The organism is Algoriphagus boritolerans DSM 17298 = JCM 18970 (assembly GCF_900108085.1).
Lineage (GTDB): Bacteria > Bacteroidota > Bacteroidia > Cytophagales > Cyclobacteriaceae > Algoriphagus > Algoriphagus boritolerans.
Window position 1 is genome coordinate 235,726 of the sequence record NZ_FNVR01000001.1, and the last position, 57,671, is coordinate 293,396.

Here is a 57,671-nt window from a genome sequence, read left to right on the forward strand (position 1 = left end):
AAATTGTATTTTTCATCAGTCGGAAATCTGGCTGAGGTGTCAAAAATCAACTCTCCAAAATCCATAGCTGAATGCCAAATTCTGAGTTTTTCGAATTTAAAATTTTCCATAAAAGGAGGGATTTACTTGGTTTAAAGATTTGAAAATCAATTTATTGAATTGGTTTAGATCATCAAAATTCTTTCAAACTATCAAACTATCAAACTATCAAACCTCCAAACTTCCTTACCTCCCAACCTCCTAACCTCCCTACCTCCATGCTATCCAACTACATCAAAATCGCCCTGCGTGGCTTCACCAAGCACAAGCTCACTTTTCTGATCAATACCGTCGGACTATCGCTCGGATTGTGGGCTGCTATTCAGATAGGACTCTGGATCAAAAGTGAATTCGAAGTCGGAAAAGGACTGCCTGAGATCGAGCAGGCCTATCGGGTCATGGAGCATCAGACCTACGGTTCGGAGATCTTTACCACCACATCCACTCCGGGAATTCTTGCCGAAGCGATGAAAGAAAATCTCGCGGAAGTAGAAAAAGCAGCGACTTACTCTTGGGACGAGGTGCACCTGTTTGTCAGCGGAGATAAGCGGGTCAAACTCACCGGATTTTATGCCGGGGCTGATTACCTGCAGATCTTGCAGTATCCTTTTGTCCATGGCAACCGAGAAAAAGCACTGACAGATAAGTCTCATATTGTTTTGACCGAGGATGCTGCAATCAAGCTTTTCGGAAAAACCGACGTCATCGGCGAATCAGTCGAAATGGTTTCCAATGACGGAAGGGAGCTCTATGTTGTTCAGGGTGTTTTGGCGGATTTGAAAAATAATGTCCCAAATCGGTTTGAGTACATTTTGCCTTACAAAGTCATGTTTGATAAGCCGTACAACCAATGGCTTGGCTTTTGGGGAAATAACGGACCAAGTACTATCCTCAAATTGCAAGCGGGTACGGATGCCGATAAATTTTCTGCTTCAATCAAAGACTTTATTCTAAAGCAAAAACAAGTTGAAAATGAGGGTAGTAATGTGGAGTTGTTTGTTTTTCCTCAAAGTGAATTGTACCTCCACGGATCCTGGAAAGATGGCAAGCTTCAGGAAGGGAGAATCAAAACGGTGAAGCTATTTGCCATGATCGGGTTTTTCATCCTGATCATTGCCTGCATCAATTTCATGAATTTGTCCACTGCCAAATCTCAAAAGCGGGCAAAAGAGGTCGGGGTGCGTAAAGTATCCGGCGCAGACAAGGCCTCCTTGGTGTATCAGTTTCTCAGTGAATCGCTTTTGGTTACCCTTTTTTCAGGCCTCCTGGCTTTAATTTTGGTTCAGGTGACTCTTCCGATTTTCAATAACCTGACCGGAAAAATGCTGGAGATTCCCTATTCAGAATTGACTTTCTGGGTTCAGTTGGTCGGGGTTTTAGCTTTTACCGGCTTGGTGGCTGGAAGCTATCCTGCATTTTACCTTTCGGCTACAAAGGTCGTCTCGGTTTTCAAAAACCATGTAAAAGGCAGTAAAAACGTTGTTTTGGCCAGAAAAGGCCTGGTGCTTTTCCAGTTTATTCTTGCCACAGGACTGATTTTATCCACGGTAGTGATCTTCCGTCAAATCAACTATGCACTCAATCAGGACTTGGGTTATGAAAAGAACCAATTGGTTTCGGTTGAACTGGATGGGGATCTTTTTCAAAAGTATGACATCTTAAAAACTAGGCTTGAATCCAACCCGAGCATTGAATCTGTTACGCGAACTACCCACAATCTGACCGGAAGAAGCAGCAACACCGGTGATGTAAATTGGGAGGGGAAAGATCCGGCCTTCAATACACTTTTTGAGCGGTTTATGGTCGATTATGATTTTGTGGAGACCATGGGCATGAAGTTGATCGAGGGAACGGATTTTTCAAGGGAAAAAGGAGCTGACTCGACGCTTTCAGTGATTGTCAATCGCCGTGCTTTTGAAATAATCACACAAAATAACCCCGAACTGAGGACGATTTCCATTGGAGAAGAAACCCGACAAATCTCCGGAGTGGTGGAGGATTTTCACTTTCAAAGTTTTCACCAATCCATGGAACCTGCTTTCATGCTTTTAAATCCAAGCTTTGGTTTCAATTCTTTTATCCGGGTGAAACCAGGGGAAATGGAATCCACCCTGAGCTTCATCCAATCTGTGGTTGAAGAACTCAATCCGGAGTTTCCTTTTTCCTACCGGTTTATGGATGAGACCTATGCCCGAATGTATCAGGATGATGTCCGCCTGAGGGATTTGGCGCAGTACTTCAGCATTTTGACGATTTTGATTTCATGTCTGGGACTTCTTGGACTTTCAGCCCATGTGGCCGAGCAAAAGACCAAGGAAATCGGAATCCGGAAAGTGCTCGGGGCATCCACATTTTCCATTCTGAATGTGATCAACCGGGAGTTTATAGCCATCGTGTCTATTTCCATTGTGATAGGTTCTGGTTTGGGGTACTGGTTTATGAGCGACTGGCTTGAGGGCTACGCCTATCGGATCGATTTTGAGTGGTGGTTTATTCCTTTGGCAGCAATTGTGATACTTGGGATCGCTTTGCTGACGGTGACGACTCAGTCCATCAAGGCTGCAAGGGCTAATCCCTTAAATGCGATCAAAACTGACTGAGTATTATTCAATAAAATCCTGTTTGCTTTCGATCAAAAAAGAAAACAGTCGAACAGCGTGCTGTTTTTTAAAAAAGCCTCTTGGAGTTATCTGAGAGGCTTTTTGAGTTTGTGATTGCCTTTGTCATTGCAGGGCCTTTGGCTTATTTCTTTATGACCAATTTTTGGCTGGCAAATTTTGCCTGCCGAGTCGAAGTCGATTTGGTCTTGATTCTGCTGTCTGGGCTGATTTCGATTACCATCTCCTGGTTGACGGTGAGCTATCAAAGTTTTAAAACTGCCGCTAATAATCCGGTGGATTATCTTAAGAATGAATAAAGTACAGTAGGCAGTTTTCAGTGATCAATAGGCAGATTGGCTGTAAACTGAGAACTGCCCACTGTTTATTGTAAGACTACCTACTGATCACTTTCCTCGTTCGCAGACGGTCAAAAATTAATGCAATCGGACAATTTATATTTCAAAATGGAGCTCAGGACAAAGTATAAGGGGTTTTCTCCTTGGCACAATCTCTGGCACTTAATCAAAACAGAAAACTAACCAATCTCAATAAAAAAAATCTCAACCTAAAGATGCAAATCAGGCCATGGCCAGATTGTACCGACTAGGCGAGAATTGAAATCCTAAAAACCAATTATTAACTATGAAAACATCAAAAATCATCTCTTCAGTTTTTGCAATGCTATTGACTGTCTCTGTGGCTTTTCCACAAGGTACCGAAACCCGAACTCCGGGATCATTTACTAAAATAGAAAGCCACGGGAGTTGGGATGTTGAAATCACCAAAGGTTCCAAAGATGAGATCAGATTGGAGTCGTCCAGTTTTGACCTCAGTAAAGTGATCACAGCTATCGAAAAAGGAAAACTTGAAATCAAACTTGAAAAAGGAAACTACAGAAACGTTGATTTGAAGGTATTTATCACCGTTCGGGAATTGGAATCTGTAGGAAACGGAGGATCAGGCGATATGGTGATCAAGTCAGATTTTGGAGCAGATTCTTTTGGCATCGGACTATCCGGATCCGGAAGCATTTCGGCCAAAAATATCAATGTCCAAAAACTAAGCGTGGGCATGAGCGGTTCGGGTAAGGTGAAAATCGAAGGCGGTCAGGCTGAGGAAGCCAACATTGGACAGTCCGGTTCCGGCGACTTTGAGGGAATAAATTTTACAGCTGCGACTGTCAAAATTGGCAAATCCGGTTCCGGAAGTACTTCCATCGGTGTCACTGAATCGCTCACCGTAGGAGCATCAGGCTCGGGAAATGTCTACTACCGCGGAAATCCAGAAAAGCAAAGTATTGGGGTTTCCGGGTCTTCGAAGGTGATCAAGCAGTAAGTATGAGTATCAAGTATCTAGAATTTAGTAGCAAGACTTGAGGTATTTGGCAGAAACGAAAGTCAAGTCGAGAGAATCTTTCAATCTTCCAATCTTTTAATCTTTCAATTTTAGAAAATGTTTAAAAACTATTTCAAAATCGTCTTTAGAAATGCTAAAAAGCATCCGATGTATGTACTGATCAATCTGATTGGGTTGGCCATCGGCATGGCTGTAAGCATTGTGATTCTGTTGTATGTCCAATTCGAGTTGAGTTACGACAAGTACCATCCCGAAGCGGATCGTATCTATCGTGTTTCCCGTGCCTGGTTCAATCAGGACGGAGCCGAAAGCCTGCATTTGGGACATTTGGCACCTCCTTTTGGTCCATTGATTCAATCGGATTTTCCAGAGGAAGTAGAAGTTTCTGCCCGGCTTTTCAATTTTAATGCACTGATCAAATCCAATGGCAATGCCATGGAAGAGGAGCGATTTTTCTTCGCAGACCCTGAGTCTTTTGATCTTTTCTCCTGGAAAATAATCGAAGGAGAAGGGCAAAGTGCGCTAAATGAAGCGGATGGGATTATCGTGACTGAGAGTACGGCTAAGCGGTACTTTGGAGATGAATCTGCCTTGGGCAAGGAATTACAAGCCGAACTGGCAGGGCAGGAGTTTACCTTTCAGGTGCGTGGCGTGATGAAGGATATGCCCGAAAATTCCCATTTCCATGTGGATTTTCTCGCTTCCATGATTCCTGTAGTTCAGTTTTACGGAGGGCAGGAAGCCTTCATGTCCAACTTTGGATCAAACAATTTTTCCACTTTTGTAAAACTTGCCGAAGGAGTGGACGGGAAGGCTTTCGAAGGCAAACTTCCGGCGATGATTGACCGCCACCTGGGTGAAAACCAAGCCGGAATTCCGATGTCCAAAGGCACGGCGCTCAAACTCTGGCCGATTACTGATGTGCATCTGTATTCCAATTTGGCCTCCGAAATCGAACCGAATGGCAACATGGATTATGTAATTGTCTATTTGGCAGTTGCCCTTTTTATTCTGCTGATCGCTTGTATCAATTTCATGAATTTATCTACTGCCAGATCTTCTCTGCGATCTATGGAAGTGGGGCTTCGCAAAGTAATGGGAGCAGACAAAGGGATTTTGATCCGCCAGTTTATGGGTGAATCTTTTGTGATGACCCTGTTTTCCATGGTATTAGCCATCATTTTGGTTTACCTGTTTTTACCGACTTTTTCAGATTTTACGGACAAATCTCTCAGTTTGAATTTCATAGATAATCCGGAGTATCTCCTAGGCGTAGTCGGTCTGATTGCTTTTGTTGGATTGATTTCCGGCAGTTATCCTGCTTTGTTCCTCTCTGGTTTTGAACCTGCTAAAGTGCTTAAGGGAGCCTTCAAAGCCGGTAAAGGACATGAGAATTTCCGCTCGCTCCTGGTCATCGGACAATTTGCGATTTCGGTGATTCTAATCGTCGCAGTTTTGGTGGTAGTGCGGCAGTTGAACTACATGCAGAGCAAAGACCTGGGATTCCAAAAGGAGGATATTGTTGTACTCCCTACAAGTGCACGAATCAACGAGAATTACCTCATTCTCAAAGACCGTCTTGAAAACCACCCGGGTATTCAGGAGGTGAGTTTGTCCAGCCGGGTTCCCTCAGGCCGGCTATTGGATTCGCAGGGGACTACTGCCGAGGTCAATGGAGAATTAACCCAACTCAATGTCAGGATTGCGGATATCCACGTGGCGCATAACTTTCTCGATACTTACGGTATACCTTTGAAAGCTGGTAGGAATTTCGACTTCCAGCGCGCCAGTGATTCCACGGAAGCTTTCATTCTCAATGAGGAAGCCATTCGGGCCATTGGTTGGTCAAGTCCAGAGGAAGCGATCGGAAAACAATTTCTTTATGGAGACAGAAGAGGCTTTGTAACCGGAGTCATGCAGGATTTTCACTTCGAAAGCCTTCATCAGCCGATTGTGCCTATTGTCTTTATGATTTCCCAAAACAGGAACAATCAAGTCAGTATCAAAATCGATGCGGCACAACGGGAGGAAGTCCTAGCGTATTTGGAAGGAGAATGGGCTCAGTTGAGGCCGGATTATCCCTTTGAACCTCTTTTCGTGGACGAAGGGTTCAACCGTCAGTATGAAGCGGAAGCCAAAGTAAAAACCATTTTCACCTTCTTTTCGGTTTTGGCCATTTTGATTTCTATTCTTGGTTTGTTGGGCTTGGTTACTTTTGCTACCGAGCAACGAACTCGGGAAATTGGAATCCGAAAAGTACTGGGCGCAGAGACAGTCAATATTTTGGTTTTGCTGGGTAAAGACTTTCTCAAACTTGTCGCTATCGGATTCCTGATCGCCATTCCGGTTTCCTGGTTTGGAATGAGTAGTTGGCTCGAAGATTTTGCATATAAGACGGGTATCAGCTGGACTACTTTCCTGTGGGCTGGTCTGATCGCAGGAATTATAGCGGCTGCTACGGTTACCTCCCAAACCCTCAAAGCCGCCTGGTCCAATCCGGTGAAGAGTATTAGGAATGAATAAAAAGTATCAAGTTGATAGAAAGTCAAGTCAGAAGTATAAAATCAGAAAGTTTACCCGCGGTAGGTAGAAAAAAAGTGAAAGGCAGTCTTAGGGCTTGCCTTTCGTTTTTAGGGGCATTTGTGAGTACAACTTAGAGATTTTCTGCCTCCGTCCCTAACGTTATTTTAACCTAAAAAAAATATAAAATGCCCATGAGAAAGGGTTCTCACACAGGGGGATGATTATAATGCATGCGAGATTCTCCCGAAGAAAAATCGGGACAGGCTATCTGACCAATAAAAATCAAGTTATAAACAGATGAAATCGAGCATGACGAAGATCGTCACACAGGGGGATGATTATAAACCATGCGAGATTCCATCTGACCACTGAAAAACAAATTATAAACAGATGAAATCCATTTCGCTCTCTAATTTGACCGCTGTGAACCAAGTAGTACAAGATTTAGATGTAGAAAATCTACCAAAATCATAACTCTCACTTTAAAATATTCCTTAATTTCAGTCCAAATACCCCCAAGCCATGGAAGAGCCAATTTTGGAGAAGAAAAAGGAAAAGGATAAAACAGAACGTGAAAGACAGACTTTTTATCGTGTCACCTTCAAAAACAACTGTAACCTCCTTCAAATCGCTGATAATAAGGCAAATATAATAATCAGCATCAATGCCTTGGTGATTTCCTCTACCATAGCAATCCTCGGGTACGGTTCGATGTCACAGTTGATAGAGATTAACTCTCCTTTTACCATTGTGCCCATCGTGTTATTCTTGGCTGTCATCCTGACTTCGACCATGTTGGCCGTGCAGGCTGCTAAGCCTTCAATCATCGGCAAAGCAAAAAATGGGCAGAATCCGCCAAAATCAAGCCTTATGTTTTTTGGTGAAAGCTCCCGATTTACCATGGATGACTACCTGGAAGAGACACGCAAAATGCTTGCAGCTAAAGATTCAATCCAGGACCACATGTCCATTTCTCTTTATTATCAGGGAAAAGTATTAAACCGAAAATATAAACTGATCCGTAAAGCCTATGAAGTTTTTGTGCTGGGCTTAGCAATTGGGATTTTGTTTTTCATTGGTGTTTTGATGTATTAAGTTTTTCATTGGCAACATTCTTCAAAATTTTGGTTTTTTGATGAACTGTCCTTGGAAAGTTGAGCAATTGGCGCATATTTAAAGCTGACCTACTAAGCACACAAATTCTAGCTTTTCACCATGTTGATTCTTCTTTTGGTTATTTGGAATGCCTTCCAATCCCTGTCCTCATTCCCTGATAGCATCCAAAATTTGATTACCAAAACTGAAGATGATTCAGTCAAAGCGGTCCTTTTTTATGATCTTGGAAAGCACTTTTATGGAATAGATCAGGATACAGCCATTTATTTCGCCCAAAATGCAATTCAACTCGCTGAGAAACTCGGTTTGGATAAGGTTAAAGGTAATGCGCTCAACATCATGGGAGTCGCGCTGTTAATTCGATCCGATTATGAAGATGCGTTGAAGACTCACCTTCAAGCCCTCAAAATAAGAGAAACATTAAAAGATTCCACAGGAATGCTGGAGTCCAATCTCAATATCGGAAATGTCTACTACCGGAATGGTGAGATGGGGAAGGCAGCTGAGATGTATGAGAAGGCTCTAGTCTACGGCTTGGCAACTAAAAATCTCCGGGGTCAATCCTTAATCTATAACAATCTAGGCAACTATTACAGTGACCGATGGGTGGCAAATCAAAGCCAGGAAGATTATAATTTGGCATTGGAATACCTTCAAAAGTCCCTTCAGATCAAGGAGGAGCTGAAAGATAACCGGGGTTTGGTCAATACCTTAACTCAGCTATCGAGTCTCAGTAAAAATGACAGGGGTAAGGCAAGTGGGTACCTGTTGAGGGCTCTGAATATCGCAGAAGCCAATCAGGATATCGAAAACAAAATCAACGTGCTGAATGAACTTTCCAACTACTTTTTGCAAGGGAAAGATTATGCCAAAGTGAGGGAGTATGCGCTCAAATCCTATCAACTAGCCAAAGATGCCAATTCACATTTTTACATTTCTAGATCAGCAGATTTTCTGATCGAAGCAGCCAAAGGTCAAAATGACTTTAAGTCTGCTTATGAGTATTTGGTGATAAAAAAGACAGCAGATGAAGCCCTATTCAACGACAACCGTGCAAAAATCCGTGAGGAGCTTCTCATCGAATACGAGACTGAAAAAAAAGAGCTTGAAAATCAACGCCTGATGCAGGAACAACAGCTTCTGGATTTGTCACTTCAGCGCCGAAATGAACTTCTCGTAGGCATAGCACTGGTACTAATAGTTTTGGGATTCTTGGTTTGGTTTCAAAAGAAAAATCACGAAAAACTTAAAGATGCTCACCTTCAACTCGAAAAAGCTCACGCGCTGACCCAAGAGCAAAACCGTAAAATCCAAACTCAGGCAGATCACTTAAATGAAATCAATCAAGCTCTGACCAAAGCCAATCAGTTTCGGGATAAGATTTTCTCAGTGATCTCCCATGATCTTCGAGCGCCTTTTTCATCGCTTCACAGTATAATCCAACTTTGGGACAAAAAGATGCTGACAGAGGAAGAGCTGCAAGAGGTGATGCCCATGATAGCCAAGGATACCCATTCCCTTTCTTTGATGCTCAACAATCTGCTGATTTGGTCAAGGGAGCAAATGGGTGTGGAAGAAGTTCAAAAATCTACTTTCAACCTTGAGGACTTGGTCAATGAAAGTGTAGAATTGCTGAATTCTCAGATCACTCACAAAAAACTTGACTTCAGCCATGATTCGACAAACGGTCTTGAGGTCACCACAGATCGCGAAAGATTGGGATTCATTGTGCGGAACATCCTGATGAATGCCATCAAATTTACCCCCGAAGGTGGCAAAGTAACCGTGGATTACCCCAATAGAAATGAAATCCGAATAAAAGACAGCGGCCGTGGAATGCCCCCAGAAATGGTATCGAAGCTCTTCACCGACCGAATCATTTCGGAAAAGGGAACCGAAGGCGAATCCGGAACTGGAATTGGACTGATGCTATGTAAAGAGTTTGCAGATAGTCTTGGAGCTGAAATCCACGTCGAAAGTGAAGTAGGAGTAGGGACCACTTTTCGTGTGGTGATACAGACTGATCTTTAGGGTTCTCTAGTTAGAAAAAAAAATGGAGGGAGTACTTACTGGGAAATTTGCCAGGACACCCTCCTTTTGATTGATAATCTTTCAAGACTTTTTCGTTGCAGGGTCTAATCAAGAACTCTTTTTCAATGAAATTCTCTCGCTTCCTGGATTTGCATCATACACGACAAAGTTTCCTTTTTCATCCTTTAGGATTTCCAGTGTATTAGTTTGCGCTCCTTGAGAGAATCGGACAGAAGTCCAGTTGGCTGGAATGTAGGTTTTCAAAGTGAGTGGAACAGAATAGGTCTCCGGATCAAGATTTGTTGTCAAGTCTATCATGATGGCATCACTTTCAACTTTTGAGTTAATGGCTGTTCCTTTTCGCTCGCGAAGATATTTGGTTACATCCCGGAAGGTGGCGATCCAAAGGTCTCGCTCATTAGCCTTCATGTAGGAGAAATACTCCACCAGTTCGGGTCTTGTTTTAGGCTCCCAACCCAAGTTTTCTATTCCATGAAAAACCAGCACCAGCCAGTTATTATCATGGGTCATGACTGTATCCACCCAGGCTTTCATCTGATTGATATCGATGCGAGAGATCGGTCCGCGCTGCCACTGCACGTATTCTTTGGTGGATTCTCCCGGAGTCATTCGGCTTCCACGATTGATTTCTTCCAACCATTCTTCCGGCATCCGATTTCTGAGGGAAGGATAAACTTTATGGGCATATTCCATCACGCGTTCATTTTCGGTGCCGTAGGGCCCTTCTGCGCTGAAGATTGATTCCGGACCGATAAATTGAAGCAAGTCTGCCTTGCTTTGCTCCAGTTCATACAGCATGTTTACTTCGTCCAAAGCCGCCAATCGCGGATGGGTCACGGTGTGGGACGCAATTTCATGTCCTTGAGCTGAGTAGGATTTGTACTGCTCCCAAGTCGTGGTGTCTTCTACATTATTGTGAAAAACTACGTCATCTGTATCCTTCATCGTTCCTTTTCGGATTTTCTCATACCCCTCATCGATCAAAGCATGCGCTTCGGGTACTTTCCCCTGCTCAAAAAGCGAACCCGCGCGGGCATGATAGTCTTCTGCTTCGCTCGTGCCGGTGAAAGCAATCAAAGATGCCCTTTCGAAAAAGTTGGTTGAATCTGTTTTTATTTTGGCCGTTTCAGCGATGATTTCCTTTGGATCCCTACCTATGAACTTCCCTTTTCCAGACCCTTCTACTTTTCCGGTAATGATATAAAAAGTAGCAGGAAGTCCCAGGCTGTCCATGATAGGCTTGGCAATGGTAAACTGATTGACAATACCATCATCGTAAGTGACGGAAATGGCTCCTTTTTTATTTCCCCGAAATTTGGTGATTTCAGTTTGACCGACGATCGGGTCAGTTTGGCTGCAGGCCAGGCAAACCAAGCTAAGTGCAAGAAGTGATAGAATAGATTTCATTTTGGGTTGGATGATAAGGCATGCTAAGTTGCTGAAAAAGCGCTACAAGCTAAAAACCGTTGATCAATTTTTTATGGGGAAGCTTATCGGAAAAAGGGAAAAGCCCGGCAAAAAACCGGGCTTTAGGAATGTGGTTTTTACCAAGCGACGAATCCAAAATTCAGTCCACTTAGTCTCAAACTCAGGAAAATTAATAGGTGTATTTCACATAGACCTTCTTGGTAAGGGTCTGATCGTCAGTTTCGATCAGCATATCTGCAGATTCGGCCATCGCCACTTTGGCATTTAAATACATCGGTTGAGGACGGTAGTTGGGTTCCATCGTCACACTGAAAACCCGTAGCCCCCGAATAGCCAGGGTATTGCCGATCAACATCGCACGGGCTTCTGCATCTTTCAAGGCTTCAGTGAGAAGCGTGTTTTCGAGTGATTTTCGGGTGACTTCTGCGATTCCAAAGTGAAGATTGTAGCTCATGTCTCCAGACTCTTGGATTGCAACCACGATTTTTTGCAAGTCTTCGTTGGTGACAGATGTGATAATTCTCAGGCTTTGACGAGCGACATAGCCATTGTCACTGGCCGTTCCATTTTGATAGATGCGATTGACATCCACAGAATAATTATCAGCCACTAACTTATAATCTCTGATTCTTGCCTTTTTCAAAGCATCAGAGAGACCTTGGGTCTTTTTGTTGAGCACATTGACAGCATCGGGCACTTTCATGGCTTTTTCTTCCAGATTGATTGAAAAAACGGCCTCGTCCGGAGCGATTTTCCGCTCGGCATAGCCCTCTACTTCGATCAGTGGAACTTGTTGGATTTGCTGCGCAAAAAGCGGGGAAGCCATAGCAACGGCCAGGAATAAAATCAGGATTCGTTTCATAGTTTATAAGTTTTCATTGTTGTATAGACAAAAGACGATCCACAAATGGAAGCGCGACAGGGAAAGAGAAAAATTGATCGGTATTTAGAAAAATTAAGATTTCGGATTTCGGAAATGGGATTTCGGATTGTTGTCTTCACATTTTAAAGTCCCTGCCTAAGTATTTGATTTATTAATTGGGCTTCTGGAAGATTTTTTGATTTTCCTTTGAAGTTTTAATAGTTGCTACAAAAATAGAAAGTAGCTCATTGCATTCTTTCCAAATCGGATCTATAACCGAAGTTTCACCCAACCCAGAATCTTTAATTAATTCCAGCCAATAAAGCGTTTCGTCTGCCTCTTCCTCAACGATTCCAAGTTTTGACAAAAATTCAGCCTTTGATCTAGCCCGAAGTGCAGCTCTATAATTCGCCCCAATCGATGTCGAAGACCTGATTATTTGATTACAAATCGGAAATGTTGCGTTCTTCCGAGGTAGACCTTCAGTCATTTCTATCACGCTCAAAGCAAAAAGCTTACATCTCAATTTTAGTTGCTCTTTCATTGGTGTAGATTAAAAATTGGTTAAGAATTTACATAGACTAATTTAGTAAACCTAGAAAATAGAGGGTCAAAAGAATCAATCAACAATTGAATTTTGAATTTTCCAAAAATCTCACATCCCCAATCCGAAATCCGAAATCGCACGTCCGAAATCCCAAATCACTTCTTCCACTCGATCATCTCCATCGTATTGATCTCAGGGCCTCCGCCTCGATTGACAGAACCTGCATGGACATAGATTTTTCCATCCAAAAAGGCCGCTCCCGTTCCATGCCGGCCTTGTGTCAGATTTGGGAATTGATCCAAGTGTGAGTCCGAGTGTCCAAAACTTCCACTTCCGCATGAGCAGGTGTTTGGGCTTGACTTTCACCATTGAGAATAACTAAGTAAGGCCCTACGCCAAGATTTGAATTGCCGGCTCTTGGAGTGGGGATTTCTGTTTCGATAGTCGTCCACGTATTGGTTTTGAAGTCGTAGTAATCAATTTTATTAGTTGTCAACTCGAGCACCTTCCCAATTTTGGCATAGGAAGTCCGGCCTCCTGCCAGATACAATTTATCCCCAACTAAAGCTGCACTGACATGGTCTCTAGCTCTTGGTGCACTGGGAAGGGAAGTCCATTCTATTTTTTTATAATAGCTAACAGCGGAAAGGATATCTGATTTGACTTCTAATCTGTTGACTATTTTGTAAATTATAACTCTCTCTCGATGTCGTCTAACGTTTCATCAAAATCAAAAACATCCTCAGGATTGCTTTCATAAGCTAAAAGCCGTTGATCAATTACTTGTTTTTGCCAATCAGCAAGTTGCATGGTGTTGTCTGATTCTGCCTTTTGCAATTCCTCATACTATGAAGTTAGAGATTGCCATTCATCTATAGGAATATAAACCCCAGTAGTATTTCCTTCTTTGTCTTGGATAAATTGGAGCGTCATTTTTTCTATTTTTAAGTTATTCGAATTGGTTTGGAGATTCTAAAATAAGGAAAATCATGATTTTATTTTGCCGCAGATATCCGAAGAAAAGAGCGCAGAATTTCGTAGAAAAAATCAGCGACCAGCTTCGAATTTTTCAGTGGGAAATCAGCGGGAAATGGACACAAATGAAAAACCACGAATCGCTTCGTGGTTCACAATACAGCCTAAATTCAAATTTGAAATCTCGAATTTCAATTCATTTACCCAACTCCAGAATATCACGAATCTTGTTGATCTCGGTCATTTCCTCTAAGAGTCCTTTGCTGTCCTCCTTCGCAATTTTTTCTCTGAAAGCTTTCAGATTAGCGATGTATCCATCCAATGCACTGAGGATATTCTCTTTGTTTTCGGTAAAAATCGGTGCCCACATTGCAGGACTGGACTTAGCCAATCGGACGGTGGAAGCGAAACCTGAGCCTGCCATATCGAAGATGTTTTTATCATCTGCCATTTTCTGCAGGACGGTTTCCCCCAGCATAAATGAAGAAATATGCGATAAGTGAGACACGAAGGCCAAATGCCTGTCATGCTCCTCTGGATCCATGAAGCGCAACTTCAAATTCAGCGCATCAAAAAGTTGGTAGGCCTTTTCTTTCAGGTGAAGATCGGTTTTTTCCAGCTCGCAGATGATCAATACTTTTCTGTTTAAAAGATCTGCCATGGCAGCTTTTGGGCCTGAATATTCCGTTCCGGCGATGGGGTGTGCGGCGAGGTATTGCTTTCGCTTAGGATGATCGGCCATCATTCCGCATAGCTTGGCCTTGGTAGAACCAACGTCAAATACCAAGGTATTTTCGCCCACTTGATTCAGTGTGTCAATCAAAATTTTACCCAATGTATCTGCGGGAGTTGCCAAAATGACCAGATCGGTATCTGCATCCGGTGTTTCTTTCGCTTCGGTGATGATGCCGAGGGTCAGCGCATCCTTAAGATTTTGAGGATTGGCATCCGTTCCGGTGATGATCAGTTCGGGAAATTTTTGTCTGGCTCCTAATCCAAAGGAACCCCCCAAAAGGCCAAGGCCAATGATGTGTATTTTCTTCATATTGGTTATGATTTAATGCGATTGATAGCTTCCAGGATTTTGAATTCAGGCATGCAAAGTGAAATGCGGACGTATCCTTCACCTGCTGGTCCAAAAATTCTGCCCGGTGTGATAAATATATTTTTCTCATAAAGGAGATAATCCACCAATTCATCGGCAGTTTTTCCATCAGGTACTTTGCACCAGACGAAAAGTCCGGCGGTATCTTTGGGATAGCTCAGATCTAGTAGATCGGCCATTTTCCAAACAAGCTTTCTACGGTTTTGATATTGGTCGTCCAGATCTTCAAACCAACTTTTACCCAAGCTTAAAGCGGCTATTGCTCCTTTTTGTATTCCTAAAAACATGCCGGAGTCCATGTTGGATTTGACTTTCAGAACTGCTTCAACCCAGTCTGCCCTGCCGCAAAGCATTCCCACTCTCCATCCCGGCATGTTGAAGGTCTTGCTGAGCGAGTTGAGTTCCAAAGCAACATCTTTTCCTCCGGGAATACTCAAAATACTGAAAGGTTCTGGGTTAAGCACATGGCTGTACGGATTGTCATGTAGGAGGACTAGTTCATGTCTTTTTGCGAAAGCAACCAATTCTGTTAAAATCCCTTCGCTTCCCATGGCCCCTGTCGGCATGTGTGGATAGTTGATCCACATGATTTTGACTTTATTCAGATCCAGTTTTTCAAGATTTTCCAGAATAGGTCGCCCCTTTTTCTCCAAATCCAACCTGTAAAAAATCGGTTCTGCACCGAGTAATTTGGTGACCGAGGTATAAGTGGGGTAACCAGGATCAGGAATCAAAACCTGGTCCCCGGGATTCAAAAAAGCCATGCTGAGATGCATAATGCCTTCTTTGGAACCCATGAGCGGAAGAATTTCTGTGTTGGGATTCAGTGTGACCCGATATTCTCGCGCATAAAACTCCGACATGGCAATCCGAAGCTCCGGGATCCCTTGATAGTTTTGATAGCCATGAGCGCGAGGATGTTCGACGGTACTTTTAAGTGCATCGATGACCATCCGGTCGGGAGCCAAATCGGGGCTTCCGATTCCCAAATTGATGACAGGTTTGCCTTCTGCGATCAGTTGATTTACCTCTCTCAGCTTTGCTGAAAAGTAGTATTCCTGAACTGTCTCCACTCGATTTGCAAATCCCTTCATGCCTTTCTGCTGGTGTATTCCCCAAAAATTTTCAATCCTCCAAAATCCTCTTTAATCAGCTCCATAGCTTCTTTATATTTCAAATAATCACCAAATTCCGCATCGATAAAAAAGGCATATTCCCAGGGTTTTTCTATAACGGGGATAGATTGGATTTTACTCAAATCCAAACCTTTGTCAGCGATCATAGTCAAGAGTTTGGCCAATCCTCCTGGTTGATTCCGAATGGTCACCTTGAAGGATGCTTTATTTGGAGTGACATGGGAATTGGTCTTTTCCTTCTCTAAAAGGATAAACCGGGTGAAGTTGTTTTGGATGGTTTGGATATTCCGTGCCAATAGCTCCAAGCCGTAGATTTCTGCTGCAATTTCACTTGCAATGGCGGCTATTCCTGTCAACTTTTCATCTGAAATCCGTTTGGCTACAGAGGCGGTATCCACATCATCAAATTGCTGAATATGAGGATGCTTCGCCAAAAAAGCCTTGCACTGCAAAATTGCCATAGGATGAGACCGAACTTCCTGAATATCCTCAATTTTCTGTCCGGGTAAGGCCATCAGCTGATGAGCAATCGGCAAATAAAACTCATCCCGAATACTCAACTCATAGCGATCTATTAAGTCATAATTGGGAAGAATGGCTCCGGCGATGGAGTTTTCAATAGCCATCACGCCAAAGTCAGCTTCGCGATTTGAAACCGACTTAGCTACAGGTTCAAACGTATTGAATGGAATAATCTCCGCATCCGAGCCGAAATTAATCAATGCAACTTGATGGTGAAATGATCCGGGAACACCCTGTATGGCAATCTTTAAACTCATGATTCTGTTGGTTTATCCATGGCAATGGAAAGCAATTCGCAATGCTTCCAGAAGCTTGGATAAGATTTGTTGACCACTTCGGGATCTTCGATCAGCACTTCGGTTTTGGTCAAAAGCGGCATAAATGCCATGGCCATCCGGTGATCATCATAGGTGTGTATCTGTACCTGACGAGGCATGGTCACCGAGGGAATGACTTGATACACTGCCGGTTCGATTTCCTTGAGTTCGGCATTGAATTTTGCCAATTCCTGCTGAAGTGCGAGAATTCGATCTGTTTCTTTGATTTTCAGACTTTCACATCCTGTGAAAATCGAATTTTGACCGAGTATAGCACAGGTCACAGCGACCGTTTGGGCTAAGTCTGGACAATGCGTGAAATCCCAGTTTTTCAGCCCTTTTACAGCTTGTTTTTTCAATAAAACTCCTCCTTTTTCAAAGGTGCTTTTGATCCCAAGGAGGTCCATGATTTCTACAATTTTGGAATCTCCCTGCAGGCTGTTTTCTTTCAAACCCTCCAAAAAAAGTGCTCCAGAATCAGCACAGGCCAACAAACTGAACCAATAGCTCGCTCCGGACCAGTCACTTTCCACAGCAAATGTGGTGGGTTGATAGGCTTGGTGCGAAACCTTGATTCGGTTTTCTTCCCAAGTATATTTTATCCCAAACTGTGCCATCAACTCCAGCGTCATTTCGATATAAGTTTGGCTTCCCACTTTTCCTTCCAGTTCGATTTCGAGGCCTTGCGGCAAAATAGGAGCGATCATCAACATGGCTGAGATGTACTGACTGGAGACGTCCCCACGGATTTTGACTTTATCTGACTTCTGCTCAGGGAGTCCGTGAATTGCCAATGGAGGATAACCTTCAATATTCAAATAGTGAATTTCGGCACCAATTGTTCTCAGCGCATCTACCAAGATGCCGATAGGACGCTCACACATTCTGGCTGTACCGGTCATGACCTTTTTCTGATTGGTCACTGACGCAAAAGCTGTCAAAAACCGCATGGTTGTCCCGGCATCCAACACATCAAAAACCGGAGGATTTTTCTCCAGTAAGCGGATCATGGTCTGTGTATCACGGGCTTCTGCCAGGTTGGTGATTTTATTTTCTCCGGCTGTCAACGCGTCAATTACCAAAGCGCGATTGGATTCACTTTTGGAAGAGGGCAGGGGAATGCGGGAAGGGGTGAATTCGCTTTTTTGATGTAGGCGAAGGATGGTCATGGTATGAGTAGTCAAGGCTCAGGCCGTTTTTAGGTTGTGGTAATAATGAATTGCATCCCGAATTTCCTCTCGGTTGACAGGAATGTTATAAGTACAATCACCGATTGAATTCAACAGCGAGAAAAGTAAGACATTGCCTTCATTTTTCTTGTCCTGTAGGCAGAGGTCAAGAATTGGGTCGAGATGCTCCTTGGAGAATTCGACTTTTCCATAGATCTGAAGCATCATTTTTGTCAAATGATCCAGCTCCTCGAAACTGAATCCGATTTTCTGAGCGGAAAGAAATCCTTCGCAAATCATCCCAAGCGCAATGGCTTCCCCATGAAGCAGGTGATTTTCGGAGTCCAAAAAATAGGATTCAAATGCATGCCCGATGGTATGTCCAAAATTGAGGATTTTACGAAGACCCGCTTCTTTGGGATCCGCTTGGACAACAGCTTTTTTGATCCCGACTGAATGCATAATCAAGCTCTCCCAGTCTTGAGATTCCCAGTTTTCGGATTTGAGTTTTTCGAAATAGGATTTATCCCGAATCAGTCCATGCTTTAAAACTTCCGCATATCCTGATCGAAGTTCTGAATGAGGCAAAGTTTTTAAAAACTCCGGTGAAATGATGACCGTCTCGGGCTCGTTGAAAACACCCAGATGGTTTTTTAGCCCATTAAAGTCGACTCCCAATTTTCCACCTACACTGGCATCTACCTGCGAAAGTAGGGTAGTGGGCATATTGATGAAGCGGATTCCCCGCTTGTATAAGCTGGCGCAAAATCCACCCATATCCGTGATCACGCCGCCACCGAGGTTTAGCATAAGTGCTTTTCGATCTAGTCCGGCATCGGTCATTTCGGACCAGATCGATGAGCAGGTTTCCAGGTTTTTATGGATTTCTCCCGGTTCGACACTGATATAAATCGTCGAATTAGGCAATACTCCATTAATCAGGGGAAGACAATGAGTTTGGGTATTGGAATCAGTCAATACCACCAAGTGGGAAAAAGATAATTGAGTTAAAACTCCCGAAAGGGCATTTGCTGCTTCGGAAGTGAAAATGACAGGTTCCAAGATGAAGGAAGTTTTTAGAAACTTAAAGGTAAGGAAAGCAGCCGCTAAGAGTGACTGCCTTCCAAGTTTGAGAGCAGATTATTTTTTGATAGGCTCAGCCTCGCGTAGTTGTCTTTCCTGGCGCTTTACTGATTCCTCATGGATGCAATAAAGCAACTCCTTCATGAATTTTTCGCTCAAATGTTTGGCTATACCCTTACTGGTACGGCTTTCCATCACGTCTTTCCAACGATCTGACTGAAAAACAGTCAAATGATGCTCACGCTTGTGTGCTCCGATCTGATCAATCACGGTAAATCTTTCCTGTAGAATATCCAACAGCTGATCATCCAAGTGATCCACCGCACGACGAAGGTCCTGAAGACGATCATCCGGTTTCATGTTTTCAAGTGGAGTTTTGAAATCGATCGAACTGATCATTTCCTTCAATCTGGCAGGAGTCACTTGCTGTTTGGCATCTGACCAAGCTTTGTCGGGATCATGATGCGTTTCGATCATCAAGCCGTCCAATCCGAAGTTCATCGCACTTTGAGCTACTTCGAGAAGTCCCTCTCTTTTGCCCATGATGTGGGAAGGGTCATTGATTACTTCCATTCCTGTCCACTCACGCTTCAGGTGAATCGGCATGGACCAGTTGGGCTTGTTTCTGTAGCGCTTATCGTATGCATCGGAGAAACCCCGGTGAATGGCAGCCAGTTTGTCTACTCCCACAGCATGCAATCTTTCCAACGCGCCCATCCAAAGTTCCAGATCAGGATTCATCGGGTTTTTGATCATTACCGGGATGTCTACACCACGAAGAACTTCCGCAATTTCCTGTACTGCGAATGGATTGACCGTGGTTCTGGCACCGATCCATAGCACATCCACCTTGTATTTAAGAGCTAACTCCGCGTGAGACGCGTTTCCAACTTCGACCGTGATCGGGATATTCAAGTGATGACGGACAATCTCCATCCACTTCAAACCTTCCTCACCTATTCCTTCAAAAGACCCCGGCCTTGTTCTTGGCTTCCAGATTCCAGCTCTGAAGAGCTGAGGGATCATGTTGACTTCTTTCATTTCTTTACAGATCTGCTCGATCTGCTCAGGGGTTTCGGCAGAGCAGGGACCTGCGATGATCAGCGGTGTGGTCAATCCCAATCCCCAGTCTTTGATTTGTTTGTGTGGCTTCATTGTTTTGAACGATTTAAATGAAAAAAGCCCGACTCTTTCGAATCGGGCTTTTGTGTATTTATTTTCTTTTAATTTTTGGCTAGCCTATACACAGCTCCGATTCGATTTTCGCTTCGAAAGTAAAAGTAAAAGAAGGTAAAATAGCTCGCTGCTGTGCTTAACATGTTTCAAATGTAAGGCTGGGATTTTTAAATCCAAAATTAATTTTCAATCAATACGTTGAAAATTATTGATTGAAAGTCCCGAATGTTTGCGAATATTTCAATTTCAATAGTTATGTGAGTTGATTTCGGAATAATAATTTGAATAAAATTTAAAATATTTAGTATTATTTTGTTTTTAAATTAAGGAAAAATTTTTGTTTTGGATTTGTCTTTTTTAAGCGGGTTTTGAATTTGCCGGAAACAAAACTTACCCTGCCCAACGTTACTTTTGTAATATTGAATTAACTTGGAAATATGAATTATCGCGAATTTATTGAAATCAGAGCAGACAAGCGATTTGGACGTCCATGCTTAAAAGGTACACGGATTAGTGTTTATGATGTCCTTAATTGGTTGGCAAATGGTATGACCAAAGCGGAAATTATGAATGACGTTGAAGAGATTTCCGAAGAAATGATCAGTGCCTGTTTAGCTTTCGCTGGTGATGATAAAGATCATTCCCTAATTCTAGCGGATTGAAACTTCTTTTCGACCAAAATATTTCTCCTAAAATTCTTAAAACAAGATATGGAAGGATGTGCCACTTCAGCATGTGAGGTTTGCTGGGTTGCAAGATTCACCGGATTTAGAAATTTTCCTTTTTGCCAGATCAAATGGCTATTCGATAGTGACTTTTGATTCAGATTCTTTTGATCTGAGCTTAATAAAAGGCCATCCACCAAAAATTATTTGGATCAGGACCGGAAATATTACCACAGAATCAATTTCAAAGATACCTTTAAAGTATTCGCAACAAATCTTAGAATTCATTCAATCGGAAAGCGGGGGGTGTTTTGGAAGTAATTTCCCGATAAGATTTTTATATAGGATAGCCCCATATCCGAACAAAGGCAAAGCGCTTGAGGTTTTTTTGATATCTTTGCCACCTTATTTGAGTGATATGCCAGTCATACCCAAAATTTCTTTTGATAACCTCGAAGTAGCTTTCGCTTCCAAAAGCAACGCCGAACTCAGGAAAATGTACCTGATTTTTGCCACACTGAATAATAACCTCATTTCAGACCTGGGTATTGGCCTGGCAAACCTGGCTTTCAAACTCAAAATTCCAGTCAAAGGAATCATGAAGAAAACCATGTTCGGACACTTCTGCGGCGGCGAAACCATCGCAGAAAGCATTCAGGCCTGTAAGCATTTGGCCAAGTATGGAGTACATTCCATCCTCGACTTGTCCGTTGAGGGCAAAGGAGATGAGGCGAGCTTTGACGCGACTACTGAGGAGATCTATCAAACGCTGGTCGAATCAGCCAAGACAGACTATATGCCTTTTGGAGTTTTTAAAGTGACAGGTCTCGGAGATTATCATCTGATGATCAAAGTGCAGGATGGCGAGCAACTTCAGGGGGAAGAATTAGCCGCATTCAATCGAATGAAAGGGCGGGTGGATCGGCTTTGCAAAGCAGCACATGACCTCGGCTTAAAAATATTAGTCGATGCTGAGGAGAGTTGGTTCCAGAATGTAATTGACGACCTGGCTTACGAGGCTATGGAAAAATATAATAAAGAGCGTTGCGTGGTGTACAATACTTACCAAATGTATCGTCACGATTCACTGGAGCGATTGAAGAAAGCAGCTGAACAGGCAAAAGCGAAAGGCTACCTTTTTGGGGCAAAACCGGTAAGAGGTGCCTACATGGAAAAGGAGCGGGAACGCGCAGAAGAAATGGGTTACCCTGATCCGATTCAGCCAAATAAAGCGGCCACCGATCGTGATTACGATGCAGCTATCGAATATTGTGTTGAGAATGGAATCTACTTGGTCTGTGCTTCTCATAATGAGAAAAGCAATCTGGAATTGACCAATTTGATGAATCTGCACGGGATCGATCCAAAATCAGACCGGGTTTATTTCTCTCAACTTTATGGGATGAGTGATAATATTTCTTTCAATTTGGCAAAAGCCGGCTATCGAGTAGTGAAATACGTGCCTTATGGTCCGGTGGAAAAAGTGATGCCTTACCTGACTAGACGGGCTTCAGAAAATACATCCATTGCCGGCCAAAGTAGTCGGGAGTTTGAGCTGATCAAAAGTGAGATGCGGAGACGGAAGAAGTGATCAGGGTTCAGTTGGCAGTCTCAGTAGGCAGTGGTGTGGTGTTGGGCTGACACTTCGACTTCGCTCAGTGTGACCAGAGTCGAAGCCATTTTAAGTAAGAAGTAAAAAGTAAGTAGGGAGCAGTGAGGACCTTTATACGTGTCAGTCCGAGCACCTTACCGACGAGAGTCGGGAAGTACGAGGACCTTTCGACTCCGCTCAAGGTGACAATACCCCTGCTTTTACATTAAACCACAGTCATTTCCTTTTTGTATGTTTGCGGAATATTTAAGACTCAGGGTGACAGACCTAATTTCAACTATTAAATATCAAATTTCAAATCATAAAAATGCAACTTCTGAGCGAACAGGAACTCCAACGCAGAAAAGACCGGGAAGAATTAATGGCCTTGGGAATCAATCCCTATCCGGCGGAATCTTTCCCAATAAACGTCACTGCGGAGGATATTCATAGAAACTACGAAAACAGAAAAACTGACTACAAGGACATCTCCATTGCTGGCCGTTTGATGAGTCGGCGGATTATGGGTTCCGCCTCTTTTGCCGAAATCCAGGATTCTACAGGTTTACTTCAAATCTATGTCCGTCGCGAGGATATCTGTCCGGGTGAGGATAAAACTTTGTATAATTCGGTATTCAAAAAGCTCCTGGGCTTAGGCGATTTCATTGGAGTCAAAGGTTACATATTTACTACCCAAACCGGTGAAATATCCCTTCACGTCACGGAATTGAAGATCCTCTCTAAGTCTGTGAAGCCGCTTCCGGTGGTGAAGCGGGATGAGGAAGGAAACGTGTATGATGGATTTACCGATCCCGAACTTCGGTACAGGCAGCGCTATGTGGATTTGACGGTAAATCCGGAGATCAAATCGACCTTCATCACCCGAGCCAAAATCATCTCCAACATGCGTCGATATTTTGATGATCATGGTTGGTTGGAAGTGGAGACTCCGATCCTTCAGAGTGTACATGGTGGCGCAGCGGCCAGACCATTCCAAACGCACCACAATACGCTGGATATGCCGCTATTCCTAAGGATCGCCAATGAGTTGTATCTGAAAAGATTGATTGTTGGTGGTTTTGAGGGGGTGTATGAGTTTGGAAAAATGTTCCGAAACGAGGGCATGGACCGTACCCACAATCCGGAATTCACATCCATGGAAATCTATGTGGCCTACAAGGACTACATCTGGATGATGGAAATGGTAGAGGAGCTGCTGGAGAAAGTGACGGAAACCATCCATGGGAAAACTGTGGTGAAAGTTGGTGATCGTGAGATTGATTTCGCTGGACCTTACCGAAGGCTGACGATGTATGATTCGATCAAAGAATATGCTGGTGTGGATGTGAGTGAACTGGATGAAGCAGGAATCAGACAGGTTTGTGTCGATTTGGGAATACAGGTGGATAATTCCATGGGCCGTGGGAAGTTGATCGATGAGATCTTTGGTGCAAAAGTCGAGGAGCATCTTATCCAACCGACTTATATCACCGATTATCCCATTGAGATGACGCCTTTGGCGAAAAAGCACCGTAGCAAACCGGGTTTGGTGGAACGGTTTGAGCTTTTTGTCAATGGAAAAGAAATAGCAAATGCCTATACCGAACTCAACGATCCAATTGATCAGCGAGAGCGATTTGAGGAGCAATTGAAATTGGCCGCAAGAGGCGACGATGAAGCGATGGCGATGGATGAGGATTTCCTTCGTGCTTTGGAATACGGCATGCCTCCTACTTCAGGATTGGGAATCGGTATCGATCGATTGACGATGCTCTTGACCAACAAAACCACGATTCAGGAAGTGCTATTCTTCCCTCAAATGAGACCGGAGAAAAAAGCGGTGGAAATGACCGAGGATGAGAAAGTCATCTTTGATCTACTTAGCAAAAATCATCCGGCATCACTTCCCGATCTGAAAGCACAATCAGGTCTTAGCGGAAAGAAATGGGATGTGTCCATGAAAGGATTATCCCAAAAAGGAGTGGTCAAGGTGACGAAGGAAGGGGAAAGTTTGACTGTGGATTTGGTTTAAGAATTTCAAATGACAAAAAAACCGGAAGCGATTCCGGTTCTGCCCTACTTCCTACTTCCCGCTTTTCTGACTTTCCGCATAGCCAAATACTTTCTTGAGCAATGGACTGGTTCTGGCAGCGACGTTTTCCCGGATTTTCAATTCCTCTTTGGCGATCTCTACAAACAGCCCGTCAATCGCTTTCTGAGTCACATAAGCTGTAAGATCGGTATCGACTTTTTTGACCAAGGGGATGCGATTGTACCGGGTCATTACATCGCTCCAGTATTTGGTGGCATCGACTTTCTTGAGGCTGGAATCGATGATTGGTGAGAATTCTCTTGAAAGTGAGGTGGTAGTACTCCCCTTGAAGTACAAGGTTGCTGCGTTTTCTTCGCCTAGGAGGATATTTTGTACATCCTGAAAACTCATCTGTTTGATGGCGTCAGTGAAGATTGGTTTTGCAGCTATGGCCGCATCCTCTGCCGCACGATTGAGACTGGTAATCACCTGATCACACATGGATCCCAAACCTAAGGAACGAAGCGTATTTTCCACATTTTTGGCTTCCTCCGGAAATAGGATTTTGACATCCAGATTTCCCAGGTAGCCATTTTCCAATGAAAGCCGCTCCGCACTGATTCCTGTTCCTTTTTCCAATGCTTCTTTCAAGCCCATTGAAATTTCAGAAGTTGTGGGATTTGAGTTCACTTGCTTGAGAATATCCGTGATTTGGGCAGTAGTACAACTACCTTGTAGAAGAAAAACGCCAGTGAATACAATTCCAATGGTAAGTCTTTTGAGTGATAGCATAAAGTGTTTTTTCGGTGAATTAGAGAATGAACGAAATAACCGTGCCATAAGGTTTTCGAACTCAGCAATAAATAGCAGAATCTACAAATATGGCTAAAGCTGCATGTTTTTTGTTTAGGAATTTAAAAATTGTAAAATTTCGGATTCAAAAAATTCCGCCATGTATTTGTTGATAATTAAATAAAATGATATAATTATTTTGAAATCAGTAATAAAAATCTCTTTTTGTTGTAAAAATAGAAATCATGAATCTGCGGATAAATTCAGAATTTGGTACGCTGAGAGCAGTCTTAATGCATCGGCCGGGAAAGGAAATTGACCGACTCACCCCTTATAACAAGGAGTTTCTTCTTTTTGAAGATGTCCCTTACCTGGAAGCTCTTCAAAAGGAGCATGACACTTTTTCCAATCTGATCAAGGAATCAACAGGTGCTCAGGTGTATCAATTGCGTGAGCTGCTCATCCGGGTTTTGTATGATGATGAGATTCTACTCAGACTCATGCGGGAATCTTTGATGCGATCGGGGCTTTCGCATCTGGCTGAGGCGATTTTGGAGCGATATTCCACCGCGGAATGTGCAGGAATTTTGACCGCAGGTCTGAAAATCCATGAACTTAAACGAAAAATCCCCAATCTCAATCCCGGAGAATTGCTGGACTATGCATTTGCTATTCCTCCATGTCCCAATTTGTATTTTCAGCGGGATCCAATGGCTTTGACTCCGGGAGGAATAATTTTTTCATCCATGAAAATGGAAGGAAGACAGCGGGAAGCTGATTTGCTTCGGACGATTTTCGAGCATCATCCCGATTTTAGGGAGCATGTCCAAAAGTTGTATCCTGTGGATGGCCACGATTCCCCCCCGAGTATTGAAGGAGGTGATGTGATCATTCTTTCCCATGAGGCAGTTGCCATCGGTAATTCGGAGCGAACCGACGAAAAAGCGATTTATCATGCCGCTAAGGCACTTTTAGCCGAAGGATCTGTCAAACGAGTCTATGAAGTTCACTTGCCACAAAAGCGTCAATACATGCACCTTGATACGGTTTTTACCATTTTGGATGAAAATCTGGTCCTGACTTATCCCGACGCGATGAATGCCGTATTACAAACCTCACTTTATACGCTGAAAGAGAATAACGGGGAAAAAGTAACGATCAAACGCGAAGTGCTCAAAGAATCACTTTTGACGGTTTTGGCACGGGAAATCCCTCATTTGGAAGTCCTGCATACTGCGGATGGCAATCCGGACTATTCCATGCGGGAGCAGTGGTTTGATGGCGCAAATGTCTTCGCAATTGGACCGAGACGGGTGATTTCCTACAATCGCAACATTCACACCAACCGTGCGCTGAGAAACATGGGCGTGGAGGTATTGGAGATTCCAAGTTCGGAATTGAGTCGGGGTCTAGGCGGTCCGCGCTGCATGACCATGCCGCTCAGCCGTGCCCGAGTTTGATTTTATTAGTACAATCCTCTTTAATTCCCCAAAAGCATCGGACATCGACCATCCGACAGCTGACTTATTTCTAAAAATCAAAGAAAGACCTTCTTCTCGAAACTTTCAGATCCTGAAGGATGCTGGATTTGACCCGAATGTCGATGTTGTAAGAGGTGAATCTGCCAAATGGAACCCAGTTGACATTCATCTGCCAACAGTGAAGGTCGCGGGCGATACCGATCATCGTTTGGGTGAGTTCAGCGGTCTGAAAATCATATCCGGTGTTGAAATTGATTTTCCACTTTTCTGAAATGGACACATCGCCACTTATATTCATGGATTGTGTGATGTTTTCATTGTTGTTGATCTGACGGGAATAGGCGAGATTATAGCCCACAGTCATATTCCATGGAATATCCCAATCGATGTACTGACTGGGATCTGATACGATTCGGTTGATTTCGTTTTGTGCAAATTCGTCTACTACGCCTCCGCGCTGGATAAAATCCTGAGTGATTTCGTCTCGTACTTCACCAGGGGATTGTCCACTTCTGGGATTAATGGACGCATTCATATTTAGTGATGCATTTCGAATCGCTCCAATACCCTGTCCATTTTTCCAGGTAAATTGATTTATTCTTCGGAACGTGGTTGGACCGCCTTCTTCGGAGCTTGATTGCACCGCATAAGGATCAATGTTACTGGTCAGGTTGACAGACAGTTTTCGATCAAAAAAGCTGGTTCTGGCAGAAATTTGAAAGGGCGACAGCTGAAAGGAATCGGCGGCGAAATTATAATTGGTGTTGATGTTGAAAGATTCCAAAAGTGGTATTTTCTTGGTTGCATTTTCAGAAGTGCTGTCTTTGGCATTCAGAATTTTCGCTTCCAGCACATTTCGAATACCAATGCTCAAGGAGCGGGATTCTCCGAGGGGAGCCCCGCCAAAGACAAATCCCTGTTGCCTTGAAAACCGTTGAGTTCGTCCTGACTTATCTACCTGAACTTCCTGATAATAGCCAAAGGAAGGATCAGAAAAATCCGGAGTATAGTTAAAAGCAAAAGTGGGCGCGATGTGATGCCGGATAGTTTGAATCTTGCTACTGGGCTTGAAATTGTAGAAACCGTAAAAGTTGGTGTTCATCGCAAAGGAACTGGTGTAAAAGCCCACCCGGTTAAATCCATCCTCGACAATCCGATCTACTCGTTCTTCTGAAGGATTGTAATAATAATTTATTCGCTGTAGGTACCAGAGTTCATTGTAAGTGACGGAGGCTGTTCCCGTGAAATAATTAAACAGGGTAAAGTTGGAGGATAGAGGGATGGTGTTTTTGGCACCGTTGGTGGCATTTTTTAGAAGCAAGCCAAAATTTTCGACGGTAAAATCAATTAGTGAGGGGGCTCCACCCAGGTCTGGATTATTTACTCCCAATTCCTGCTGTCTTCGGTTGGAAATTGTGTTTTGCATGTTGAAATTCCAAGCCACATTGAGTGTTTTGAGCGGCTCAAATTTTACGTTTCGGAATGGGCTTTGCCGGTTCATGTTCACGGCTATCGTTGGTAAATCGAGTCTTACCTCTCCGGTTTGCACACTTTGGGAATGACGGAAATTGGCGGACATCGAGAATGGTGTCCCTGAAAAAGTTTTGGAATAAGAAATATTTGAGTTCAGATCGGCGGTCACATTGTTTGCGAAATTGTTGACGTTGACCACATTATTGAAATAGCTGGTCGAACCTGCATTGACCGAAGCTGAGAATTTGCCGGTGCCTCTGGTAATTGGAGAGTGATTCCACTGCACGCGAAAGGTGTTATAGTTCACAGGGTTGAGTTCGGTTTCAGGGCTGACAAACTTTTGATAATCGATGTTGAAACCCCCATTGAAGCGGTAGCGCTTGGTATACACCGCTTGAGATTTGATTCCCCAGCCTCCTTTTGAATAAATATCAGTCGTGAGCCTAGCATGGATGTAGTCATTGATGGCAAAGTACCATCCCAGATCCCTAAGACTAAGTCCACGAACTTGCTCCTGCCCGTAGGATGGGAAAATAAGTCCTGAAGCTTTTTCCTCCGGAGTATCTGGGATCAAGCCAAATGGCAATCCCAGTGGGGTAGGGATTCCATTGAAATATAAGTTGAAAGGTCCAGAAACTACCTGCTTTCCAGGGATGGATTTGATCTTGTTGGAAGAAATATGCCAATGCGGCTTGGTGAGTTTACAGGTTGTATAGTAGCCATGATCGAGGTAAATGCTACCATCGGCGGTTTTTTTGATGGTTTCGCCCCGAAGAACCCCGTCTTGCTGCTCGGTGACTACGTCTTTGATGATCGCTTTCTGGGATTTGAAGTTGTACCGCATCTCTTTTCTGATCTCGTAGGAGGTTCCTTTATCCGTGAAAAATGGATTTCCCGAGATTGCTCCCAGGCTGTCTGTAACTCCAGTCGCATAGAGCTCGGAGTTTTTCCAGTCGATGACAATCCGGTCGGCCTCCAGTTTCATTTCTCCATATTCAAACCAGGCTTTTTTATAGAGGTAAACCTTGTTTTCGGTAAAATCTGTAATGATACTATCCTCAGCGAAATATAGAATATCTGTTTGAATATCGCTTGTAGGCATAATTTTTGCCGAATCTAAGTTTACCAAAGTGTCTTGCCTTGCAGCAAGGGTGTCAGCGAGAGGAAGTGTGCGTTCAGGTTGGGTCAAAGTGTCCGGAGCTATCAGGACCTTTTCCCGGGGTGGCTGGACAGGTCGCTGCGCCAATGCGAGTTGTGGAAAAATCCAAAGCCATGTAAATAGGAAAAAAAGGATTCTGAAACCCGACACTGCTGCTTGCGCTTTGTTTAATATGGATGAAATTTTGCGTAAAGTTAACTCGATTGCCCTCATGGAACGGTTCAATAACAAAAAAATTCTCTTAAGTTTTCTTATTGCGATTCCCTTTTTCTTTGGTGGATTTATCCCCAATGAAACGATGATGCCAGCATTTCGGATGAAAAAAATCGTATTAGATGCGGGACATGGTGGAAGTGACCCGGGGAATATTGGCTCCAAAGTCCGGGAAAAGGACATAAATCTAGCTGTCACGCTGCTGGTTGGAAAATACATCAAGGAGAATATGCCCGATGTAGAAGTGATCTATACCCGAGATGATGACAGCTTTCCAACCCTGAAGCAGCGTCCAAATATCGCTAATGTAAACAAGGCGGATCTTTTTGTATCCATCCACTCCAATTCGGCACCAAATAAATCTGCTTATGGGACCGAGACTTTTGTGATGGGTACCAAATACTTCGAAGCCAACTTTGACATCGTTAAGCGTGAAAACTCTGTGATCTTCCTCGAGGAAAATTATGAGGAGGAATATGAAGGATTTGATCCGACCTCTCCCGAATCTTACATGATTTTTAACCTGACACAAAAAGCTTTCATTGGAAACAGCATTTCACTGGCTGATCAGATCGAAACTCAGTTTAGAGATCGAGTGGGTAGAAAAAGTCGCGGTGTCAAGCAGGGGCCGTTTTATGTCCTCTGGACTCCGTCGATGCCAAGTGTATTGGTAGAGTTGGGATTTTTGTCCAATTCGGAGGAAGAAAAATTTCTGATGAGTCAGGCTGGCAAAGAGTACATGGCCTCAGCGATATACAGGTCGATCAAGGATTACAAAGAGCAAATCGAAGGCAATTAAAATTCCTTAACTTAAAAAAGCATTCAAGCCCTTTTCTTCGCGGAAAAGGGCTTTTCTGTATCTTGCCCTCAGAACTTCCACGGCCTCTTGGGAGTTTTAAAATGTATAAACCCAAAAAACTAATGAATTCCAATATGGAGACAACTCAACCGACTATTCATGATTTACTCCGAAAGCTTGAATCCAAAACAGCCCAGGTAAAGCTTGGCGGGGGCCAAAAGCGCATCGATTCCGAACACCAAAAGGGCAAGCTGACAGCACGCGAGCGAATTGATCACCTGATCGATGCAAGTTCTGATTTTTTGGAAATTGGCCTGTTTGCAGCCGACGGAATGTACCAAGAGGAAGGCGGATGTCCTTCGGCAGGGGTTGTTACCGGGATCGGTTTTGTGCAAGGGCGAATGTGCGTAATTGTAGCTAATGATGCGACTGTGAAAGCCGGAGCTTGGTTTCCGATGACTGCCAAAAAGAACCTGCGCGCACAGGAAATAGCGATGGAAAATCACCTTCCAATCATCTATTTAGTCGATAGTGCCGGTGTTTTTCTCCCGATGCAAAATGAAATTTTCCCGGATAAGGAGCACTTCGGCCGTCAATTTCGAAACAACGCTAAAATGTCTGCCATGGGAATAGTACAAATCGCTGCAATCATGGGCAGCTGCGTGGCAGGAGGAGCCTACCTTCCGATCATGTCGGACGAAGCGATGATTGTGGACAAAACAGGTTCTATTTTTCTTGCTGGATCCTATTTGGTCAAAGCTGCAATTGGGGAGAACGTGGACAATGAAACACTTGGCGGAGCAACGACTCACTGCGAAATCTCAGGGGTTACGGACAACAAATACGACTCAGATCAGGATTGTTTGGATGCAATTCGGAAGATTTTTGGAACATTGGGAGAAAATCCAAAAGCAGGCTTTGATCGGATTGAAAGTAAGCCAGCGAGAATTTCGAATGAGAAACTCCTCGATATTTTTCCGATGGAGCGCGTCAAGCCATACGATATGCTGGATGTTATTTCAGGCTTGGTAGATGGTGGTGAGATCGATGAATACAAAAAAGATTATGGCAAAACCTTGATTTGCGGTACGGCTCGTATTGACGGCTGGGCAGTAGGAATAATCGCCAATCAGCGCAAAATCGTCAAAACTGCCAAAGGTGAAATGCAAATGGGCGGGGTGATCTACTCCGACTCAGCGGATAAGGCTGCCCGATTTATTATGAATTGCAATCAGCGGAAAATTCCACTGGTTTTCCTTCAGGACGTCAGTGGATTTATGGTCGGTAGCAAAGCCGAGCACGGTGGGATCATCAAAGATGGCGCAAAAATGGTCAATGCCATGGCTAACTCTGTCGTCCCTAAGTTTACCATCGTCCTGGGCAATTCCTACGGGGCTGGCAATTATGCCATGTGTGGCAAAGCTTACGATCCGCGATTGATCTATTCTTGGCCAACAGCCCAAATGGCGGTGATGTCGGGTGCTGCGGCAGCGAAAACTTTGCTCCAAATCAAAGTGGCTTCTCTCAAAAAAACCGGGAAGGTGATTTCCGAAGAAGAAGAAAAGCAGCTTTTGGAAGAAATTACCACTAAGTATACCGAGGAACTGAGCCCCTATTATGCGGCATCACGACTTTGGGTAGATGGAGTCATCGACCCTCGTGAAACACGAAAAGTGATCAGCATGGGTATAGCGGCAGCCAATCATGCCCCGATCACCGAAAGATTTAACGTTGGGGTGATTCAGACTTAGGGAAAGTTGCCAGTCGTTAGATCAAGTATAAAGAGAAGGAGTAGCCTTGAAAAAGATACAAGAAGGAAGAGCCACGAGACAAGAATTTGTGATTTGATAATGTCTGCTAGTTCTCTTTTTCCGTAAATTTAGTAAATTATACCAAGCCAAGAAAAATATGAGCGAACTGACAACTGCCCAATTAGATGCTTTGGTTTCGTTACTTGATGATCCTGATTTGGAAGTGAAAAACCACGTCAGGGATAAAATCACCTCCTTGGGGGCAGAGATTATTCCTTTTTTGGAGCAAAAGTGGGAGACAAGCTTTAACCCTGAAGTTCAAAAGGAAATCGAGGAGCTGGTTCATGAGTTGCAGTTTTCACTGGTCAAGAGCAGATTTGCGGAATGGAGGGATTCAGAAGATCGGGACTTGTTGACAGGACTCTGGATTTTGAACACGTATCAATATCCGGATCTGGATTTCGAAAAACTGAATGCTGAAATGCACCAGATTTATTTCGAGGTTTGGACTTCATTCAAAAATGACCTTCAGCCATACGATCAAGTTCGTATCATCAACAATGTACTGTTCAACACCCTGCGGTTTTCGGCAAATACAAAGAATTTTCATTCTCCCGCAAACAGTATGTTATCCTCGGTCTTGGATTCAAAAAAGGGGAATCCTATCAGTCTCTGTGCAATTTATCTTCTGGTCGCTAAAAAGCTCGGATTGCCCATATATGGAGTAAACTTGCCCAACTTATTCGTTTTGACATATAAATCAGCCGATATTACGTTTTATATCAATGCTTTCAACAAAGGATTAACTTTCAATCGGCAGGATATTTTTAACTACCTGGACCATCTCAAGATCGAACCCAAAGCATACTTTTTTGAGCCCTGCACGCATTTGGATATGATACTCCGATCCTTGCGAAATTTGGGAAATTCCTTTGAAAAGCTGGGAGAAGCCAATAAAGTCGAAGAGGTCAAAGAGATGATTGCCATTCTTGAAATCGAGCATGACCCAAAGCGACACACAGGGGGATGAGTATAATTCATGCGAGATTCCTCCCGATAGCTATCGGGATGGCCTTTAAAAAATCAAATTATAAACAGATTAAAATCAATAAGTCCGTACGTTGCATCCCACTGCCCTGACCTGAGCAGGAGTGGGGCTTTCTTTACGAAGAATTTGGTTTAATGCACGTTCCAGATGTCTTTCGGTCACTGCAGTTTCGGATTGAGGATTATTGTCAATTGCCCCGCGATAGGTGATCTTCAATCCACTTTCTCCGGGCGTTAGGACGACTATTTCGGGGATTTTTGTGATTCCAAATACTTTGGTCCAGGCCTGACCCCCATCAATCAGGTAGGACATGTTCATTCCGCTTTGATCGATGTAATTTCGCAGTACGGTTTGCTCTGGTTCCGAAATTCCAACCTCCGGATTGATCAGTGCGAAACCAATCCCCTGGTTTTGGAAAGTAGTTTTGAGGGCTTTGATCCGAGTTTCGTATAATTTTGCAAAGGGGCAATTTAAGCTGTGAAAAATCAGGACAAAACCCTTTCCGCTGGACATAGAGCCAAGATTCATGGTCTTTCCGGTGACGGCGTCAGTCGCAGTAAGTTCATTGAGATTTTGAGCGGAAGCGCTCCATAGCAATCCAATACAGAGGGAGATTAACAGGAAGGTTTTTTTCATTTTTTCACCAAATGGTGTAGGTCAAAATTACATTTTCCAATCTCCTCACATCCACGGTGTAGTGATGATCTGCAAAGTCTGTTCCTCTTATTCTTCCTTTGATTTTCATGGCATTGACTTCGAAAGGTTCTAGTAGAATATTCTCCCGAAAAGAAACGCCTCTTTTTCCCTGACATTTGAAAATCGATTCCTTCGCAGACCAAGCCATGGTGTAATGAAAAGGGTCTTTTTCAAGGAATTCCAATTCGGCAGGATCCAGAAATCGAAACCCGATTTTCAATATTTTCTCCCGAACCAAATCCATGTCTATACCGACAGGGAGCTCTCGGTGGAAAATAGCTCCGGCAAAACCGAACGTATGGGTGAGCGAGACAAAACCCTGTCCATTCATTGCTTGGGATTTTCCGTGTTCGTCTTTGAAAAAACCGGGATAAGGCACTTCCAGAGCCTTCAGGGCGTCATGAATGGCGAACCTGGCGGTTGCCCATTCTTTCTTTTTGTCCGGATGAGAAATATTGGCAAAAGACAGTTTTTCCCGGAAACTCAAGAAATCCAAGGATTGATCTTGCTGTGATTCGATAATCTTCACGGCTAGGGCGGATGAAGAATCAATTTTTTCTATTTTTGTTTGCATAGGCCAAAAGGGCACCGCTGAGTGATCGTCCAATATATGTCAAAAATCCAAGTTAATAAATTACATACGCTGACCGGTCACAATGACTGCATCTATGCACTGGCTGAAGGAAGCGATCCGAGATTTTTTTATACCGGTGCTGGTGATGGCATGGTGGTAGAGTGGGATCTTGATCTTCCTAAAGATGGGAAATTGATCGCCAAATTGCCCCATTCAGTTTATGCGTTGGCAATCGATAGCGAGCGCAACTTTCTGATCATCGGACACAATTTTGAGGGAATTCATGTGATAGACCTCAATGAGAATAAGGAAATCTGGAATCTTAAAATCACAGATCAAGCAATTTTCGATATCAAAGTATTCGGTGGTGAGATCCTGATTGGGACTGGAGATGGGGTATTGATAGTGGTGGACAGTGTACAGCGCAGTGTCAAAAAACATATCAAGCTCAGTTCTAAAAGTATCCGGGTAATGGCAATTGCTGCCGAAAAAAGGCAATTGGCCCTTGGATTAAGTGATCATTCAATCAAAATTCTGGATTTGGCAAATAATTTTCAGCCTCTAACCAATCTGAATGGGCATACAAATTCTGTTTTTGCATTAAATTATTCCCCGGATGAGAAAGTGCTGGTGTCAGCGGGAAGGGATGCACACATGAAATTTTGGGATTCTGAAAACTATACCCTGCTAGAAAATATCGTGGCGCACATGTATGCCATTAATTTTTTATCTTTCAAAGATGACGGAAAATACCTGGTCACCTGCTCCATGGATAAATCCATCAAAGTCTGGGATGCAAAAAACTATAAGCTGATGAAGGTCATTGACAAAGCCCGAAATGCCGGTCATGGGACTTCTATCAACAAAGTGCTATGGAGCAGCTACTCAGGTCATGTCATTTCGATTTCTGACGACCGCACTATTTCTATCTGGCAAATTGAAGAAGAAAATTTATGAAATCGAGCATGACAAGTATACCACCCGCTGGGATGATTATATTCCTTGCGAGATTCCATGTGGCAATAAAAAAACAATTATAAGCACATGAAGATATCCCCAACCGCCATTAGGCAAAAAGCATTCGAAACAGCCTTCAGAGGCTATGAAAAAAAGGAAGTTTCTCAGTTTCTGGAAGAAATGAGTGTCGCTATGGAGCAGATAAACCAGGAAAATCTGGATCTGCGGAGTAAGCTTCAGCAAGTGGAATCCGAAGCAAAAAGGCTGAAAGACGTGGAGGATTCACTTTTCAGAACTCTGAAAACGGCCGAAGATACCGGGGCAACTATGATCACTGAGGCGAGTGAGGCGGCTGATCAAATTATTGCAGAAGCCAACGCTATGGCTGAAGAAACCACTTCCCGGGCAAATCAATATGCCGAACAGACGATCAGCCAAGCCGATAAATACGCAGAACAGACCACCAACGAAGCGAATCAGATTCTCCAAAAAGCTCAGAAGCAAGCCGAGGAACAAGCACGAATCATCACCTCTGCAGCCGAAGCAAAAGCCAAGGAAACCATCAAGGAAATCCGTGAAAGCATGCAGAGCTTAGTACGAAGTTATGATGGGCTGCTTGAACAGCGTGAGGCTTTGGTGAAAAGTCTGAAGCGTCTTTCCCAGGATGCCTTGAATCAGATTGACCTTTCAGATGCACATTTTTTCCGAATAGATGGCAAGGCATATCAACGAGCGATTGACGAACTGAGCCGATCAAGCCATTTTTCGGTGGCAAATATTGCTGTCCTTGCCACTCAGGCCGAAGCACCAACCAATGCTGAAGCAGAGGAGCAGTTTGAAGAGGATATGTCTGAGGCAACCCTCGATGAGGAGACAATGGAAACAGTTGAGGCCATGACCCATGAATTGGAAGAGCAGGGAGAGATTCCTGTGGAAGAAATTGCCGAAGTATCAGTGGATAAAACTGTGGAAGAAGAGATTGAGCCAGTTGTGGATGAGGTGTCAGAAGCACCGGACGATATCGAGGAAGAAATGGTAGAAGAAGAAGTGAAAAAAGATGAGGCAATCGGAAAGGCTAATTCTGAAAATAAAACCGGGGAATCAAAACCTGAAGACTTGAAAAAGTCCTCAGGGTCATTTTTTGATCAATTCGACTGATGGGTAAAGTTTCGCTGGAAGGAATTGAGTTTCATGCCTACCATGGTGCTTATCCCGAAGAGTCGATTTTGGGGAATCGTTTTACGCTTGATTTGGAATTGGAGACTGATTTTAAGGAAGCCATGCTTCATGACAGCCTTAAGGATACGGTGGATTATGCCAAATTGTACCAACTGATCAAAGCACGGATGGATGTGAAAGTGAAGCTGCTGGAGCACCTCGGTCACCGGATCGTTTCGGATATTCTGGTTGCTTATCCTAAAGTGAAATCAGTTCGTCTCACCCTGAAAAAACATCATCCGGCACTCGGTGGAATCGTACAATACTCTGCTGTGACGGTTTGTTTTCCTGAAGATTTCGCTTAAAACTACTATGTACAGTCGATCTGAGGCTTCGAGAATCCGGGCTGAGTTCTGGATTACATTTGGGCAATACATGAAGCCTGTTCCCAATGCCCAAGGAAGGAGGATCAACTGGCCCAATTACCGGACAGGGGTTAAGCATATCTATTTTCGGATGAAAGCTGAGTCGAATTTCGCATCGATTGGAGTCGAAATCGCGCACAAGGACGAGGAATTGCAGGAATTGTATTTTATGCAGTTCAAGGAGTTGGGAAATCTCCTGAAAAACACACTCGGAGAAGAATGGGACTGGAAATTACACGCAGTAAATGAAGTGGGTCAGACCGTATCCAAAATCGAAAAAGTGCGTTCCGGAGTCAATGTGATGGAGGAATCGGATTGGTCGGAAATCATTTCATTTTTGAAGCCCAGAATTGTGGCTTTGGATGAATTTTGGGATAATGTGAAACCGGGGTTTGAGGATTAGTGGTTAAAGCGCCTTCCGCTTGAATCTAAACTCTTCAATGGTCCGTTGCCCATTCCCTGTCAAGGACAGATGATAGATCAGCTCATCTCCCATCCGCTCGATGGTCAATCCGTCAAACCAAACCTTGTTTTCATCTAATTCGATCAAGCGAAAGGTCGTCCATTCGGCTTTTTCTTCCCATCCAGTCAGATCGGGATTGAAATGCTTCAGTTTCATGGAGACACTTTCTCCGTCCTGAATCAGATTCATGAACTCGGAGAATACCAACTTTCCCTCCATCCAAAAGCGAAAGGTGCCCACCATGTGCCCGTCCACAGCTGGCATCCAAACTTCCTCACATTCCCCGCCTAGTCCGGGGCCTGTCCAATACCCGACCATCCAATTAAGTTCTTCCACTTTCCCTTGGATAGGCGCTTGGTCTGCCTCAAGATGGCGCACTTGTGCAGTAGCAAGGTGACTAAAAGTCAGAAGTAGGATTGAAATCAATAAAACCTTCATAGCCATGGGATTGGATTATTGAAGGTACTGAAAATCAAAGATCATGACGTTTTGGAATGTCAGGATTGATAAAAGTAAAACCTCTGGCCTCGTCTCCATCGAAGAAATCAATCTGCATTCCCATCAGGAACATATAGTGTTTTTTTTCGATCAAAACCGGAATTCCGTCGATCTCAAATTGCTGATCCTCAGCTTTTGGCTTATCAAATCCCAATGCATAGGACATCCCTCCACAACCGCCACCTTTGACTCCAACCCGAAGAAAATAATCGGTAGGAATATTCTTGGTAGCCATGATGTGCTTGATTTCAGCTTCGGCTTTTTCGGTGATGGAAATGGGAATCAGCATGCGGTGAAAATCAAATTATCTTGTTTTTGGTTCGATAAGATATTCAAATTTATCGATTCGGCCGGTTTTTTGACTCAAGAGAATTGCTGATATTCGAATACAAAATAAAACGATGGATTACTTACTTGATTTGCTTAAAATCATCCTGCCGGCAGGCATCGTCCTTTATGGAATGTACCTGGTGGTCGTCTCTTTTCTATCCAAAGAACGGGAGAAGCTCTTGATTGACCTCAAAACTCAAAATACTCAGGTAGTCTTACCGATAAGACTTCAGGCAGCAGAGCGACTTTGTTTGCTTTTGGAACGGATCACTCCCAATAACTTAGTGAGACGATCAAATCCAAGTCAGTTTACAGCTGCAGAACTTCACCCTCAGCTGCTGGCTGAAGTTCGGGAAGAGTTTAATCACAACCTAAGCCAGCAGGTTTATTTCTCGGAGGAAACTTGGGAAGCTGTTCGCCGGGCTGTGGAGGACGTGATTACGCTCCTGAATCTCAGCCGTCAGTCGCTCAATGCTGAGGCCAGTGGAATGGAGCTCGCTAAAGCAATTTTTTCTCAATCCCTGGAGCAAAAAAATGATGCTATCGCCTACGCGCTTCGTCAGGTAAAATCAGAAATTCAACTTCATTTCTAAGCTATGACCACATTTGCTTCAAAAACTTCCGAAATATTAGAAAAGGCAAGAGCGCTCTTTGGAAAGCAAGTTGATGCGCTGGTTCGCCAAGAACAAAAAGTCGTAGAGCTTTTGAAAAATGTGGGTTCAAAGCTCAGCAAGCTAGCGCACAATCCTAAAGTTCAAAAGCTTACCGCACCGATTCAGATTTTTATCCGAATGATCAAAGCACATTTCAAGGGTCATCACAAAATGGAATTTAGTACGCTTGGCTTGATAGTTTTGGCCTTGGTGTATTTTATTTCGCCTATAGATTTAATTCCTGATTTTTTAGGTTTTTTTGGATTTGCAGATGATCTTTCTGTAGTCTTGGCCGTGTATGCCAAGGTGAAAGATGAGGTGGATAAGTTTCTGGAGTGGGAGCGAACTCAGTGATAGCTGATTCTGTTAACATCCAAATTTAAAAAATGGAATTCCTGAGTCACCCCGTTACCCAAAAGGTAATTGATCATGGGCTTACCTATCCACAATTTGTTGACTTTACAGCCCAACTAGTTCTTGAAAATCGAACGACTGGAGGAAATCAAAGTGAGGCTTACCTTGATTATACCAGGATGTGCTTGCAGCGAATGAGGCGCTGGGACAAGACCGCAAAGGTTTCGGCTGAGATGCAAAATCTTATTCGATCTATCACGGAAGCCCAAGTTTGGTTGTTGATCACTGAGGCTTGGTGTGGAGATGGATCCCAATCCATTCCATATATTGCAAAACTGGCAGAATCAAACCCATTGATCCAATTGAAGATAATTATGAGGGATGAGAATCCTGAGATTATGGATGCTTACCTCACAAAAGGAGCTCGATCAATCCCAAAATTGATCGTATTTACAGGTGATTTGAAGGTGGAGCTGTTTGTCTGGGGCCCTAAGCCTGAATACTTGATCAACAGACACAAAGAATACAAACACGATTCTCAGGGAAAAGCGTATAAGGATTTTTTGGAGGAAATCCATCTTTGGTATGCCAAAAATAAAAATCAGGACCTCGAAGCCGAGCTTTTCCCATTAATTCAATCAACTTTGATCAAATGAATATCGCCTTAATTTCAGGAACCTCAGGACTTGTTGGAATGCAACTGCTTCACCAGCTTTTGCAGGGAAAAGAATACGCTTATGTACTAAGCGTCGGCAGAAGAAAGTTGGCACTCAAACATGCCAAACTGATCCAGATAGCCGGTGATCTTTTCAAGATCAATTCCTGGAACTGGCAAGACTTAGTGAATGCGCAATCGCTTGGAGGGGAGTACCATGTTTTGATCGATGCGATTGCGGAAAAAACTGCTGAAATCCACGCTTTTTCCAGCCTGGGGACCACACTTAAAACCGCAGGTTCCAAGAAAAATTTCTACGCCATTGATCACGATTTGGTGATTGAATTCGCCCGTTGGGCAAAAAAGATCGGTGCAGTTAAGTTTTTATATGTTTCTGCATTAGGTGCCGATTCCAAATCAGCTGTTTTCTATAATAAAGTCAAGGGGGAAACAGAAAATGATCTCAAATCCATTCAATTTGAGTATTTGGGTCTGTTTCGCCCCTCACTTTTGCTGGGAAATCGAAGCGAGTTTCGTTTTGGAGAAGTGATCGCCACCATTTTGATGAAGCCCTTGGTTTGGCTGAAATTGGCGAAAAACATCCGTCCGATTTATGATTATCAAGTTGCCAAAGCAATGGTCAAAAAGGCATTGGCGTCAGGCTCTGAAAGGGTTGAAGTCGTTCTTTCAGGTGAAATGCAGGATTTGAGCAAATGATCGTAGTCATCCAACGTGTATCTGAATCAGCTGTTAAAATCGATGGTAAAATCAAATCTCAGATTGGAACAGGTCTAATGATTCTGTTGGGGATTGAAGAGATCGATGGCCAAGAAGATATAGACTGGCTGAGTAAGAAAATCGTCAACCTCAGGATTTTTCCGGATGAAAATGGGGTGATGAATCGCAGTGTACTCGAAGTGGGAGGGGAGATCTTGTTGATTTCCCAGTTTACGCTTCATGCCAGTACCAAAAAAGGAAATCGCCCTTCCTACATCAAAGCAGCAAAACCGGATATTGCTATTCCCATGTATGAAAAGATGATCAAGGTCCTAGAATCAGAACTTGGAAAATCAATCGGCACGGGAGAGTTTGGCGCTGATATGAAAGTCAGTCTAGTCAATGATGGTCCTGTGACAATTGTAATAGACTCGAAAAATAGGGTTTAGGAATTTCGGATTTCGGAAGTGGGATTTCGGATGTTCACCGAAATCCCACTTCCGAAATTAAAAATGCTTCCAGCCCTGCGCTTTTAGCTGCACAGCAGTTCCGCTTTTGGTCACCAGATACTTTCCTTCTTCTGCTTTGGTGATATGTCCGATGAAGTGGATGTCCGGATGTTTTTCCAGCTTCGCAAAGTCTTTCTGATCAATCGTAAAGAGCAATTCGTAATCCTCTCCGCCGTTCAGCACGCAAGTGATTGGATCCAGATTCAATTCCACAGCCGTATCAAAGGTCTGCTTGTCAATCGGGAGTTTGTCTTCGTAGATGGTGGCGCCCACGCCGGATGCCTTGCAGATGTGAAAAATCTCCGAAGCCAAGCCATCCGAAATATCAAGCATACTGGTAGGCACCACGCCCAATTCGCGCATTTCATGGATAATGTCCATTCTGGCATCAGGTTTTAATTGCCGACCAGTGACTACGGTGTACTTTTCAAGATCAGGTTTCATGTCAGGATTGGACAGATATACTTGCTTCTCCCGCTCCAGAATTTGCAGGCCTACCAAGGCAGCGCCTAAATCACCCGTCACGCATAGGATATCATTGACTTTCGCTCCGGATCGATAGCTGAGTTGTTCTTTCCGAGCTTCTCCGATTGCAGTGATTGAAATTACCAATCCGCCTCTTGACGCTGTCGTGTCTCCACCGACCAGATCTACGCCGTAATGCTCACAAGCGGCATTAATCCCTTCGTATAAAGCATCTACTGCTTCTACGGAAAAGCGATTTGATAGCGCAATGCTGACAGTGATTTGTTTTGGAATGGCATTCATGGCAGCTACATCAGAAATATTGACAGCGACAGCTTTGAACCCAACATGGGTCAAGGGCGCATAAGAAAGGTCAAAATGAACACCTTCAAGCAGCAGATCAGTAGTCACCACTTTGACATGATCTCCTGCTTCAATTACTGCCGCGTCGTCACCGATTCCTTTGACTGTTCCCGAATTTTTTATTAGTACTGTTGAATTCAAATGATCGATCAGGCCAAACTCACCTAATTCACTTATTTCAGTTCTCTTTTCTGACATAATTTTTATTTACGATTTTTGCCACGATAGCTATCGGGGTACGATTTGCAACCGAATGGATATTGTTGGGGATATAGACCAAAATTGACCTTTAATATTTCGATTTTCTGCCCGACTTCCCCAATTTTTCAATCTTCCAATTTTCAAATCTTCCAATTCAAAAACCTTTCAACTTTACAACTTTCCAACCTTTCAACCCGCATTCTGACACAACTCCACCAATACGCCATTCGTACTGCGCGGGTGCAAAAATACCACAATTTTATTGTCAGCACCCTGTTTCGGAGTTTCATTCAGGATTTCAAAACCTGCTTCTTTCAGTCTTTTGACTTCTGCATGGATGTCTTCTACATCCAAAGCGATGTGGTGAACTCCCTCTGATTTTTTCTCCAAATATTTGGCAATCGGACTATCCGGACGGCTTGCCTGAAGCAATTCTACTTTAGTTTCTCCGACTTGGAAAAAGCTGGTTTCTACCCCTTCACCTGCTACAGATTCTGTTTTGTAGTGTTCCTTTCCCAATAAAAGGGCAAAGAGCTCATTGGATTTTTTCAAATCCTTCACAGCTATTCCGATATGTTCGATTTTCCTCATCATCTATTTTGTATCTTTATGGCGAATCTTTTTTTTGGTGGATGTGTTTACGTTACATTCCAAAGTAGTATCAAAAGTAAAAGTATAAAGATATGATCATCGTTTCTGAAAAAGCCAAAGCGCGTATTCTCGAACTCCGAAAAGAGGAAGGTCGATCTGAAAATGAAAATATACGGGTTTCTGTCAAAGGCGGAGGTTGCTCCGGCTTGATGTATGACCTTGGATTTGATGCCACCATGGTAGAAACGGACCATGTTTTTGAAGATAAAGGAGTTAAAATTCTGGTCGACAGAAAAAGTCTACTTTATCTGGCAGGCACGGTGCTGGAATTTTCTGACGGATTGAATGGCAAAGGATTTCAATTTATAAATCCAAATGCCAGTCGAACTTGCGGATGTGGAGAAAGCTTTTCGGTTTAAAATAAACTGTTCAAAGTAGTAATGAAGGTAGCTTTTGGGCTGCCTTTTTTTTGGTTTCATCAGTCACAGAATCTGCCGATCAATCACATGAAGTAGGATCGATGCTGTGGACTGTGGTCAGTGGACGGTTAACCAAAAAACCAATATTCCCTTCACCTTAATTCCATCCAATCCTTACCTTTGCCCACGACTAAAAACACCCAAATAATGGAAGAGCAAATCAAAAATGTACCTCTCAATGACCTGCACATTGCCCTTGGTGGCAAAATGGTGCCTTTTGCCGGATTCAATATGCCCGTGCGCTACAGTTCCGACAATGAAGAACACCTTTGCGTGCGGAATGGAGTAGGGGTTTTTGACGTGTCTCACATGGGTGAGTTTATGGTGGAAGGACCTGAGGCCCTTAATTTGATCCAAAAAGTAACTTCCAATGATGCTTCCAAGCTGGTCATCGGACAGGCTCAATATTCCTGCTTTCCCAATGAGACAGGCGGAATTGTGGACGATTTGATCGTTTACAAGTTTGACGAAGAAAAATACATGCTCGTAGTCAATGCCTCCAATATCGATAAGGACTGGACTTGGGTGAACAAGTTCAATACGATGGGGGCAAAGCTGACGAATGTTTCTGATTACTATTCACTTTTTGCAGTACAGGGTCCAAAAGCAATCGAAGCAGTACAGTCCTTGACACCCGTCAATCTTTCGGAGGTGAAGTTTTACCACTTTACGGTTGGTGAATTTGCAGGCGTTCAGGATGTGATCATCTCCGGTACGGGTTATACCGGTGCTGGTGGATTTGAGATTTATGTGAAAAATGCAGACGCTGAGCATGTCTGGAAGGCGATTTTTGAAGCGGGAAAAGATTTTGCCATCAAGCCAATCGGCCTGGGTGCACGCGATACCTTAAGAATGGAAATGGGCTATTGCCTCTATGGAAATGACATCACGGATACCACATCACCCATCGAAGCAGGCCTAGGCTGGATCACCAAATTCACCAAGGACTTCACCAATTCAGAAGCGCTGAAAAGGCAAAAAGAAGAAGGCGTTTCCCGCAAATTGGTAGGTTTCGTCATGCAGGAAAGAGGAATTCCAAGAGGACACTATCCCATCGTGGATGTAGCAGGAGAAGTAATCGGAGAGGTAACCTCCGGCACGCAATCTCCAAGCATGGGGGTAGGAATCGGAATGGGTTATGTGAAAACGGCCTTTAGCAAGCCTGGAACCGAGATTTTTATCCAAATCAGAAATAAAAACCTGAAAGCATTGGTTGAAAAATTTCCATTGCTTAAAGCCTAAGCATGAGAAAAGTTGAAGTTTGCTTCAGTCCTGAGTTAATTCATCTGTTCGATCTGGAAGGCAAAATCGTGGTAGTGGTCGATATATTTCGTGCCACTTCCACGATGGTTGCTGCTTTGGCCAGTGGAGTGGAGGAGATTATTCCTTTCGCCGATTTGGAAGCTTGCCGACTGATGCAGGACAAAGGATTCCTGATCGGAGGCGAACGAAATGGCCTGACTGCACCTGGTTTTGAAATGGGAAATTCTCCCGTAGCCTACCTTGATGGGTCCTATGTCGGCTGCAAACTCGCCATGACTACCACAAATGGCACTCAAGCCATTGAAAAATCACTCAAAGCTGAAGAGGTTTTGATCGGAGCTTTTCCAAACCTCAAAGCTACGGTTTCCCATATCCAGGCTCAAAGCAAAGATGTTCTGATTCACTGTGCCGGCTGGAAAGGGCATTTCAATCTAGAAGATTCGCTTTATGCAGGAGCATTGGTGAAGTCTTTGGAGTCAACTCATGAGTCCAGCGAAGATGGAGCTTTGGCCATGAGTATGCTTTTTGAAAAAGTTGGACATAATCTCAAAGGTTTTTTATCTCAAGCCTCCCACGCCAAGCGATTACAAAATCATGGTATCGAGCGGGATATTGACTTTTGCCTGACCCTGGATTTGTATGAGATTGTGGTGAAATTGGATGATAGAGGGTTTTTGGTGAAAGTTTAGTAGTTCTTCCTTTGTAATTTTCATCTTTCTAACTATTACCAAACTGCCTACTGTGACTGCCTAATTATTTTCAGCCAACCTCCCTCAGGTAAACTTTCTGACTTTATAATTCTGACTTGTCTTTCTGCCTACTGGGACTGAAGACTGAAAATATCCCGCTGATCTGCGTTGAAAAAATCGCTGATCTACGCGGATTTTTTTTCTGAGCTAGCTGAGAGCTTTATTTATAAAAAAAGCAATTACCTATGACTGCCTTTCAGATTTCAATCTTCAAATTTCTGCTTTCTGACTTTTAATCTAAAAGTCTTCGACTCTACCCACCAATGACGGGATAATTAAATGGAGCTTAATGTGTCTCAGTCAGGTGCTCAGGGTGACAAAACTGCCAACTGCGACTGCCTACTGCTATTCAGCATTCTCACTTCAGCTATCTGACTTTCTAGAAAGCCTCCCCAAATGTGAAGTAGAACTGCATCCCTTCATTTGGTGAATGGGCTAAATCCAATCGGAGATTCAATTTTTTGGCCTTTGAAAGCCGGAATCTTCCACCTGCACCATAGGCTATTTTTGTCCCATTCGCTATGGAATTAAGGTCTGAGAACACATTTCCTACTCCTGCGAAACCCACCAAACCCCAGCGAGTACCGATGCTTTTTCGGATTTCTGTTTGAATAAAAGCCACATTATTGTCCCGATACTTCCCTTCAAAAAGTCCTCTAAGCGAGCGATTTCCTCCCAACAAGGGCAAAGCAAAAAAGGGTATCTGACCACTTGTAATTTTAGTGGCAAGCTGACTAGCCCAGATTACGCTTTGCGAAAGCGGTTGATAATGTCTGAGGTCCCCGCCAATCTCCCAATAGGCAAAATCTCCACCCCAAGGCTTTCCAAATCGCAGAAGGTAAGTTTCCGAAAACCATCCGGATAAAGGATAGATAGGATTGTCGCGGGAATCAACTATAAATGATGGTCCCAATCCCACATTCCAACCGCCCTCTTTTCCCAAATAGTCTTCGTTTGCGAGCTTTCCCATCGGGTCAAAATCAGAAAAGCTAAAGCCATCAAGGAAGGACTTGACTCCTACATAAAAGGAAGGTGCTATTTGCTTTGCATAATCAAATCGAACTCTGGGGAATCTGGCAGAGTAAGTTTCGGAATCTGATTCGCTGACGTTATTCCCGATGCCGTAGAAAAAATAGACGTAATCATACCAACCGACTTCACCTGAAAGCAGGTTTTTGTTTTGATCGGTAAAAATCCTCCAATTGGCATAAGACAAGAATTGCTTTCGCAAAGAATAAGCAACACCAAAGACTGCTTGACTTTCGTAGGTAGCTGTCGAATCCCCGAGATTGAAATTGGTTGCTCCTCCTGCACCGAATACCCAACGCGTTTCCGGCGTGTAATACACCAAGGGAAGGATGAAAATCGCTTTTTTTGCCTGCCGCAAAGAATCCTGCTGGGCTAGTGTAGGGTTGATCCTTTGGGTGAGAAGTATAAAAATTAGAATCGAGAATTTTTTAAAACAGTGCATACTGGAATATACGAGCCAAAACCTTTTCCTTGATTAATCGGTAAAGGAATTCTTTGAATTTAGTTGGAAAAGGTAATGGAATCTGGACTGGTGAAATTTTACCTGGTCAAGATTCCCCCGTCAATCGTAAATGCTGATCCAGTAATCCAGGAAGCTTCCTCCGAAACCAGAAACAAGGCCAAGGAAGCAACATCCTCAGGTTTTCCCAACCGCTTCATTAGGGTGTTGTCAGCGGTCTGCTGCACAATGGTATTGGGGTCTTGAAATGCCTTGGCGGAGTCCCAAATCAAAGGCGTATCCACAGGTCCGGGGCAAATGGAGTTCACCCGGATTTCAGGACCATAATCCAGCGCCATTTCTTTCACCAGTGCAACCAAAGCAGCTTTGCTTGCACAATAGGCTGCATGATTTGGGAAGGACTTAAATGCGGCGATAGAACTGTTGACGAGGATGACCCCTTTACCCGTCTTTTTCATTTCGGGAATCGCATACCGGCTGAGGTAAAATACAGCGTTGAGATTGGTGGCGAGGGTATAATCCCATTCCTCCAGTGAAATTTCCGTTACCGAACCGATTCCCAGATTTCCGGCATTGGTGACGATGGTATCCAATTTTCCGAAACACCTCACGGCCTCCGACACCAGCATTTCATTGACTTCCGGCTTTGATACATCTCCTTGGATAAACACTGCTTTTTTAACGGCCTGATTCAGCTTTTTTTCGAGCGCAAGTCCTCTTTCCAGATCTCTTCCACTCAGGATGACAAAAGCTCCTTCCCGGACAAAAATTTCAGCCATAGCCATTCCCATTCCACTGGTCGCACCGGTGACAATGATTGATTTCTCGTTTAGTTTCACGGTAGGGTTTGGGTTTATTTTAGCTTTTCATTATCGCGGTGGCGGTTGATGTCCCGGATATTTTTCTTTTCAAAATTCTTCTTCATGGCTTCCGTCAGATCCACCCCGGTTTGGTTGGCCAGACAGATCAAAACCCATAGGACGTCCGCCATTTCATCCCCGAGATCTTTTCCCATATCGGATTCTTTGAAAGACTGCTCGCCGTAGGTTCGGGACATGATCCGCGCCAATTCTCCGACTTCTTCCATCAAAATGGTCATGTTGGTCAATTCATTGAAGTAGCGAACCCCAACCGTTTTGATCCAGTGATCAACTTGGGCTTGGGCTTCGGAAAGGGTGATCTCAGTGGTATTATTCATCGTTGGGTTATTTGAAACGGAAAATAGAGATTGGTCAAAGGGATTCCAAGCCTTAGGGCTTTTCCGTTTTAAAATACCATTTCAAATTCATTGTCGAAGTTTTAAAATCGAAATCCCGGTTTCTGGATTTGGTACAAACTGATTTCTGACTTAATTCGAATTCGAAAACTTTCACCTATGAAAAATCCCTCACTTCTGTTTATTCTATCCCTCTTGTTTTTTTCCTGTGCTGAAAAGGAATCCAACCGTAAACTTCCCCGAATCGCGATTGCAGGCCTGGCGATAGAGTCCAGTACTTTTTCACCTGCCTTGACGCATGAGGAAGCATTCAAAGCCTGTGTTGAGGAGGAGGTGTTTACATTTTATCCTTTTTTGGCCCCTGATTCGATGGATAGAAAGCGGGCAAACTGGATTCCAACCTTGAGAGCGCATGCTTTGCCCGGCGGAATAGTCACTCGTGAAGCTTATGAATCACTTGTCACACAGACTCTTGACCGACTCAAAGCCAACCTTCCCTACGACGGCTTGTTTTTTGATATTCACGGGGCGATGAGCGTGGTTGGTTTGGATGACCCGGAGGGGGATTTTATCACTCGAGTCAGGGAAGTTGTAGGATTTGAGACGATTATTTCTACTTCAATGGATCTTCATGGGAATGTATCGATGGTGCTGGCAGAGAATTCCGACTTGATCACTTGCTATAGAATGGCACCACACGAAGATGCCTTGGAATCCAAAAAGCGGGCGGTCGAAAATCTGCTTGACCGGTTGGAAAGTGGGAAAGGCAAACCTGCCTTCAAAGCCTGGATTCCTGTTCCAATTTTACTTCCTGGTGAAAAAACGAGTACCCGAATCGAACCTGGAAAGGGGCTTTATGCCAAAGTTGATCCTGAAACCAAAAAAGAAGGGGTAATTGATGCGGCAATTTGGATCGGATATGCATGGGCTGACGAACCTCGAAATCACGCCGTGGTGATGGTTACCGGTGATGATGAAAAGCAAGTAAAGGAATCTGCCGAATACCTTGCACAGAGCTTTTGGGAGGTGAGGTCTCAATTTGAGTTTGTGGCACCAGTGGCATCTCTGGACGAAAGCTTAACGATGGCTTTGACTAGTGAAAAGCGCCCTTTTATGATTTCGGATATGGGTGACAATCCCACTGCAGGAGGAGCGGGTGATGTGACTTGGACTTTGAATGAGTTGTTGAAAAGACCTGAATTTAAGTCCGAATCTGGACCGGAATTGATCTATGCCTCTATTCCCGGACCGGATTTGATTGCCAAAGCAAAAACCGCCGGGATCGGAAATCAGGTCGAAGGCTACGTAGGAGCGATGGTAGATGACCGCTTTTCTCCTCCAATTCTACTGAAAGGAAAAGTATTGGCGATCAAAGAAGGTGATCCGGATGCCCAGGTCGAAGTCGTGATTCAAGTGGGATCCATAAAAGTCATCGTGACTGAAAAGCGGAAGCCCTATCATAAAGAAAAGGATTTCACAGACCTGGATTTGAACCCAAGGCAAGCAGCTATTGTGGTGGTGAAAATCGGGTATTTAGTACCGGAATTATACGATATGCGAGGAGACTGGATTATGGCACAGACCCCCGGTGGGGTAGATCAGGACTTGGACCGACTCGGTCACAAGCGGATCATTCGCCCCATGTATCCCTTGGATAAAGAAATGGCGGATCCGGATCTGAGTGCACGATTTGTGCCCGTTTCGGGAAGTAAAGATTAATTGCTTTGAATCCCAAGTATCACTGAAATGCCCATGAGAAAAATTCTCACACAGGGATGATTATCCAGGGCATTCTACCGATGAAAGATCGGGACAGGCTATGTGGCCATTGAGAAACAAATTATAAACAGATGAACTGGAACCCTACCAAACCAGCCAAGGAGCTATTCACTTTGGATTTAAAGCAGTTCTAAACCTCCTGAATTTAATTTTTAAGACCTAAGTCCAGGGTTTTGTTTACAGAATCTGGTATATCCGCAATATAATGGCTGACATAGATCAGGCTGATCGGAGAAAAAGCGCAGATTTTTTCAATGGTCATTTTGAAAAGGGCCCTTTGAGAATCGTCCAATCCCTGTGATGCCTCATCCAAAATCAACAACATAGGACTCTTAATCAAAGCTCTTGCGAGCAAAGTCCAACGTTGTTGTTCGAGCGAAATTCGATTGAGGGGTAGATCAGCGATAGTTTCCAATTTAAAAAGTGAAAGCCAGTCATTCGCTTTTGACTCTTGTTCAAGTGTTGTCTTTCTAAACAGTCCCATCGTGTCAAAAAAACCTGATAGAATCACTTTCCGAACGGTTTGATTGGCTGGAAAAAAGCGAACCAGCTCCGGGGCAACAAACCCAATCGGCTTTTTTAACTCCCAGATGCTCTCTCCCGTCCCTCTTTTTCTGCCAAAAAGCCAAAAATCCTGAGCATAGGCCTGTGGGTTTTCACCGATCAACAGACTGATCAACGTAGACTTTCCCGAACCGTTTTTGCCTTTCACCAGCCATCGCTCTCCCGAGTTGACCTGCCAGTTGATCTGATGAAGGATGTCCTTTTTGCCATATCGTATGCTGACATTTTTTAGATCAATGACTCTCCCCTCAAAAGGTGTAATTGTGCTTACCAAAGTTTGCAGCAGGGAAAGATCCCAGGGGTTTTCTCTCTGTTGGATAGGAGAGAAGTGATCCCTGCCCTTTTTCCAAGTACGAGAAATTCTTCCTTCGCCAAGCTCCGCAATGTGGGTAATGCCATCAGGAATTTCATAGGGTGAAGTGGTGATCAAAATGTGGATTCCTTTGCAGATGATGGTCTTTAAAAAATCACCAAATGCTGCTCTGCTTTCCACATCCAGTCCTGTCATCGGCTGATCCATCAGGTAAATTTCGGGTTGGCTGAGAAGCCCTAGGGCCAAAGTCAATCTTCGTGTTTCACCGTTGGAAAGTTTCAGAATGGATTCATCCAAAAGTGAGGTCAGGCGAAGCAATTCTGCGACATTTCCCAAGGTCCAGTTACCTGATTTCCCCTGTGAATTTTCGGTCAATAATTCCCGGACTGTGGCCGCTTCATCCGACTCTGAGCTGTTGAACCGCTGCTGAAAATAGAAATTCTGAAGGTTGGATTTATTCCGGAATCGGAATTGCTGCGAGACGTAAGCCATGAGATCCCGAAAACTGTTTATGCGCCCTTCTTCATTTTTTTGGTTGGTATAATCGTTCGAAAAAGGCCTTGAAATTTTACCTTCAGGAATGTGAGTAGTTCCTCTCAGGGTTTCCAAAAAGGCCGTGAGTTCACGACCGGAACTCCCAATGATTGCCCACTGCTGTCCTTCTTCCCAAGTGAAATTAAGGTCCTGAAAAATGGTTTCCCCTAAATACTTGACTTGAGCGTTTTCAATCTGGAGTAGGATTTTGGCTTTCAATTGATGGGGGAATTTGGTGACTATTTTTAATACTGGCTATTCATTCAAAAGGGAAAAAGTACGGAAAATTTGATTAAATGTAAGTTTAATTAATAAAGTTTAAGTAATTGAATATCAATTGTAAATAAGTTTATATCTAAATGATAGATAAAGCTAACTTCTCGGATTAATCATTAGGGTAGGGAATGTAGACAAATGAAGTAAAGGCCCCATCCATGACGAATAAACAGCAGAATTCATCGGGATCTTTATAGGCTTTTTTGAAGTCTTCCAGGGCTTCCTCTGCGATCAAAGTCCGCTGTACAAATTCATCCACATAGGTAATGAAGTAATTCCAGTCGAGGTTTTTCTCCGCTTTGCCGATGAAGATTTTCCCGATGGGTTGCATCTCTTTTGAAATTGGGAAAATCGGAAAATCAGAAAATCCCCTCGATCGGATTTGATAGGAGGCTTCTTTGAGTACATCCGAAATTTTTACAAAATCACTGGAAATCGTACCCAAATATTTTCCATTCAGTTCGGGATCATTGAAGTCTGAAATCATTTTTTTAGTGTTAGGAGTACCACATTTTCTACATGATAGGTCTGGGGAAACATGTCCACCGGTTGAACTTTTTTCACGGCATATTTCTCTCCCAAAAGTGCTAAATCCCGGGCTTGGGTTGCGGGATTGCAGGAGACATAGACAATCTTTTTGGCTTCCAGCCTAAGAAGCATTTCCACTACTTTTTCATCCATTCCGGCACGCGGCGGATCAGTGATGATGACATCCGGTGCGGCATGATTTGCAACGAATTCTTCATTCAAAATGTCTTTCATGTCACCCGCATAAAAGAGCGTATTGTCAATTCCGTTCAGTTGGGAGTTGAGCTTGGCATCCTCGATCGCAGCTTCGACATATTCTAGGCCGATGACCTGTTTTGCTTTTTTTGCGACAAAGTTGGCAATCGTCCCCGTGCCGGTGTAGAGGTCATAGACGATTTCATTGCCTTGGAGATCGGCAAAATCCCGGGCCACTTTGTACAGTTCGAAAGCTTGTTCCGAGTTGGTTTGGTAAAAGGATTTTGGTCCAATGCGAAACTCCAAGCCTTCCATTTCTTCCTCAATATAGGGCAGACCTGCAAAAGTGACCAATTCCAGATCATTGTACGTTTCGTTGCCCTTGGTATTGATGACGTAAAGCAGTGAGGTGATATTGGGGAATTTCACGTGCAGGAATTCCATCACCAGCTGAATTGACTCTGGGTCATTTTCTCCAAACTGCACGATGACCATCGTCTGGTTAGTCGTAGTAGTACGAATGATCAGGTTTCGAAGGAGTCCGGCATTGGATCGGATATCATAGAAGCTCAGGTTATTTGCCAGGGAAAAGGCTCTCAGATCGTTTCGAATTTCATTTGAAAGTCCTCCCTGCAAATAGCAATGCTCGATATTTATGATTTTGTCAAACATCTTTGGAATATGGAATCCAAGTGCATTGCGGTCAAAATCTTCCCCAGATCTAATCTGATCCATGGTCAACCACTTTTTATTTGAGAAAGTGAAGTCCAGCTTGTTTCGGTAATATTGAGTTTTAGCCGAACCTAGAATCGGCCTCACCTCGGGAATCGGGACTTTGGCGATTCGCTGAAACTGATCAACGACTTGCTGTCGCTTGTACTCCTTTTGAAGATCGTAGTCGATATGCTGCCATTTACAGCCGCCGCAAGTTCCAAAATGGGAGCAAAACGGCTCAATGCGGTCTTTTGAATATTGGTGAAAGTGAACCACTTCTCCTTCCATAAATGAGCTTTTCCCCTTGGTGATTCTGACATCCACTACATCCCCGGGAGCCACGTTGGACACAAAAACCACTTTTCCCTCATGGTGACCGACACATTTTCCCTCCGCAGCGATCCGTTCGATCTGCAGGTTAGTGACGACCTTATTTTTCATTTTTCGCGACATGCCCGCAAAATTAGGGAAAAAAGGGGATTCGAACTTTGGGGTTCTAAAATCCATAGGTTCAATTTGGATTGGCTCCCTTTTTTCAACTCTTTAAGCTTTCATTTTTCTATCTTTACTTCCGAAAATAGACCCATGAAGTTTAAAGACAAAGTCGTGATCGTCACTGGGGCCACTTCGGGAATCGGGGAGGCCTGCGCAGTTATTTTTGGAAAACAAGGTGCCAAAGTCGTCATTACCGGACGGAACAAAGAGAAACTTGACTTAAGTTCAAATCGACTTAAAAGTCTTGGAATCGAAGTTTTGGCTATTCTGGCAGATGCAACATCAGAAGCAGACAATAAATTAATTGCTGAAAAAACACTTTCGGTCTTTGGCCGGATTGACATTTTGATTAACAATGCAGGGATCTCCATGCGGGCTTTGTTTCAAGAGTTAGATTTGGAAGTCTTTCGGAAAGTGATGGATACTAACTTCTGGGGTACGGTCTACGCCACGAAGTTTTGCCTGCCTGCTATCCTTGAATCCAAAGGCTCGATCATTGGTATTTCTTCGATCAATGGCTACCGGGGCACTCCTGCCAGGACAGCCTACACCGCGAGCAAATATGCGATGAATGGTTTTTTTGAGTCCCTCCGCACAGAAGTGATGAATCAGGGCGTGCACGTGATGGTGGTGGCACCCGGATTTACAGCATCCAATATTAGAAATAGTGCCTTGACTGCACATGGAGAGATCCAGGGCGAATCCCCTCGGGACGAAGCTAAAATGATGACTGCTGAACAGGTCGCTGAAGAAATACTGAATGCTACCCTGAAGCGCAAGCGGGATATGGTACTCACTACGCAAGGCAAACTTGCGGTCTTTCTGAACAAATGGATCCCCGGCTATATGGACGGCCTCGTCTATCGGGAAATGGCTAAGGAAAAAGATTCACCATTAAAGTAAATGGGCGAATCGGTCTTTCAGAACTATATCAATCGGTTGACTGATCTATCCTCCAGGAATAGATCGCTGTATTTACCCAAAATTGATGGTACAGGAAAGATAGACTTGCGTGAATTTGAATTTCTCAATGATGAGCCGGCTTTTGAACTACTCCGAAAAATAATTCAGGGGAAAAAACAATTTCCCTTGATTCCCGAAGTGGATCCCCGAATGGGCGAGACTAATCAACTTTCCAAAAAACTGGCTCGCTTGGCATTCAGAGATCAATTGGTTCAAGAAGAAACGGGAAGTAAAAGCTTGTTTTTTGCTTGGCCTTTTGTAGAAGGTAAGTTGATCAATGGACAAGTGATTCGAGCACCAATATTGGTTATTCCGATTCAGCTGAAACGAGAAAAAGCCTTTTGGTGGCTTGGGGTGACCGATTCCTGGCAGTGGAATCCGGCCTTTATTTTGGCCTACCGACACGCTTATCGCAAGGAAATTGACGAAGAAGAACTTCAAAAGGAATTGGAAAACCTTTCGGATGATCCTCTTGAATTCCGAACTCAGCTAAATCGGGTTTTGGAAGAAAATTTTCAGATTCAATTGAGTTCCTCCATTTATGAGGATCAGGTTGCACTTTTTCCCTCTTCCCGCATGGATCTCGATCAAGCACGATTTCATGAAGGGAAAATCAGTCTCAAGACCTACTCAGTTCTGGGGCAGTTTGTACAAAATGGAAACTTCTTGTCAAGGGAATACGAGGAATTGAAAGCCTCACAGGAATACGAATCGCTTGAAGATTTGTTTGTGCGGTATTTTGCCTCCGCTGAAAATGAAACTGTTCCCCGGGAAGAGCAGCTGTTTCCGATTTTTCCTCTCGATGCTTCTCAGGAAAATGCCCTGCTGAAAGTAAGGCAGGGAAAAAGCCTGGTCATAGAAGGTCCTCCGGGTACAGGTAAGTCGCAATTGATTGCCAACTTGGTTTCGGACTTCATCGCCAGAGGCAAAAAAGTCTTGGTCGTTTCCCAGAAGCGGGCTGCATTGGACGTGGTTTTTGAGCGAATGGAAAATGCTGGTTTTGGGGATTTTTTGGGGTTGGTACATGACTATCGGGCGGATCATCTGATCCTATTTGAGAAAATCAAGAAACAAATCCTATCCATTGAGTCCTATCAGGAGCAAAACCGTGGAATTGATTCCATTCAGCTTGAGCGGGAAATTTCACGGCTATCCTCAACTATTTCCCGTCTTTCGGGAAAGTTTGAAGCCTTCAGAAAGGAATTGTTCAATGATCAGTATGCGGGAATTCCCATTAAGGCACTTTATCTGAATCCAAATGTCGGAAGTCCGGCAGTACAGGATTCCGGTCGTTTGCTCAGGCAGAATTATCGGCAATCCCTTGATTTTGAGCGAAATTTCAGTGTTTTTCATTCCTATAATCAAAAATATAAAGACACCTTCTGGGCCAGCCGTCCATCCTTCAGCGGAATAAATCCGATGGATTTCCAAAGAATCAGTCAGAGCTTGAATGAAATAGAGGAATTCCGAAAATCCATTCCGGGAGGTTTTGATGAAAATCACTGGCTAGATTTTTCAGGTTCGATTCTGAATTCGAAAGCAGTGAATCACAAAATCTCAAAACTTCAGGAGGCAATAAATCAGATTCCCAGTGCTGAAATTCACTATCCTTTGATTTTCCAAGCCAAGGAGATCAAAAAATTGAATAAGATTCAAACTTGGATTGAGAAGGCCGATCATGTGCATTTAGAACTACGATTGAGTCTTTTTTCAGAAGTCACTCAACTTGAAAATCTGTCCTCCGAACTCAAGTTTTTGCTTCCAAAATCAGCTTCATTTTTGGGTAGACTCAGTGCAGTTTGGAGGAAGGGTAAGTTTCCGCTCTGCTTTCAGATTTTGGCTGAAAATGGCCTGAAATTCAATTTGGAATCCCTTTCGCTGATTGAGAAGGAAGTTCAAATTAGTATACAGCTGAGGAAAGAATACGAGACCTTACCGGTCCTGGAGGGGTTTGTTTGGGAATCTTTTTCACAGGAAAAGCTAAAATCACAACTTCGTCAGATTCGTTTGATTTTGGATTGGGAGCGAGCCTGGAGGGATCTTGCTGAGATTTGGGAGTTGACGGCTTGGCCAAGTTTGGATTTTTATTCTTTCAATGCTCAGCTGGCGAAAGTCGCGGCTTGGTCCAAGGGATTTGAGCGATCCTCACTGAATTGGAAGGCTTGGTTGAGTCCTGCTCAAATCCGTGAAGTTCTCAACTATGGTCTGCTGGGGCTTAGACTCGAAAATGAATTAAATCTGATTCAAACATTCAATGAGTTGACGGCATTTGATCGGTTTATTGATGAATGGGGATTGGAAAATTGGGAATTGGCGTCTACTATCGATCAGCAATTTCCTGATTTTAACTTGGAGCGTAAACTTTCCGCATTTCGAAATGGGTGGAATCTAGCCTGGATCGGGGAATTGGAGCGAAGGAATCCTTTGCTTGCGGAGGCCGGGAGTCTGAAGCTTTCCGGGGAAATGGAAGAGCTAAAGGCGGCTATTCTGGATAAGCGTAAGATTTCAAAACACATTGCCCAACTCCGGCTTCGTGAACAGGCTTGCATTCCTTTGGAATTCAATCGGCTTGGTAACCGGCTGACCTACCGTGAGCTTTTGCATCAAGTCAGTAAAAAGCGACAGCGATGGTCAATCCGTAAACTGGTAGAAGAATTAGATGTTGAGGTTTTCAGACTTTTGCCATGTTGGCTTGCCAGTCCTGAGACAGTTTCGGCTTTGTTTCCTTTGAAGCAGAATTTCGATTTGGTCATCTTTGATGAAGCATCGCAGTGTCCTGTCGAGCGTGGATTTCCTGCCATGCTTCGAGGCAAGCAAGTGGTGGTGGCTGGAGATTCGAAGCAATTACGACCCTCAGACTTTTATCAGATCAAATGGGAATCTGACGGAGAAGGCATGGAATATGAAGCCGAGTCGCTTTTGGAATTGGCGGGACATTTCTTCGAAAAACATCAACTCAAAGGCCATTATCGTTCTGAGGATCCGGTATTGATTCATTTTTCAAATTCACATTTTTATGAAAATAAATTGGAATATTTACCTGAATATCAGACGATAAAAGCTAAAAAATCACCTTTTTCCTGGGAAAAAATTGAAGGAATCTGGGAAAATCAAATGAATAAATCCGAAGCAGATGCGGTGGTGGAAAAAGTGAAGACTATCCTTGAGAAAAGTTCTGTGGATTCGATTGGGATCGTGACCGGCAATTATTTTCAGATGGAGTTGATCCGGGAAAAGCTTTGGAAATCCGGTGTCCAATCCGATAAGATCAAAGTTCGGAATATCGAAAATGTGCAGGGGGACGAGTTTGATCAGGTGATTCTTTCTTTGGGTTATGCAGCAAATCGGGAGGGTAAATTGGTTACGAATTTTGGATTGCTTGGGAAATCAGCTGCTGAGAATCGGCTGAACGTTGCGATCACGCGGGCTAGAAAAAAGATGCATGTGATCAGTTCTGTCGAGCCGGAGGATTTCCGACCCGGTCAGCTGAATAAT

Annotated in this window: 55 protein-coding genes and 1 pseudogene (2 of these 56 only partly in view); 29 read left to right on the forward strand and 27 right to left on the reverse strand. The window is 43.6% G+C overall.

The features are described from left to right. Positions 1–110, reverse strand: the 5' end (the start) of a protein-coding gene (locus C4S61_RS01000; RefSeq protein ID WP_103922933.1) for a four helix bundle protein. It extends 283 nt beyond the left edge of the window; only the first 110 of its 393 coding nucleotides appear in the window; its start codon is at positions 108–110; the stop codon falls past the left edge of the window. Positions 111–257: 147 nt separating this feature from the next. On the opposite strand from C4S61_RS01000, the gene C4S61_RS01005 reads away from it, so the two are divergent. The 6 genes from C4S61_RS01005 (at position 258) to C4S61_RS01030 (ending at position 9,665) form a co-directional block, all read left to right on the forward strand. Then, entirely contained in the window at positions 258–2,639 is a 2,382-nt protein-coding gene (locus C4S61_RS01005) for an ABC transporter permease (protein WP_103922934.1), read from the forward strand. A gap of 80 nt (positions 2,640–2,719) precedes the next feature. Then, positions 2,720–2,956, forward strand: a complete 237-nt coding sequence (locus C4S61_RS01010; RefSeq protein WP_103922935.1) for a hypothetical protein — start codon at positions 2,720–2,722, stop codon at positions 2,954–2,956. A 325-nt stretch (positions 2,957–3,281) separates the two neighbouring features. Continuing rightward, on the forward strand, positions 3,282–3,974 hold the full coding sequence (locus C4S61_RS01015) for a head GIN domain-containing protein (protein WP_103922936.1): 693 nt from the start codon (positions 3,282–3,284) through the stop codon (positions 3,972–3,974). Between the two features lie 117 nt (positions 3,975–4,091). Next, positions 4,092–6,518, forward strand: a complete 2,427-nt coding sequence (locus C4S61_RS01020; protein ID WP_103922937.1) for an ABC transporter permease — start codon at positions 4,092–4,094, stop codon at positions 6,516–6,518. Positions 6,519–7,040: 522 nt separating this feature from the next. Next, on the forward strand, positions 7,041–7,613 hold the full coding sequence (locus tag C4S61_RS01025; RefSeq protein ID WP_103922938.1) for a Pycsar system effector family protein: 573 nt from the start codon (positions 7,041–7,043) through the stop codon (positions 7,611–7,613). 120 nt (positions 7,614–7,733) lie between these two features. After that, on the forward strand, positions 7,734–9,665 hold the full coding sequence (locus C4S61_RS01030; RefSeq protein WP_103922939.1) for a tetratricopeptide repeat-containing sensor histidine kinase: 1,932 nt from the start codon (positions 7,734–7,736) through the stop codon (positions 9,663–9,665). Between the two features lie 108 nt (positions 9,666–9,773). Here the strand turns inward: C4S61_RS01030 and C4S61_RS01035 are convergent, their stop codons facing one another. The 12 genes from C4S61_RS01035 to C4S61_RS01080 all read right to left on the reverse strand — a co-directional run bounded on the left by C4S61_RS01035 (position 9,774) and on the right by C4S61_RS01080 (position 19,985). Then, on the reverse strand, positions 9,774–11,093 hold the full coding sequence (locus tag C4S61_RS01035) for a polysaccharide deacetylase family protein (protein WP_103922940.1): 1,320 nt from the start codon (positions 11,091–11,093) through the stop codon (positions 9,774–9,776). Positions 11,094–11,283: 190 nt separating this feature from the next. Then, positions 11,284–11,976: an SIMPL domain-containing protein gene (locus C4S61_RS01040; protein WP_103922941.1), complete on the reverse strand. Its 693-nt coding sequence runs from the start codon at positions 11,974–11,976 to the stop codon at positions 11,284–11,286. Positions 11,977–12,148: 172 nt separating this feature from the next. Further along, positions 12,149–12,520: a four helix bundle protein gene (locus C4S61_RS01045; protein WP_103922942.1), complete on the reverse strand. Its 372-nt coding sequence runs from the start codon at positions 12,518–12,520 to the stop codon at positions 12,149–12,151. A gap of 158 nt (positions 12,521–12,678) precedes the next feature. Next, positions 12,679–12,825: a hypothetical protein gene (locus tag C4S61_RS22010; RefSeq protein ID WP_200820518.1), complete on the reverse strand. Its 147-nt coding sequence runs from the start codon at positions 12,823–12,825 to the stop codon at positions 12,679–12,681. Beyond that, a complete protein-coding gene (locus tag C4S61_RS22015) occupies positions 12,804–13,217 on the reverse strand; it encodes a Kelch repeat-containing protein (protein ID WP_456151141.1) in 414 nt (137 codons plus the stop codon). Before C4S61_RS22015 ends, C4S61_RS22010 begins: the two co-directional genes overlap by 22 nt. Then, on the reverse strand, positions 13,214–13,360 hold the full coding sequence (locus C4S61_RS21760; RefSeq protein WP_160111188.1) for an addiction module protein: 147 nt from the start codon (positions 13,358–13,360) through the stop codon (positions 13,214–13,216). Before C4S61_RS21760 ends, C4S61_RS22015 begins: the two co-directional genes overlap by 4 nt. Before the next feature lie 334 nt (positions 13,361–13,694). Then, positions 13,695–14,543, reverse strand: coding sequence for a prephenate dehydrogenase (locus C4S61_RS01055; protein ID WP_103922943.1), 849 nt, complete (start codon positions 14,541–14,543; stop codon positions 13,695–13,697). A 5-nt stretch (positions 14,544–14,548) separates the two neighbouring features. Next, a complete protein-coding gene (locus tag C4S61_RS01060) occupies positions 14,549–15,697 on the reverse strand; it encodes a pyridoxal phosphate-dependent aminotransferase (protein ID WP_103922944.1) in 1,149 nt (382 codons plus the stop codon). Further along, complete coding sequence (locus C4S61_RS01065) at positions 15,694–16,518, reverse strand: prephenate dehydratase (protein WP_103922945.1); 825 nt, start codon at positions 16,516–16,518, stop codon at positions 15,694–15,696. The genes C4S61_RS01060 and C4S61_RS01065 overlap by 4 nt, the downstream gene beginning before the upstream one ends. Then, complete coding sequence (locus C4S61_RS01070; RefSeq protein ID WP_103922946.1) at positions 16,515–17,747, reverse strand: 3-phosphoshikimate 1-carboxyvinyltransferase; 1,233 nt, start codon at positions 17,745–17,747, stop codon at positions 16,515–16,517. Before C4S61_RS01070 ends, C4S61_RS01065 begins: the two co-directional genes overlap by 4 nt. A gap of 18 nt (positions 17,748–17,765) precedes the next feature. Beyond that, the gene (gene aroB, locus C4S61_RS01075) at positions 17,766–18,809 is read right to left on the reverse strand and encodes a 3-dehydroquinate synthase (protein WP_103922947.1); all 1,044 of its coding nucleotides are present in this window, start codon (positions 18,807–18,809) and stop codon (positions 17,766–17,768) included. Between the two features lie 78 nt (positions 18,810–18,887). Next, positions 18,888–19,985 carry a chorismate mutase gene (locus C4S61_RS01080; protein WP_103922948.1) on the reverse strand — a complete coding sequence of 366 codons (1,098 nt, stop codon included), beginning with the start codon at positions 19,983–19,985 and terminating at the stop codon, positions 18,888–18,890. A 458-nt stretch (positions 19,986–20,443) separates the two neighbouring features. Here C4S61_RS01080 and C4S61_RS01085 point away from each other — a divergent pair, with 458 nt between their 5' ends. The 4 genes and pseudogenes from C4S61_RS01085 to lysS all read left to right on the forward strand — a co-directional run bounded on the left by C4S61_RS01085 (position 20,444) and on the right by lysS (position 24,294). Continuing rightward, positions 20,444–20,668, forward strand: a complete 225-nt coding sequence (locus C4S61_RS01085) for a DUF433 domain-containing protein (protein WP_103922949.1) — start codon at positions 20,444–20,446, stop codon at positions 20,666–20,668. A 73-nt stretch (positions 20,669–20,741) separates the two neighbouring features. Continuing rightward, positions 20,742–20,909: pseudogene (locus tag C4S61_RS22590) on the forward strand (DUF5615 family PIN-like protein); the annotation flags it as partial. Between the two features lie 180 nt (positions 20,910–21,089). Then, positions 21,090–22,262: a proline dehydrogenase family protein gene (locus C4S61_RS01090; protein WP_103923149.1), complete on the forward strand. Its 1,173-nt coding sequence runs from the start codon at positions 21,090–21,092 to the stop codon at positions 22,260–22,262. 328 nt (positions 22,263–22,590) lie between these two features. Continuing rightward, entirely contained in the window at positions 22,591–24,294 is a 1,704-nt protein-coding gene (gene lysS, locus C4S61_RS01095) for a lysine--tRNA ligase (protein ID WP_103922950.1), read from the forward strand. A gap of 51 nt (positions 24,295–24,345) precedes the next feature. Here lysS and C4S61_RS01100 read toward each other — a convergent pair whose 3' ends face one another. Next, positions 24,346–25,086 carry a DUF4197 domain-containing protein gene (locus tag C4S61_RS01100; protein WP_103922951.1) on the reverse strand — a complete coding sequence of 247 codons (741 nt, stop codon included), beginning with the start codon at positions 25,084–25,086 and terminating at the stop codon, positions 24,346–24,348. 245 nt (positions 25,087–25,331) lie between these two features. Between C4S61_RS01100 and C4S61_RS01105 the strand changes: the two genes are divergently transcribed. After that, positions 25,332–26,546 (forward strand): arginine deiminase, encoded by a 1,215-nt coding sequence (locus tag C4S61_RS01105; protein ID WP_103922952.1) that lies wholly within the window; start codon positions 25,332–25,334, stop codon positions 26,544–26,546. 70 nt (positions 26,547–26,616) lie between these two features. Here C4S61_RS01105 and C4S61_RS01110 read toward each other — a convergent pair whose 3' ends face one another. Continuing rightward, positions 26,617–29,349 (reverse strand): putative LPS assembly protein LptD, encoded by a 2,733-nt coding sequence (locus tag C4S61_RS01110; RefSeq protein ID WP_103922953.1) that lies wholly within the window; start codon positions 29,347–29,349, stop codon positions 26,617–26,619. A 61-nt stretch (positions 29,350–29,410) separates the two neighbouring features. Here C4S61_RS01110 and C4S61_RS01115 point away from each other — a divergent pair, with 61 nt between their 5' ends. The 3 genes from C4S61_RS01115 to C4S61_RS01125 all read left to right on the forward strand — a co-directional run bounded on the left by C4S61_RS01115 (position 29,411) and on the right by C4S61_RS01125 (position 32,992). After that, the gene (locus C4S61_RS01115; RefSeq protein WP_103923150.1) at positions 29,411–30,211 is read left to right on the forward strand and encodes an N-acetylmuramoyl-L-alanine amidase family protein; all 801 of its coding nucleotides are present in this window, start codon (positions 29,411–29,413) and stop codon (positions 30,209–30,211) included. A 134-nt stretch (positions 30,212–30,345) separates the two neighbouring features. After that, the gene (locus C4S61_RS01120; protein ID WP_200820530.1) at positions 30,346–31,962 is read left to right on the forward strand and encodes an acyl-CoA carboxylase subunit beta; all 1,617 of its coding nucleotides are present in this window, start codon (positions 30,346–30,348) and stop codon (positions 31,960–31,962) included. Positions 31,963–32,119: 157 nt separating this feature from the next. Then, entirely contained in the window at positions 32,120–32,992 is an 873-nt protein-coding gene (locus tag C4S61_RS01125) for a transglutaminase-like domain-containing protein (protein WP_103922955.1), read from the forward strand. A 75-nt stretch (positions 32,993–33,067) separates the two neighbouring features. Here C4S61_RS01125 and C4S61_RS01130 read toward each other — a convergent pair whose 3' ends face one another. Then, positions 33,068–33,646, reverse strand: a complete 579-nt coding sequence (locus C4S61_RS01130) for a thioredoxin domain-containing protein (protein WP_103922956.1) — start codon at positions 33,644–33,646, stop codon at positions 33,068–33,070. A 4-nt stretch (positions 33,647–33,650) separates the two neighbouring features. Next, entirely contained in the window at positions 33,651–34,280 is a 630-nt protein-coding gene (locus tag C4S61_RS01135) for a 4'-phosphopantetheinyl transferase family protein (protein WP_103922957.1), read from the reverse strand. Positions 34,281–34,316: 36 nt separating this feature from the next. Between C4S61_RS01135 and C4S61_RS01140 the strand changes: the two genes are divergently transcribed. The 4 genes from C4S61_RS01140 (at position 34,317) to C4S61_RS01155 (ending at position 37,223) form a co-directional block, all read left to right on the forward strand. Continuing rightward, positions 34,317–35,237 (forward strand): WD40 repeat domain-containing protein, encoded by a 921-nt coding sequence (locus tag C4S61_RS01140; RefSeq protein ID WP_103922958.1) that lies wholly within the window; start codon positions 34,317–34,319, stop codon positions 35,235–35,237. 87 nt (positions 35,238–35,324) lie between these two features. Further along, positions 35,325–36,395 carry a DivIVA domain-containing protein gene (locus tag C4S61_RS01145; protein WP_103922959.1) on the forward strand — a complete coding sequence of 357 codons (1,071 nt, stop codon included), beginning with the start codon at positions 35,325–35,327 and terminating at the stop codon, positions 36,393–36,395. After that, complete coding sequence (gene folB / locus C4S61_RS01150; RefSeq protein ID WP_103922960.1) at positions 36,395–36,760, forward strand: dihydroneopterin aldolase; 366 nt, start codon at positions 36,395–36,397, stop codon at positions 36,758–36,760. The genes C4S61_RS01145 and folB overlap by 1 nt, the downstream gene beginning before the upstream one ends. A gap of 7 nt (positions 36,761–36,767) precedes the next feature. Continuing rightward, positions 36,768–37,223 (forward strand): DUF4268 domain-containing protein, encoded by a 456-nt coding sequence (locus tag C4S61_RS01155; RefSeq protein ID WP_103922961.1) that lies wholly within the window; start codon positions 36,768–36,770, stop codon positions 37,221–37,223. Positions 37,224–37,226: 3 nt separating this feature from the next. Here C4S61_RS01155 and C4S61_RS01160 read toward each other — a convergent pair whose 3' ends face one another. Further along, positions 37,227–37,721, reverse strand: a complete 495-nt coding sequence (locus C4S61_RS01160) for a DUF6265 family protein (protein ID WP_103923151.1) — start codon at positions 37,719–37,721, stop codon at positions 37,227–37,229. Positions 37,722–37,755: 34 nt separating this feature from the next. Next, positions 37,756–38,070 (reverse strand): HesB/IscA family protein, encoded by a 315-nt coding sequence (locus tag C4S61_RS01165; protein ID WP_103922962.1) that lies wholly within the window; start codon positions 38,068–38,070, stop codon positions 37,756–37,758. Positions 38,071–38,182: 112 nt separating this feature from the next. Between C4S61_RS01165 and C4S61_RS01170 the strand changes: the two genes are divergently transcribed. Genes C4S61_RS01170 through dtd form a run of 5 tightly spaced genes read left to right on the forward strand, consistent with a single transcriptional unit; the run spans position 38,183 to position 40,939 of the window. Further along, positions 38,183–38,704 (forward strand): DUF7935 family protein, encoded by a 522-nt coding sequence (locus C4S61_RS01170; RefSeq protein ID WP_103922963.1) that lies wholly within the window; start codon positions 38,183–38,185, stop codon positions 38,702–38,704. Positions 38,705–38,707: 3 nt separating this feature from the next. After that, complete coding sequence (locus tag C4S61_RS01175) at positions 38,708–39,118, forward strand: YkvA family protein (RefSeq protein WP_103922964.1); 411 nt, start codon at positions 38,708–38,710, stop codon at positions 39,116–39,118. Between the two features lie 32 nt (positions 39,119–39,150). Further along, positions 39,151–39,774, forward strand: coding sequence for a thioredoxin family protein (locus C4S61_RS01180; protein WP_103922965.1), 624 nt, complete (start codon positions 39,151–39,153; stop codon positions 39,772–39,774). Next, positions 39,771–40,490, forward strand: coding sequence for a Rossmann-fold NAD(P)-binding domain-containing protein (locus C4S61_RS01185; protein WP_103922966.1), 720 nt, complete (start codon positions 39,771–39,773; stop codon positions 40,488–40,490). Before C4S61_RS01180 ends, C4S61_RS01185 begins: the two co-directional genes overlap by 4 nt. After that, entirely contained in the window at positions 40,487–40,939 is a 453-nt protein-coding gene (gene dtd / locus C4S61_RS01190) for a D-aminoacyl-tRNA deacylase (RefSeq protein ID WP_103922967.1), read from the forward strand. The genes C4S61_RS01185 and dtd overlap by 4 nt, the downstream gene beginning before the upstream one ends. Before the next feature lie 57 nt (positions 40,940–40,996). On the opposite strand, the gene thiL is transcribed toward dtd, so the two are convergent. Next, the gene (gene thiL / locus C4S61_RS01195; RefSeq protein WP_103922968.1) at positions 40,997–42,025 is read right to left on the reverse strand and encodes a thiamine-phosphate kinase; all 1,029 of its coding nucleotides are present in this window, start codon (positions 42,023–42,025) and stop codon (positions 40,997–40,999) included. A gap of 192 nt (positions 42,026–42,217) precedes the next feature. After that, positions 42,218–42,619, reverse strand: coding sequence for a methylmalonyl-CoA epimerase (gene mce / locus C4S61_RS01200; RefSeq protein WP_103922969.1), 402 nt, complete (start codon positions 42,617–42,619; stop codon positions 42,218–42,220). A gap of 92 nt (positions 42,620–42,711) precedes the next feature. Between mce and C4S61_RS01205 the strand changes: the two genes are divergently transcribed. The 3 genes from C4S61_RS01205 to C4S61_RS01215 all read left to right on the forward strand — a co-directional run bounded on the left by C4S61_RS01205 (position 42,712) and on the right by C4S61_RS01215 (position 45,050). Continuing rightward, on the forward strand, positions 42,712–43,038 hold the full coding sequence (locus C4S61_RS01205; RefSeq protein ID WP_103922970.1) for a HesB/IscA family protein: 327 nt from the start codon (positions 42,712–42,714) through the stop codon (positions 43,036–43,038). A gap of 207 nt (positions 43,039–43,245) precedes the next feature. Further along, a complete protein-coding gene (gcvT, locus tag C4S61_RS01210) occupies positions 43,246–44,340 on the forward strand; it encodes a glycine cleavage system aminomethyltransferase GcvT (protein ID WP_103922971.1) in 1,095 nt (364 codons plus the stop codon). Positions 44,341–44,342: 2 nt separating this feature from the next. After that, positions 44,343–45,050 (forward strand): 2-phosphosulfolactate phosphatase, encoded by a 708-nt coding sequence (locus C4S61_RS01215; protein ID WP_103922972.1) that lies wholly within the window; start codon positions 44,343–44,345, stop codon positions 45,048–45,050. 439 nt (positions 45,051–45,489) lie between these two features. Here the strand turns inward: C4S61_RS01215 and C4S61_RS01220 are convergent, their stop codons facing one another. From C4S61_RS01220 to C4S61_RS01230, 3 genes are all read right to left on the reverse strand, one after another. Further along, a complete protein-coding gene (locus C4S61_RS01220) occupies positions 45,490–46,581 on the reverse strand; it encodes a BamA/TamA family outer membrane protein (protein ID WP_103922973.1) in 1,092 nt (363 codons plus the stop codon). Between the two features lie 98 nt (positions 46,582–46,679). After that, positions 46,680–47,438, reverse strand: coding sequence for an SDR family NAD(P)-dependent oxidoreductase (locus tag C4S61_RS01225; RefSeq protein ID WP_103922974.1), 759 nt, complete (start codon positions 47,436–47,438; stop codon positions 46,680–46,682). Positions 47,439–47,452: 14 nt separating this feature from the next. After that, entirely contained in the window at positions 47,453–47,797 is a 345-nt protein-coding gene (locus C4S61_RS01230) for a nucleotide pyrophosphohydrolase (RefSeq protein ID WP_200820520.1), read from the reverse strand. Between the two features lie 177 nt (positions 47,798–47,974). On the opposite strand from C4S61_RS01230, the gene C4S61_RS01235 reads away from it, so the two are divergent. Further along, positions 47,975–49,534: a M81 family metallopeptidase gene (locus C4S61_RS01235; RefSeq protein WP_103922975.1), complete on the forward strand. Its 1,560-nt coding sequence runs from the start codon at positions 47,975–47,977 to the stop codon at positions 49,532–49,534. Between the two features lie 205 nt (positions 49,535–49,739). Here the strand turns inward: C4S61_RS01235 and C4S61_RS01240 are convergent, their stop codons facing one another. The 3 genes from C4S61_RS01240 to rlmD form a co-directional block, all read right to left on the reverse strand. Then, positions 49,740–51,224 carry an ATP-binding cassette domain-containing protein gene (locus C4S61_RS01240; RefSeq protein WP_103922976.1) on the reverse strand — a complete coding sequence of 495 codons (1,485 nt, stop codon included), beginning with the start codon at positions 51,222–51,224 and terminating at the stop codon, positions 49,740–49,742. A gap of 166 nt (positions 51,225–51,390) precedes the next feature. Further along, the gene (locus C4S61_RS01245) at positions 51,391–51,768 is read right to left on the reverse strand and encodes a hypothetical protein (protein ID WP_103922977.1); all 378 of its coding nucleotides are present in this window, start codon (positions 51,766–51,768) and stop codon (positions 51,391–51,393) included. Beyond that, the gene (gene rlmD, locus C4S61_RS01250; RefSeq protein ID WP_103923153.1) at positions 51,765–53,171 is read right to left on the reverse strand and encodes a 23S rRNA (uracil(1939)-C(5))-methyltransferase RlmD; all 1,407 of its coding nucleotides are present in this window, start codon (positions 53,169–53,171) and stop codon (positions 51,765–51,767) included. Before rlmD ends, C4S61_RS01245 begins: the two co-directional genes overlap by 4 nt. 132 nt (positions 53,172–53,303) lie before the next feature. Here rlmD and C4S61_RS01255 point away from each other — a divergent pair, with 132 nt between their 5' ends. Together C4S61_RS01255 and C4S61_RS01260 are read left to right on the forward strand one after the other, a co-directional pair. Beyond that, positions 53,304–54,116 (forward strand): SDR family oxidoreductase, encoded by an 813-nt coding sequence (locus tag C4S61_RS01255; RefSeq protein WP_103923154.1) that lies wholly within the window; start codon positions 53,304–53,306, stop codon positions 54,114–54,116. Then, positions 54,117–57,671, forward strand: the 5' portion of a protein-coding gene (locus C4S61_RS01260; RefSeq protein ID WP_103922978.1) for an AAA domain-containing protein. It continues 336 nt past the right edge of the window; the window shows 3,555 of its 3,891 coding nt (coding positions 1–3,555); it begins with the start codon at positions 54,117–54,119; its stop codon lies beyond the right edge, outside the window.

Excerpts from the sequence above, each read along its gene's own strand:
- C4S61_RS01090 (WP_103923149.1), top strand. The coding sequence starts at position 21,090 with ATGCCAGTCATACCCAAAATTTCTTTTGATAACCTCGAAGTAGCTTTC.
- C4S61_RS01070 (WP_103922946.1), bottom strand. The coding sequence starts at position 17,747 with ATGACCATCCTTCGCCTACATCAAAAAAGCGAATTCACCCCTTCCCGC.
- C4S61_RS01235 (WP_103922975.1), top strand. The coding sequence starts at position 47,975 with ATGAAAAATCCCTCACTTCTGTTTATTCTATCCCTCTTGTTTTTTTCC.
- gcvT (WP_103922971.1), top strand. The coding sequence starts at position 43,246 with ATGGAAGAGCAAATCAAAAATGTACCTCTCAATGACCTGCACATTGCC.
- C4S61_RS01055 (WP_103922943.1), bottom strand. The coding sequence starts at position 14,543 with ATGAAGAAAATACACATCATTGGCCTTGGCCTTTTGGGGGGTTCCTTT.
- C4S61_RS01080 (WP_103922948.1), bottom strand. The coding sequence starts at position 19,985 with ATGAAGCCACACAAACAAATCAAAGACTGGGGATTGGGATTGACCACA.
- C4S61_RS01015 (WP_103922936.1), top strand. The coding sequence starts at position 3,282 with ATGAAAACATCAAAAATCATCTCTTCAGTTTTTGCAATGCTATTGACT.
- C4S61_RS01025 (WP_103922938.1), top strand. The coding sequence starts at position 7,041 with ATGGAAGAGCCAATTTTGGAGAAGAAAAAGGAAAAGGATAAAACAGAA.
- C4S61_RS01030 (WP_103922939.1), top strand. The coding sequence starts at position 7,734 with ATGTTGATTCTTCTTTTGGTTATTTGGAATGCCTTCCAATCCCTGTCC.
- C4S61_RS01215 (WP_103922972.1), top strand. The coding sequence starts at position 44,343 with ATGAGAAAAGTTGAAGTTTGCTTCAGTCCTGAGTTAATTCATCTGTTC.
- C4S61_RS01135 (WP_103922957.1), bottom strand. The coding sequence starts at position 34,280 with ATGCAAACAAAAATAGAAAAAATTGATTCTTCATCCGCCCTAGCCGTG.
- C4S61_RS01155 (WP_103922961.1), top strand. The coding sequence starts at position 36,768 with ATGTACAGTCGATCTGAGGCTTCGAGAATCCGGGCTGAGTTCTGGATT.
- C4S61_RS01160 (WP_103923151.1), bottom strand. The coding sequence starts at position 37,721 with ATGAAGGTTTTATTGATTTCAATCCTACTTCTGACTTTTAGTCACCTT.
- C4S61_RS01105 (WP_103922952.1), top strand. The coding sequence starts at position 25,332 with ATGAATCTGCGGATAAATTCAGAATTTGGTACGCTGAGAGCAGTCTTA.
- C4S61_RS01255 (WP_103923154.1), top strand. The coding sequence starts at position 53,304 with ATGAAGTTTAAAGACAAAGTCGTGATCGTCACTGGGGCCACTTCGGGA.
- C4S61_RS01170 (WP_103922963.1), top strand. The coding sequence starts at position 38,183 with ATGGATTACTTACTTGATTTGCTTAAAATCATCCTGCCGGCAGGCATC.
- C4S61_RS01165 (WP_103922962.1), bottom strand. The coding sequence starts at position 38,070 with ATGCTGATTCCCATTTCCATCACCGAAAAAGCCGAAGCTGAAATCAAG.
- C4S61_RS01140 (WP_103922958.1), top strand. The coding sequence starts at position 34,317 with ATGTCAAAAATCCAAGTTAATAAATTACATACGCTGACCGGTCACAAT.
- C4S61_RS01185 (WP_103922966.1), top strand. The coding sequence starts at position 39,771 with ATGAATATCGCCTTAATTTCAGGAACCTCAGGACTTGTTGGAATGCAA.
- C4S61_RS01035 (WP_103922940.1), bottom strand. The coding sequence starts at position 11,093 with ATGAAATCTATTCTATCACTTCTTGCACTTAGCTTGGTTTGCCTGGCC.
- C4S61_RS01040 (WP_103922941.1), bottom strand. The coding sequence starts at position 11,976 with ATGAAACGAATCCTGATTTTATTCCTGGCCGTTGCTATGGCTTCCCCG.
- C4S61_RS01130 (WP_103922956.1), bottom strand. The coding sequence starts at position 33,646 with ATGAAAAAAACCTTCCTGTTAATCTCCCTCTGTATTGGATTGCTATGG.
- C4S61_RS01230 (WP_200820520.1), bottom strand. The coding sequence starts at position 47,797 with ATGAATAATACCACTGAGATCACCCTTTCCGAAGCCCAAGCCCAAGTT.
- lysS (WP_103922950.1), top strand. The coding sequence starts at position 22,591 with ATGCAACTTCTGAGCGAACAGGAACTCCAACGCAGAAAAGACCGGGAA.
- C4S61_RS01085 (WP_103922949.1), top strand. The coding sequence starts at position 20,444 with ATGAATTATCGCGAATTTATTGAAATCAGAGCAGACAAGCGATTTGGA.
- rlmD (WP_103923153.1), bottom strand. The coding sequence starts at position 53,171 with ATGTCGCGAAAAATGAAAAATAAGGTCGTCACTAACCTGCAGATCGAA.
- C4S61_RS01245 (WP_103922977.1), bottom strand. The coding sequence starts at position 51,768 with ATGATTTCAGACTTCAATGATCCCGAACTGAATGGAAAATATTTGGGT.
- C4S61_RS01205 (WP_103922970.1), top strand. The coding sequence starts at position 42,712 with ATGATCATCGTTTCTGAAAAAGCCAAAGCGCGTATTCTCGAACTCCGA.
- C4S61_RS01175 (WP_103922964.1), top strand. The coding sequence starts at position 38,708 with ATGACCACATTTGCTTCAAAAACTTCCGAAATATTAGAAAAGGCAAGA.
- C4S61_RS01180 (WP_103922965.1), top strand. The coding sequence starts at position 39,151 with ATGGAATTCCTGAGTCACCCCGTTACCCAAAAGGTAATTGATCATGGG.
- mce (WP_103922969.1), bottom strand. The coding sequence starts at position 42,619 with ATGAGGAAAATCGAACATATCGGAATAGCTGTGAAGGATTTGAAAAAA.
- C4S61_RS01100 (WP_103922951.1), bottom strand. The coding sequence starts at position 25,086 with ATGCTATCACTCAAAAGACTTACCATTGGAATTGTATTCACTGGCGTT.
- C4S61_RS01005 (WP_103922934.1), top strand. The coding sequence starts at position 258 with ATGCTATCCAACTACATCAAAATCGCCCTGCGTGGCTTCACCAAGCAC.
- C4S61_RS01220 (WP_103922973.1), bottom strand. The coding sequence starts at position 46,581 with ATGCACTGTTTTAAAAAATTCTCGATTCTAATTTTTATACTTCTCACC.
- C4S61_RS01145 (WP_103922959.1), top strand. The coding sequence starts at position 35,325 with ATGAAGATATCCCCAACCGCCATTAGGCAAAAAGCATTCGAAACAGCC.
- C4S61_RS01020 (WP_103922937.1), top strand. The coding sequence starts at position 4,092 with ATGTTTAAAAACTATTTCAAAATCGTCTTTAGAAATGCTAAAAAGCAT.
- C4S61_RS01120 (WP_200820530.1), top strand. The coding sequence starts at position 30,346 with ATGGAGACAACTCAACCGACTATTCATGATTTACTCCGAAAGCTTGAA.
- C4S61_RS01125 (WP_103922955.1), top strand. The coding sequence starts at position 32,120 with ATGAGCGAACTGACAACTGCCCAATTAGATGCTTTGGTTTCGTTACTT.
- C4S61_RS01060 (WP_103922944.1), bottom strand. The coding sequence starts at position 15,697 with ATGAAGGGATTTGCAAATCGAGTGGAGACAGTTCAGGAATACTACTTT.
- folB (WP_103922960.1), top strand. The coding sequence starts at position 36,395 with ATGGGTAAAGTTTCGCTGGAAGGAATTGAGTTTCATGCCTACCATGGT.
- C4S61_RS01065 (WP_103922945.1), bottom strand. The coding sequence starts at position 16,518 with ATGAGTTTAAAGATTGCCATACAGGGTGTTCCCGGATCATTTCACCAT.
- C4S61_RS01045 (WP_103922942.1), bottom strand. The coding sequence starts at position 12,520 with ATGAAAGAGCAACTAAAATTGAGATGTAAGCTTTTTGCTTTGAGCGTG.
- dtd (WP_103922967.1), top strand. The coding sequence starts at position 40,487 with ATGATCGTAGTCATCCAACGTGTATCTGAATCAGCTGTTAAAATCGAT.
- thiL (WP_103922968.1), bottom strand. The coding sequence starts at position 42,025 with ATGTCAGAAAAGAGAACTGAAATAAGTGAATTAGGTGAGTTTGGCCTG.
- C4S61_RS01115 (WP_103923150.1), top strand. The coding sequence starts at position 29,411 with ATGGAACGGTTCAATAACAAAAAAATTCTCTTAAGTTTTCTTATTGCG.